Origin of the sequence: Pseudomonas sp. KBN12P06040 (assembly GCF_037574965.1) — a bacterium.
GTDB lineage: Bacteria > Pseudomonadota > Gammaproteobacteria > Pseudomonadales > Pseudomonadaceae > Pseudomonas > Pseudomonas aeruginosa.
Map to the genome: position 1 here is coordinate 3,589,987 of NZ_JBBELS010000001.1, position 57,671 is coordinate 3,647,657.

Consider the following 57,671-nt stretch of genomic DNA (forward strand, 5'->3'; position numbering starts at 1 on the left):
ATCGGCAAGGGCGTCTCGGCCCCTTCGCTGGGCCTGATCTACGACACCCTGGCCTTCCAGTCGCAGGACGAGCCCTTCACCGAATACGGCCTGCTCGCGGAGAAGATCGAGAAGGCACCGGACAACAGCTACGTGCGCTTCTACCTGCGCCCCCAGGCCCGTTTCAGCGATGGCACGCCGGTCACCGCCGAAGACGTGGTGTTCACCTTCGAGACGCTGGTGAGCAAGGGCGACCCGATGTACCGCAACTACTATGCGGACGTCGACAAGGTGGTCGCCGAGGACAAGCTTCGCGTGCGCTTCGACTTCAAGCACGCCGGCAACCGCGAACTGCCGCTGATCCTCGGCCAGATCGCGATCCTGCCGAAACACTGGTGGGCCGACCGCGACTTTTCCAAGACCGGCATGGAAATCCCGGTGGGCAGCGGCCCCTACCGCATCGCCAAGGTCGATCCGGGACGCTCCATCAGCTACGAGCGAGTCAAGGACTGGTGGGCCAAGGACCTTCCGGTCTCCCGCGGACTCTATAACTTCGACACCATCACCATCGACTCCTATCGCGACATGTCGGTCGCCCTGGAAGCCTTCAAGGCCGGCCAGTACGACGTCAACCTCGAATATTCGGCGAAGGACTGGGCCACCGGCTACGAGTCGCCGGCATTGCGCGACGGGCGCTTCATCAAGGCCAGCATCCACAACCACAACCCGGTGGGGATGCAGGGCTTCGCCTTCAATATCCGCCGCCCGGTGTTCCAGGACCGCCGGGTACGCCAGGCGATCAGCCTGCTGTTCGACTTCGAATGGTCGAACAAGCAGCTGTTCTTCAGCTCCTACAAGCGCACCAACAGCTATTTCGAGAACTCGGAGATGGCCGCCCACCAGTTGCCCAGCGAAGCCGAGCTGAAGATCCTCGAACCGCTGCGCGGCAAGATTCCCGACGAGGCCTTCGACCAGGTCTTCCAGAATCCGGTCAACGACGGCAGTGGGGTGATCCGCGAGCAGCGACGCAAGGCCTACCAGTTGCTCACCGAGGCCGGCTACAGGATCGAGAACAACCGCATGGTAGGTCCCGACGGCCAGCCACTGAGCTTCGAGTTCATGCTGTTCCAGGCCAACATGGAACGGGTCATCCTGCCGTTCAAGCGCAACCTGGCCGAACTTGGCATCGACATGCAGATCCGTCGCGTCGACGTCTCGCAGTTCGTCAACCGCCTGCGCTCGCGGGATTTCGACATGACCTCGGCGACCTGGCCGCAATCCAACTCGCCAGGCAACGAACAGCGAGAGTTCTGGCATTCCAGCAGCGCCGACAAGGCCGGCAGCCGCAACTTCATCGGCCTCAAGGACCCAGCCATCGACAGCCTGGTGGAAAGCCTGATCCAGTCCGACTCGCGGCAAAGCCTGATCGACCATACCCGCGCCCTCGACCGCGTACTGTCGTGGGGCTACTACGTGGTTCCCAACTACTACGTCGATACCTGGCGGGTCGCCTACTGGAACCGTTTCGGCCGGCCGAAGGTGACGCCACTCTACGACTGGGGCCTGATGACCTGGTGGCAGACCAGCGACAAGGCGCTGCCGAGCAAGGCGCAAGCCGAAGCCGCGCAAGACGCCGAGCCGGAACGGGAGTAACGCCGCATGCTCTCCTATATCCTGCGGCGCCTGCTGCTGATCGTCCCTACCCTGTTCGGCATCCTGCTGATCAACTTCATCATCATCCAGGCCGCTCCCGGCGGTCCGGTGGAGCAGATGATCGCCAAGCTGGAAGGCTTCGACGCCGCTTCCGGCGGCGCCACCGGACGCATCTCCGGCGGCGGCGGCGAAGTCGCCGTGGCCGGCTCGCAATACCGCGGCGCGCAAGGCCTGGACCCGGAGCTGGTGAAAGAGATCGAGCGCATGTACGGCTTCGACAAGTCGGCCCCCGAGCGCTTCATGATCATGCTGAAGAACTACCTGCACCTGGACTTCGGGCAGAGTTTCTTCCGCGACGCCAAGGTCACCGACCTGATCGTCGAGAAATTGCCGGTGTCGATCTCGCTCGGACTCTGGAGCACGCTGATCATGTACCTGGTGTCGATCCCGCTGGGGATCGCCAAGGCGGTCCGCCATGGCAGCGTCTTCGACATCTGGACCAGCTCGGCGATCATCGTCGGCTACGCCATTCCCGCCTTCCTCTTCGCCATCCTGCTGGTGGTGCTGTTCGCCGGCGGCAGCTACTGGGACTGGTTCCCCCTGCGCGGCCTGACCTCGAACAACTTCGACCAGCTCAGCCTCGGCGGCAAGGTACTCGACTATTTCTGGCACCTGGCCTTGCCGGTAACCGCCCTGGTGATCGGCAACTTCGCCACCATCACGCTGCTGACCAAGAACAGCTTCCTCGACGAGATCGGCAAGCAATACGTGGTCACCGCCCGCGCCAAGGGCCTGACCGAACGCCGCGTGCTCTACGGGCACGTATTCCGCAACGCCATGCTGCTGGTGATTGCCGGCCTGCCGGCTGCGCTGCTAGGGATCTTCTTCACCGGTTCGCTGTTGATCGAGGTGATCTTCTCCCTCGACGGCCTCGGCCTGCTCAGCTTCGAAGCGGCGATGAACCGCGACTACCCGGTGGTCTTCGGCACGCTGTTCATCTTCACCCTGTTCGGGCTGGTCATGAAGCTGATCAGCGATATCGTCTACACCCTGGTCGATCCGCGCATCGACTTCGAGAACCGGGAGTAATCCGATGCGCCTGTCTCCCATCAACCAGCGCCGCTGGGCCCGCTTCAAGAGCAACAAGCGTGGCTGGTGGTCGCTCTGGCTGTTCCTCATCCTGTTCGTCGGCAGCCTCGGCGCCGAACTGATCGCCAACGACAAACCGCTGGTCGTGCATTACGACGGCGGCTGGTATTTCCCGGTCTTCAAACGCTACCCGGAAACCACCTTCGGCGGCGAATTCCCCCTGGAAGCCAACTACAAGAGCCCCTACATCAGCCAACTGATCGCCGAGAGGGACGGCTGGGTGCTTTGGCCGCCGATCCCCTACAGCTACGACACCATCAACTACGAGCTGAAGGTTCCCGCCCCCGCCCCGCCGTCGGCGGAAAACTGGCTGGGCACCGACGACCAGGCCCGCGACGTGCTCGCCCGGGTGATCTACGGCTTCCGCGTGTCGATCCTCTTCGCCCTGACCCTGACCGTGCTCAGTTCTCTGATCGGCGTCACCGTCGGCGCCCTGCAAGGCTACTACGGCGGCTGGGTCGACCTGCTCGGCCAGCGTTTCCTGGAAGTCTGGTCGGGGCTGCCGGTGCTCTACCTGCTGATCATCCTGGCCAGCTTCGTCCAGCCGAACTTCTGGTGGCTGCTGGGCATCATGCTGCTGTTTTCCTGGATGAGCCTGGTGGACGTGGTCCGCGCCGAGTTCCTCCGCGGGCGCAACCTGGAATACGTCCGCGCCGCCCGGGCCCTCGGCATGCGCAACAGCGCCATCATGTTCCGTCACATCCTGCCGAACGCGATGATCTCGACCCTGACCTTCATGCCGTTCATCCTCACCGGCGCCATCGGCACCCTCACCTCCCTGGACTTCCTCGGCTTCGGCCTGCCGCCCGGCGCGCCGTCGCTGGGCGAGCTGGTCGCCCAGGGCAAGTCCAACCTCCAAGCGCCCTGGCTGGGCATTTCCGCCTTCGTGGTGCTGGCGGTCATGCTGAGCCTGCTGGTGTTCATCGGCGAAGCCGCCCGCGACGCTTTCGACCCGAGGAAATGAGATGAGCGAGAACATTCTGGAAATCCGCGACCTCGCCGTCGAATTCCTCTCCGGCGAGCAACGCCAGCGGGTAGTCGAAGGCGTCAGCTTCGACATCCGCCAGGGCGAGACCCTGGCCCTGGTCGGCGAAAGCGGCTCGGGCAAGTCGGTGACCGCCCACTCGATCCTGCGCCTGCTGCCCTACTCCGTCGCCAGCCACCCAGCAGGCAGCATCCACTACCAGGGCGAGGATCTGCTCAAGCTCCCGGAACGGCGCCTGCGCGGGATCCGCGGCAACCGCATCGCCATGGTCTTCCAGGAACCCATGACCTCGCTCAATCCGCTGCATACCATCGAGAAGCAGCTCGCCGAGGTCCTCGCCCTGCACAAGGGCCTGGGTGGCGCCAAGGCCAGCGCGAGAATTCTCGAACTGCTCGAGCTGGTCGGCATCCCCGAGCCAGCCAAGCGCCTGAAAGCCTATCCACACGAACTCTCCGGCGGCCAGCGGCAGCGGGTGATGATCGCCATGGCCCTGGCCTGCGAGCCGCAACTGCTGATCGCCGACGAACCGACCACCGCGCTCGACGTCACCGTCCAGTTGAAGATCCTCGATCTGCTCAAGGACCTGCAGGCACGCCTGGGCATGTCCCTGCTGCTGATCACCCACGACCTCAACCTGGTCCGGCGCATCGCCCACCGCGTCTGCGTCATGCAACAAGGGCGGATCGTCGAGCAGGCTTCCTGCCAGGAACTCTTCGCAGCCCCGCGACACCCCTATACCCGCGAGCTGCTCAACGCCGAGCCCAGCGGTGCGCCGGCAAGCAACCCGCCCGGTGAAACCCTGTTGGCGGTGGACGACCTGCGGGTCTGGTTCCCGATCCGCAAAGGCGTGTTCCGCCGCACCGTGGACCACGTCAAGGCGGTCGACGGGGTCAATTTCGAACTACCCCGCGGGCAGACGCTGGGCATCGTTGGCGAAAGCGGCTCGGGCAAGTCGACCCTTGGCCTGGCAATCCTGCGGCTGCTGGAAAGCCAGGGCGGCATCCGCTTCGAAGGCACCCGGCTGGACGGTCTCGCGCAACATGACGTGCGCCCGCTGCGCCGCGAGATGCAGGTGGTGTTCCAGGACCCGTATGGCAGCCTCAGCCCACGCATGTGTGTCGGCGAGATCGTCGGCGAAGGCCTGCGCATCCATAGGATCGGCAGCGAGGCCGAACAGGAGCAGGCGATCATCGACGCGCTGGTGGAGGTCGGGCTCGATCCGCAGACCCGCTACCGTTACCCCCACGAATTCTCCGGCGGCCAGCGCCAGCGCATCGCCATCGCCCGGGCACTGGTGCTGAAACCGGCGCTGATCCTGCTGGACGAACCGACCTCGGCGCTCGACCGCACAGTGCAGCGCCAGGTCGTGGAATTGCTGCGGCAACTGCAGGGCAAGTACAACCTCACCTACCTGTTCATCAGCCACGACCTGGCGGTGGTCAAGGCGCTCAGCCACCAGTTGATGGTGGTTCGACATGGCAAGGTGGTGGAACAGGGCAGCGCCGAAGCGGTTTTCGCCTCGCCGCAACATCCCTATACGCAGCAATTGCTGGAGGCCGCCTTCATGGCCCCGGCAAGCGCGGAAAACTGAGTAGCAGACAAGGAACGGACCATGGGATTTCTCACAGGAAAACGCGCCCTGATCGTCGGAGTCGCCAGCAAGCTCTCCATCGCTTCCGGCATCGCCGCCGCCATGCACCGGGAAGGCGCCGAACTGGCCTTCACCTACCAGAACGACAAGCTCAGGGGCCGGGTGGAGGAGTTCGCCAGTGGCTGGGGCTCGCGGCCGGAGCTGTGCTTCCCCTGTGACGTGGCCGACGACAGCCAGATCGAAGCGGTGTTCGCCGCCCTGGGCAAGCACTGGGACGGCCTGGACATCATCGTCCACTCCGTCGGATTCGCTCCAGGCGATCAGCTCGACGGCGACTTCACCGCGGTGACCACCCGCGAGGGCTTCCGCATCGCCCACGACATCAGCGCCTACAGCTTCATCGCCCTGGCCAAGGCCGGACGGGAAATGATGAAGGGCCGCAACGGCAGCCTGCTGACCCTCTCCTACCTGGGCGCCGAACGGACCATGCCGAACTACAACGTAATGGGCATGGCCAAGGCCAGCCTGGAGGCCGGGGTCCGCTACCTGGCCGGCAGCCTGGGCGCGGAAGGCACCCGGGTCAATGCGGTTTCCGCCGGGCCGATCCGAACGCTCGCCGCCTCCGGAATCAAGAGCTTCCGCAAGATGCTGGCCGCCAACGAGCGGCAGACGCCGCTGCGGCGCAACGTCACCATCGAGGAAGTCGGCAATGCCGGCGCCTTCCTCTGTTCGGACCTGGCCAGCGGTATCAGTGGCGAGATCCTCTACGTCGATGGCGGCTTCAACACTACCGCCATGGGCCCGCTGGACGACGACTGATCACCCCGCCCATGAAAAATGGCCGCTTCGAGCGGCCTTTTTCATGGGCGGAATAAAGAAAAGGCCGCGTAAGCGGCCTTTTCTCTGCATCTCGGTCTCAGTATTTCTCGACTTCCGCCTTGTCCTGCAACTGACGGCGGAAGGCGGCGAAGTCTGCCTGTCCGCTGCGCGAAGCCAGGAAGCGGCGGTACATGGCCTTCTCGTCGTCGGAGATAGCCTCCTCCGGCTCGCTGACGCCATTCAGGCGGATCACCACGTAATCGCCATTGGCCAGGGTCACGCCAGAGAGCGAAGGCTTGTCCTTGGCCTCCGGACGCTGCATGCGGAACACCGCCTGGAGCAGTTTCGGATCGACGCCTTCCTGGCCGCGGGAGGCCGCCTCGACCACTTTCCACGACTCACCCGCTGCGGAAGAGGTACGGCCTTCACGCAGCTCTGCGATCAGGGCCTCGCCACGCTTCTGCGCCTCCTCGGCGGCCTTTTCGGCAGCCAGGCGCTCGCGGATGTTCGCCGCGACCTGCTCCAGCGGTTGCTCCTTCGGCTTGTTGTGCTCCTTGACCCGCAGTACCACCACGGTGTCCGGATCCAGCTCGATGGCGCCACTGTTGGCCGCTTCTTCCAGCACCTCGGCGCTGAACGCGGTCTGCACGATCTGGCGGTTGGCAGCGATGCCGTCGCCCCCCGAACGTCCGAACGGCTGGCTGGTCTGGACCTTCAGGCCCATTTCCTGCGCCGGCTGGCTCAGGTCGGCGGCTTCGTAGGCGGAGCTTTCCAAGTCCTTGGTAGCCTCGACGAAGCGCTGCTCGACCATCTGTTTCTTCAGTTCGTCCTCGAGCTTCGGCTTGAGGCTTTCCAGGCTCGGTACTTCCGGCGCCTGCACGCCCAGCAGCTTGATCAGGTGGTAGCCGTACGGAGTCTTCACCGGGGCGGATACCTCACCTTGCTTCAGCGCATACAGCGCCTCCTCGAACGCGGGGTCGTACACGCCGCGGCCGGCGTAGCCCAGGTCGCCGCCGGTGGCGGCCGAGCCGATATCCTGGGAGAACTCCTTGGCCAGCGCGGCGAAATCCTCGCCCTTGGCCAGGCGAGCCTTGATCTCGTCGATCTTCGCCTTGGCCTGCTCGTCGCCGACCTTGTCGTTCACCTCGATCAGGATGTGGGCGGCATCGCGCTGCTCGGAAAGGTTGGCGATTTCCTTCTGGTACAACGCCTCGAGGTCTTCCTGCTTCACCTTGACCTGGTCGAAGAAGGAGGACTTCTTCAGTTCCACGTATTCGACGACCACCTGCTCGGGAGTCATGAACTCGCTCTTGTGGCCTTCGTAGAAGGCCTTCACCTCGTCCTCGCTCACGCTGCTCTTGGACGCGTCGGCCTTGATCGCCAGGGTGGCGAAGTCGCGGGTCTGCTTCTCGAGGCGAGCGAAGGACTGCAATTCGTTGTCGGTGACGAAACCGGTGCCCGCCAGGCCGGCGCGAAGCTGGCCGATGAGCATTTCCTGGCCGAGCATCTGGCGGAACTGCATGCGGCTGTAGTTCATCTGGCGGATGACCTGGTCGAAGCGATCCGCGTTGAACTTGCCGTCGACCTGGAACTCGGGAGTTTGCAGGATCAACTGGTCCAGCGCCTGGTCGGAGAAAGCGAACTTGTCGTCCTTGGCGGCCTGGAGCAGCAGGGTACGCTCGATCAACCCCTTCAGGGCCGCTTCCTTGAGCAGCTTGTCATCCAGCATGGATGGATCGAAATCCTTGCCCAGGCGTTGCAGCAGCTGGCGACGCTGCATGTCCACGGCCTGTTGGACTTCATTGAGACTGATATCGTCGCCGTTGACCTTGGCGGCCACGTTGGAGTGGTCGGTGGCCCGGATGATCGCGTCGAAGCCGGTCAGCGACAGGAGAACGATGATCACGCCAATGATGGTCTTGGCGATCCAGCCCTGGGAATTATCCCTGATGTTCTGCAGCATGCAGCCCCCAAAAACTGCCACGACCAGCCGTCTTGGGCGGCGCGGCGTGGGTAAGAGATGCGGATATAAGAAAGGCGCATCCGAGGATGCGCCTTCTCGTAACTGGCGGAGCGGACGGGACTCGAACCCGCGACCCCCGGCGTGACAGGCCGGTATTCTAACCGACTGAACTACCGCTCCGCAGCCAGGCCAGCCTTGGCCGACCTGGGTAGAACGAGTCCCAAAAGACGCTTAGTTGACAGCATCCTTCAGGGCTTTACCGGCTTTGAAGCCCGGGATCTTGGCAGCGGCGATCTTGATCGGCTTGCCAGTTTGCGGGTTGCGACCGGTGCGAGCAGCGCGCTCTTTGACAGCGAAGGTGCCGAAACCAACCAGCACGACGGAGTCACCAGCCTTCAGGGCGCCAGTGACGGACTCGATCACTGCGTCCAGTGCGCGACCGGCAACAGCTTTCGGGATATCAGCAGATGCGGCAATTGCATCGATCAGTTCCGACTTGTTCACTCTAAGTCCCCTTATTTCTGTTGAGTATGTTTCTATGTGTTAGGTGTAAGGAAATTCTGCGCTGGTAGGCCAACTGACTCAGCAAGTGCCGCTTTATAACAAGGGCCCAAAAACAGTGTCAAGAATACCTACCGACTAATGCGTGCTAATTCGCTCCTTGGAATCAGGCTCGCGTTTTTCATCCTTTGCAACCATCTCCGGAGCCGCATCGGGCAAGGGCTCCGGGGCGTATTGCAGCGCAATTTGCAGGACTTCGTCAATCCATTTAACCGGTTTAATAACCAGATCACTCTTAATATTGTCCGGAATTTCCTTCAGGTCGCGAACATTTTCCTCGGGAATGATCACCGTCTTGATCCCGCCGCGGTGCGCCGCCAAAAGTTTTTCTTTCAGCCCGCCGATCGCCAGCACCTGCCCACGCAGGGTGATCTCCCCGGTCATTGCCACGTCGGCGCGCACCGGGATCTGCGTGATCGCCGAAACCAGCGCCGTGCACATGCCGATGCCTGCGCTCGGGCCATCCTTCGGCGTAGCGCCTTCCGGAACGTGGATATGGATGTCACGCTTCTCGTGGAAGTCCGCCGCGATTCCTAGGCTCTGGGCGCGGCTGCGCACCACGGTCAACGCCGCGGTGATCGATTCCGCCATCACGTCACCCAGCGATCCGGTCTTGGTCAACTGGCCCTTGCCCGGTACCACGGCCGCCTCGATGGTAAGCAGCTCGCCGCCGACCTGGGTCCAGGCCAGCCCGGTCACCTGGCCGATCTGGTCCTGCTGTTCGGCGAGGCCATAACGGAACTTGCGCACGCCGAGGTAGTTCTCCAGCGTCTCGCTGGACACCACCGCCTGGATACGCTTGAGCTTGGCATGCTCCTTCACCGCCTTGCGGCAGACCTTGGCGATCTGCCGCTCGAGGCTGCGCACCCCGGCTTCGCGGGTGTAGTAGCGAATGATGTCGCGCAGGGCGCCTTCCTCGAAGGTCAGCTCGCCCTTCTTCAGGCCGTTGGCCTGGACCTGCTTCGGAATCAGGTACTTGGAGGCGATGTTGACCTTCTCGTCCTCGGTGTAGCCCGGCAGGCGGATGACTTCCATCCGATCCAGCAGGGGCGCTGGGATGTTCATCGAGTTTGCGGTGCAGAGGAACATCACGTCGGACAGGTCGTAGTCGACCTCCAGGTAGTGATCGTTGAAGTTGTGGTTCTGCTCCGGGTCGAGCACCTCGAGCAGCGCCGAGGCGGGATCCCCGCGCATGTCGCTGCCCATCTTGTCGATTTCGTCGAGGAGGAACAGCGGGTTGCGTACGCCGACCTTGGTCATCTTCTGGATCAGGCGGCCCGGCATAGAGCCGATATAGGTACGACGGTGACCGCGGATCTCGGCCTCGTCACGCACGCCGCCGAGCGCCATGCGCACGAACTTGCGATTGGTGGCGCGGGCGATGGATTCGGCCAGGGAGGTCTTGCCCACGCCGGGCGGCCCCACCAGGCAAAGGACCGGGCCCTTGAGCTTCTTCACCCGCTTTTGCACGGCGAGATACTCGAGAATGCGCTCCTTGACCTCTTCCAGGCCGTAATGGTCGGCATCGAGGATGTCTTCCGCCTTGGCGAGATCATGGCGCACCTTGCTCTCGGCCTTCCACGGCACGTTCAGCAGCCAGTCTATGTAGGAACGCACCACGGTGGCTTCCGCCGACATCGGCGACATCTGCTTGAGCTTGTTCAGCTCGGCAGTGGCCTTGGTGTGCGCCTCCTTGGTCAGGCCGGCGGCGTCGATGCGCTTCTTCAGCTCCTCGACTTCGTTGTGCCCTTCGTCGATATCGCCGAGTTCCTTCTGAATGGCCTTCATCTGCTCATTCAGGTAGTACTCGCGCTGGCTGCGCTCCATCTGCTTCTTGACCCGGCCGCGGATGCGCTTTTCCACCTGCAGCAGGTCGATCTCGGCATCCAGCAGCGCCAGGACATGCTCGACCCGCGACGACAGGTCGGTGATCTCCAGGATGTCCTGCTTCTGCTCGATCTTCAGCGCCATGTGCGCGGCCATGGTATCGACCAGCCTGCTCGGCTCGTCGATGCTGTTCAGCGAGGAAAGCACCTCGGCGGGGACTTTCTTGCCCAACTGGACGTATTGCTCGAACTGGCTCAGCAGGCTGCGAGTGAAGACCTCGGCCTCGCGCTCGCCGACATTGGCGTCATCGATGGCCTGGACCGCGGCACGAATGTGCCCTTCCTCCTCGATGAAGCGCTCGACCTGGCCGCGCTGCTCGCCTTCGACCAGCACCTTGACGGTGCCATCCGGCAGCTTGAGCAACTGCAGCACGGTAGCGACCGTACCCATGCGGTACAGGCCATCTTCGCCCGGATCGTCGTCCGCGGGGTTTTTCTGCGCCAGCAGGAGGATTTGCTTGTCGCCGGTCATCGCTGCCTCCAGGGCCTCGATGGACTTTTCCCGACCGACGAACAACGGGATGACCATGTGCGGGTACACCACCACGTCACGTAGCGGCAGCAAGGGCAATTCGACGAGTGTTTTCATAATGTCGGCTCTACAGCGGCACTTGGCCACGAAACAGATAGGAAGACCTTTCAGCCTAAGATGGGGTTAGGCCCGGGAAAAAACAAGCGTGCCAGTCGGAAAAGAAAAGGGGCCCGAAGGCCCCTGCTCTTTCATGCCTCAGGCGCAGCCTTGGCTGGCTTTTCGCTGTTCTCGTAGATCATCAGGGGTTGCGACGAGCCATCGATGACACTCTCATCGATGACCACCTTGCTGACATCCTGCTGGGAGGGAATCTCGTACATGGTATCGAGAAGGATACCTTCGAGAATTGAACGCAAGCCACGTGCACCGGTCTTGCGTTCGAGCGCCTTGCGGGCAACCGCCTTGAGTGCGTCCGGACGGAATTCGAGGTCGACGCCTTCCATCTCGAACAGCTTGGCGTACTGCTTGGTGAGAGCGTTCTTCGGCTCGGTCAGGATCTGCATGAGCGCAGCCTCATCGAGTTCATCAAGAGTCGCGATCACCGGCAAACGCCCTACAAACTCGGGGATAAGACCGAACTTGACGAGATCTTCCGGCTCGACTTCCTTGAACGCCTCGCCGACCTTCTTGCCCATCTCCTGACTGCGCACTTCGGCATTGAAACCGATGCCGCCGCGCGCGGAACGGTTCTGGATGACCCGCTCCAGACCGGCGAAAGCGCCGCCGCAGATGAACAGGATGTTGCGCGTATCGACCTGCAGGAACTCCTGCTGCGGGTGCTTACGACCGCCCTGCGGCGGTACCGAGGCAACGGTGCCCTCGATGAGCTTCAGCAGGGCCTGCTGCACACCCTCGCCGGAAACGTCGCGAGTGATGGAGGGGTTGTCCGATTTCCGGGAAATCTTGTCGATCTCGTCGATGTAGACGATGCCCATCTGGGCCTTCTCCACATCGTAATCGCACTTCTGCAAGAGTTTCTGGATGATGTTCTCGACATCCTCGCCCACGTAGCCCGCTTCCGTCAGCGTGGTCGCATCGGCGATGGTGAACGGCACGTTCAGCAGACGTGCGAGGGTCTCGGCCAGCAGGGTCTTGCCCGAGCCGGTTGGGCCGATCATCAGAATGTTGCTCTTGCCGAGCTCGATATCGTCCTTCTTGTCACGCTGGTTGAGGCGCTTGTAGTGGTTGTATACCGCTACCGCCAGAACCTTCTTGGCCCGCTCCTGCCCGATCACGTACTGATCAAGGATGGTGCGGATCTCTTTCGGCGCCGGAAGTTTGTGCCCACTACTTTCCGCCTGCGCTTCCTGCACCTCCTCGCGGATGATGTCATTGCACAGGTCGACACACTCGTCGCAGATAAAGACCGAGGGGCCGGCAATCAACTTGCGCACTTCGTGCTGGCTCTTGCCGCAGAAGGAGCAATACAGCAGCTTGCCGTTGTCCTCGCCGTTGCGGGTATCAGTCATTCGATCGATCCAATGGGTAGCTTCAAACACAAGATGAAGGCAATTGTGGGCATTTTCAAGCCCACGAGGCGGCCGAATGTCTCGACCGCCAGTATTGCGGAGCCTTAGACGGCCAGGTCGCGCTGGGTCATGACCTTGTCGATCAGGCCATACTTGACGGCTTCGTCACCGCTCATGAAGCGGTCACGATCGGTATCGCGGGCAATGACGTCCAGGGGCTGGCCGGTGTGGTGCGCCAGGATCTGGTTCAGACGCTCCTTGATGAAGAGGATTTCCTTGGCATGGATCTCGATATCCGAGGCCTGGCCCTGGAAACCGCCCAGCGGCTGGTGGATCATCATCCGCGAATGCGGCAGGCAGTAGCGCTTGCCGGCGGCACCGCCCGCAAGCAGCAGGGCACCCATGCTGCACGCCTGACCGATACAGGTGGTCGAGACGTTGGGCTTGATGAACTGCATGGTGTCGTAGATGGACATCCCGGCAGTCACCGAGCCACCCGGCGAGTTGATGTAGAGATGAATGTCCTTCTCGGGATTTTCAGCCTCCAGGAACAGCAACTGGGCAACCACCAGGTTGGCCATGTAGTCCTCGACCTGGCCGACCAGGAAGATGATCCGCTCCTTCAGCAGGCGCGAATAGATGTCGTAGGCGCGCTCGCCGCGGGCGGACTGCTCCACCACCATGGGCACCAGGCCACCGGCGGCCTGGATATCGGGAACGTGCGGAATAAAAGAGTTGCGAGACATGTCTTGCGATCACTCCCTAACAGATAGTGAAGCCTCAAAGACGCACAAGCCAGCACTAAGGCTGGCTTGTGGGATTCGAACGAGAGGAACGAATCAGGCCGCTTGCGGAGCTTCGGCCGGCTTGACCGCTTCTTCGTAGGATACCTGCTTATCGGTCACAGTGGCCTTTTGCAGGACAGTATCTACGACTTGTTCTTCCAGTACAACAGAACGGACTTCGTTCAGCTGGGGCTCGTTCTTGAAGTACCAGGCGACGACCTGCTCGGGCTCCTGGTAGGCCGAGGCCATTTCCTCGATCATTTCGCGAACGCGACCTTCGTCGGCCTTCAGCTCGTGCTGCTTGACCACTTCGGCGACGATCAGGCCCAGCACCACACGGCGCTTGGCCTGCTCTTCGAACAGCTCGGCCGGCAGTTGGTCAGGCTTGATGTTGCCACCGAACTGCTGGACGGCCTGCACGCGCAGACGGTTCACTTCGTTGCCGATCAGGGCCTTGGGCACTTCGATCGGGTTGGCCTGCAGCAGACCTTCCATGACCTGGTTCTTGACCTTGGACTTGATCGCCTGGCGCAACTCGCGCTCCATGTTCTTCTGCACTTCGGCGCGGAAGCCATCGAGACCGGTTTCCTTCACGCCGAACAGAGCGAAGAACTCTTCGTTCAGTTCCGGCAGCTTGGGCTCGGCAACGCTATTTACGGTAACGGTGAACTCGGCAGCCTTGTTGGCCAGGTCCAGGTTCTGGTAGTCCTCGGGGAAGGTCAGGTTGAGCACGCGCTCTTCACCGGCCTTCGCCCCCACCAGCCCTTCTTCGAAGCCGGCGATCATGCGACCGGAGCCCAGCACCAGCAGGGTGCCCTTGGCGGAACCGCCGGCGAAGGCTTCGCCGTCGATCTTGCCGACGAAGTCGATGTTCAACTGGTCATCGTTCTGGGCGGCACGCTCGACCACTTCGAAACGGGTGTTCTGCTTGCGCAGGACATCGAGCATGTTGTCGACATCAGCATCGGAAACTTCGGCCTGCAGGCGCTCGATCTTGATGTCTTCCAGGCCGGAAACGGTAAATTCCGGGAAGACTTCGAAGGTTGCGATGTATTCCAGGTCCTTGCCTTTCTCGAAGGACTTGGGCTCTACCGACGGCGAACCGGCCGGATTCAGCTTCTGCTCGACCACGGCTTCGTAGAAGGTTTCCTGGATCAGATCGCCCATGGCTTCCTGGCGCGCGGAAGCTTCGTAGCGCTGACGAATGACACTCATCGGCACCTTGCCGGGGCGGAAACCTGGAATCTTGGCACGACGGGCGGTCTGCTGCAGACGCTTGTTGACTTCGGTCTCGATACGCTCGGCAGGCACACCAACGGTCATGCGGCGCTCAAGAGCGGAAGTGCTTTCAACAGAAACTTGCATGGATATTCCTCGTTGCACAGACGTAAGCCGGTCCTTCCGGCTCCCAGAATCAAGGGCATGCATTCTAGTAGAGGGAAAAGCAGAAGTCACCCCGCCAGGGTGCAGGCGGATCCCCGGGGTGTTTCCGGCCGCTTCCGCCGATCGCAGCCCGGTCTCGAACGAGTCGCTGGAGCTTCGCCGGAAGCGGGTGCATATAATGCCAGCCGATTCCGCTCCGACCGATGAAACCCTATGGACTGCCCTACCCTCAGCAAGGTATTGCTCGTCGAAGACGACCAGAAGCTCGCCCGCCTGATCGCCAGCTTCCTTTCCCAGCATGGTTTCGAAGTGCGCCAGGTGCATCGCGGTGATGCCGCGTTCGCCGCTTTCCTCGACTTCAAGCCGCAAGTGGTGGTTCTCGACCTCATGCTCCCCGGACAGAATGGTCTGCAGGTGTGCCGGGAGATCCGCCGGGTCGCGAACCTGCCGATCCTCATACTCACCGCCCAGGAGGACGATCTTGATCACATCCTCGGCCTGGAGTCCGGCGCCGACGACTACGTGATCAAGCCGATCGAGCCACCGGTGCTGCTCGCCCGCCTGCGCGCCCTGATGCGCCGGCACGCGCCCCTTCCCGCCTCCCCGGAAAGCCTGACATTCGGCAAGCTGAACATCGACCGACGGCGGCGCGAAGCGGAACTCGAAGGCCGCGGCATAGAACTGACCACGATGGAGTTCGAGCTGCTCTGGCTGCTGGCCAACCAGGCAGGGGAAATACTTTCCCGCGACGAGATCCTCAACCAGATCCGCGGCATCGGCTTCGACGGCCTGAACCGCAGCGTCGACGTCTGCATCAGCAAGCTGCGCAATAAACTGAAGGACAATCCGCGCGAGCCGGTCCGGATCAAGACCGTCTGGGGCAAGGGCTACCTGTTCAACCCGCTGGGCTGGGAACTCTGAATGCTACGCCTGTTCCTGCGCCTCTACCTGCTGCTGGCCCTGGGGTTCGCTGCCGCGATCTTCGTGGTCGACCATGTCATCGACGCGTTCTACGACAGCATCGTCGAGAACTATCACCGCGACGCCGTTCGCGGCCAGGCCTATTCGCTGGTGGAAAAGCTGGCCCCGCTGGACCAGGCCGGACGCCAGCGACAGCTCGAAGACTGGCGTCCCCACTACGGGCTCGAGCTGAGCCTGACGGATGCCAGGCAGGCGAAGCTGACGCAGGAAGAGCAGGCCCTCCTCGACAAGAACCTGCTGGTGGTACGCGAGGACTTTACGGAATTCATCAGCCGCATCGACGCGGGTCCGCAGCTGCTCGACATCAAGCTGCCGCCGGAACCCTCGCTGACCCCACTGTTCACCGTGCTGGCCTACATCCTGCTCGGCGTGCTGGTCGGCATCGCCCTGCTGGTATGGGTCCGCCCGCACTGGCGCGACCTCGAGACCCTGCGCCTGGCCGCGCAACGCTTCGGCGATGGCGACCTGTCATCGCGCACGCGCATTTTCCGACGCTCCGATATCCGCACCCTGGCCCAGCACTTCAACCAGATGGCCGACCGCATCGAAAGCCTGATCAGCAACCAGCGCGAACTGACCAACGCGGTATCCCACGAATTGCGCACGCCGATCTCCCGCCTGTCCTTCGAACTCGAGCAATTGAACAAGCAAGTCGACGCCGAAGTACGCCACGACCTGATAGAGGACATGCGCGCCGACCTCGGCGAACTGGAGGAAATGGTCTCCGAACTGCTGACCTACGCCCGCCTGGAGCACGGCAACGTCGGGAGCCACCGGGAAATCGTCGACGCCGCGAGCTGGCTGGATAGCGTCGTCGCCGACGTCGCCCTGGAAGCCGAAGCCGCCGGAGTCACCTGCGAGATCAGCGCCTGCCAGGTCGAACAGATCCGCATCGAGCCTCGCTTCATGGCGCGCGCCGTGATCAACCTGCTGCGCAACGCCATCCGCCACGCACACTCGCGCGTCGAAATCGCCCTCCTCGATCAAGGCGACAGCTGTCAGATACGGGTCAACGACGACGGCCCCGGGATACCGGCGGACGCCCGGCAGAAGATCTTCGAACCCTTTTCGCGCCTGGACGACAGCCGCGATCGCAGCACCGGCGGCTTCGGCCTGGGCCTGGCGATCGTCCGCCGGGTCGCGCAATGGCACGGCGGCTATGCGGAAGCGCTGGAAACGCCGCAGGGAGGCGCCTCCTTCCGCCTGACCTGGGAGCGGCCCCGTTGACAGCGGAGGCTTAACAATCTTTCACAGATTGCTGACAAAGCCGTAAGGATTGCCAGCCAGGCCCGCCCTAGCATGGGACACCTCGCCTTTCCGCCAGGTATTCCATGTTTCGCGCCATGCACCTTCCCCTTCTCGGCTGCCTGCTCGGCACCAGCGGCTGCCACGGCCTGCCACCCGCCCCGCCAGCGCCGAGCGCCGCCGTGGGCAACTACGGCGAGGTCATCGACTATCTGCAACGCCACATCCGCCGGGAAATGGAAAGGCAGGACGTGCCCGGCCTGGCCCTGGCATTGGTCGACGACCAGCAACTGGTCTGGGCTCGCGGTTTCGGCTATGCCGACCGACAGCACAGGATCAACGCCAGCGAGCACACCGCATTCCACGCCGGCGACCTGTCCAAGCTACTGATCGCCAGCGCGACCCTGCAACTGGCCGAACGCGGCCAACTCTCTCTCGACGCTCCGCTCCAGGACACCTTGCGCGAGTTCTACGTACGCTCACGCTTCCATGCCGACCAGAGCGAGGCGGATCGCGCGATCACTTTCCGCCGGCTGCTCAGCCATCAGTCCGGCCTTCCTGGCGAACACCTGCCGCCCCTGTTCGGCGAACGCCCGAACTCACTCGGCCAACTGCCGGCGAAAGTATCCGGTGTCTGGCTGAGCAATCCGCCGGGAACCCAGGTCGCCCATTCCAACCTTGGCTACGAACTGGTCGGCGCGGCCATCGAGCGCAACACCGGAAAGCACTTCGAGCAGCACATGCGCGAGCACCTGCTGGAGCCTTTGCAGATGACCCGCTCCAGCTTCGCCAGGAACGCCCTGCCCCAGGCGCAACGCGCCCACGGCTACAGCGGCGGCGGTCGCCCCGGCTCCGCCAGCGACCTCCCGGTCAACGATCTGTGGAGCAGCCCGGTCGACCTCAGCCGCTTCGTCCGCATGCTGTTCGCCAACGGGCGCCACAAGGAGCGCCAGCTTCTCCGGAAACACTCCGTCGAGGAGATGTTCCGCCAGCAGAACGCCGGCAATGCCCTGGACTTCGACTGCCAGGTGGGCCTGGCCTGGTTCCTCAGCCCGTGCGGCTCCGCGCCGCTGGAAGGGGGCATCCGTCACTATGAGTACGCCAGCGCCACCCCAGGATTCAGCGCCCACCTGGTTCTGCTGCCGGAACAGCGCCTCGCCGCCATTGTCATGAGCAACGCCGATGACAGCGGTTCGCTCACCGCCTCCCTGGCCCGGCAAGCGGCGTCGCTCATGCTGCAGGTCAGGCAGGGCGCTCGTCGCCCCGCCGTACAGCCCACCCCCGCGCGCGCGCCCGCACTGAAGGTGCCGAGCCCGGAGGACCGGCGACAGCTATACGGTCGCTACGCAACCCGCCAAGGCCAGGTTCGCCTGTACGAGCGCCGGGGTCGCCTGTACGCAGATTTCGGCGAACAACGCGTGGAACTGTTGCGCGACACCTCGGGCTGGCTGCAGATGAGAAAAAGACTGCTGGGATTCTGGCCCGTCGGCGTGGACAGCGCCGGACAGTTGCAACTGGACGTGGTCAGCTACGGCCAACGCCGAATCCTGGTGTCCCGCCGCCACGGCCAGGCCGCCTACCTCGGCGAGCGCATCGAGCCGACACCCCTGCCCCAGGCCTGGACCGAAGCCGTCGGCACCTACCGCGTCGCCAGCACGGGCCGGCACAGCTACCTGAACGGCCTGAGCATCAGGATCGAAGACGGCTTCCTGCTGGTGCGCGGGCAAGCCAGAGGAACCCGCTCCGGCGAGTTCATCCTGCAACCCATCGACAGCGCACACGCCGTCCTGGCCGGCAGCGGCCAGGGCCTGGGAGACACCTTCAGTCGCGACTTCGACGGTCTGAACGCGCTCGGCTACCGCTTCGCCCAGCAAGACACCAAGGCACGTCCCTGGCCGCAACGGAAGGAGCCCCCATGAGAAGCCCCTCCCTGTGCCTCGCCGGCACGCTCGCCAGCCTCTGCTTCGCCGCTGTCGCCGAAGAGTGGCATGACAGCATCGGCCTGGGCGTCCTGGTGGAATACCGCTTCTGAAACGCACCGAGAGAGAATACGAACATGTTCACCGCCTTCGCCTTCCGCGGCCGCCAACCTTATACCGTTCGCCGGAACACAGCCCAGGGCGCGACCTGGCGCCCGAAACTGGCGAACCGGCCGGATGCGCCGGCTTCCGCCGGGAAGTCCTGAACTGCGGAGCGTCTACGGCCTCACTGGCAACGGATCACGCCGCTGGCGATTTCGTCGTCGATGGAGCGCAGCGCATCGGCATCCTGGTGCATCTGCTCGATCACCTCGAGCAGGCGCTGCGCCAGCTTCGGATCGTTCGCCCGCTCGACGGCGCGCATGACCTCGACCGCAGCCGATTCATGATTGTTCGCCATCTGCTTGAGAGCCTTGCGCAAGCGCTGCTCGGTCCATTTCATCGACATGTCGCTTCACCCAGACTGCATATACGGACCCGCCAGGAACGACGGGCTCGCTTAAGAGCGCCGGAGCTGGAACAAGTTCAACCTGCCGTCGCCCCATGAGGGCGGGCTGGGTGCCGGAAAGACAAGCGGAGAAGAGATCGTGAAGCGCAAACGAAAACGCCAGGCACAAGGCCTGGCGCTTCGAAATATGGGGTGGACGATGGGAATCGAACCCACGACACCAGGAGCCACAATCCTGTGCTCTACCAACTGAGCTACGCCCACCATATCGTGAATCGTGCCGGACGTTCCGGCCTCAACCGCAGCGGCCGGACAAGCCGAGCCTGAAGGTGGTGCGGACGGAGAGACTCGAACTCTCACGCCTTGCGGCGCTGGAACCTAAATCCAGTGTGTCTACCAATTCCACCACGTCCGCGGGACACTGCTTGGAAATGAAAACGCCAGGCCTCGGGCCTGGCGCTTCGGAATATGGGGTGGACGATGGGAATCGAACCCACGACACCAGGAGCCACAATCCTGTGCTCTACCAACTGAGCTACGCCCACCATATTACGACTTGCGGTAAAACATCGCCTGCTTCTTGCCGATTCGCCGAATGGCGCACCCGGCAGGACTCGAACCTGCGACCATCCGCTTAGAAGGCGGATGCTCTATCCAGCTGAGCTACGGGCGCTTTATTCATCTGCATTCAATGCTGAGCGCAAACTTTAAGCTCTGGCAATCACAAAGTCAGCAACCGACTTGCATTACCTCTTACCCTGCGTCCGGCTGTGCTCGGCAAGCGGGGCGCATGTTATACAGGGGGCGAAAGGCCGTCAACGGGTTTTTTAAAAAAATTCAGCTATATAAAGGAGTTACGGCAAATCCGCGGGTCGCCTCCTTTGCCCCGGGCGGCGTCCATGCGAAAATGCGCGTCCTTTTTCCACCCGATTCGATGGTTACCCTTCCGACATGACCGCACAACTGATCGACGGCAAAGCGATCGCCGCCAACCTTCGCCAGCAGATAGCCCAACGCGTGACCGAGCGCCGCCAGCAAGGCCTGCGCGTTCCCGGCCTGGCGGTGATCCTGGTCGGCACCGATCCGGCCTCTCAGGTCTATGTGGCGCACAAGCGCAAGGACTGCGAGGAAGTCGGCTTTCTCTCCCAGGCCTACGATCTTCCCGCCGAAACCAGCCAGGACGACCTGCTGGCCCTGATCGACCGCCTGAACGACGATCCCGCCATCGACGGCATCCTGGTCCAGCTACCCCTGCCCGCCCACCTGGACGCCTCCCTGCTGCTGGAGCGTATCCACCCGGACAAGGACGTGGACGGTTTCCATCCCTACAACATCGGCCGCCTGGCCCAGCGCATGCCCCTGCTGCGCCCCTGCACCCCGAAAGGCATCATGACCCTGCTCGCCAGCACCGGCGCCGACCTGTACGGCATGGACGCGGTCGTGGTCGGCGCCTCGAACATCGTCGGCCGGCCCATGGCTCTGGAGTTGCTGCTGGGTGGCTGCACCGTCACCGTGACCCACCGCTTCACCCGCGACCTGGCCGACCATGTGTCGCGCGCCGACCTGGTGGTGGTCGCTGCCGGCAAGCCGGGACTGGTCAAGGGCGAGTGGATCAAGGAAGGCGCCATCGTCATCGACGTCGGCATCAACCGCCAGGCCGACGGCCGCCTGGTCGGCGACGTGGAATACGAGGTGGCGGCGCAACGCGCCAGCTGGATCACCCCGGTGCCGGGCGGCGTCGGGCCGATGACCCGCGCCTGCCTGCTGGAAAATACCCTGCACGCCGCCGAACACCTGCACGACTGAGGTCGCCGGTAATGAAAAGCCCCGCGAACGCGGGGCTTTTCATTTATCGCTGCGGGTTCAGTCGGCCAGGCGCCAGGTAGTGCCGCCCTTGCCATCCTCCAGCACCACGCCCATGGCGGTGAGCTGGTCGCGAATCCGGTCGGACTCCGCCCAGTTCTTCGCCGCCCGCGCCTCCAGGCGCGCCTGGATCAACGCCTCGACCTCGGCCGCATCGACCTTGCCCTCGGCGCCCGCCTGCAGGAAGGCTTCCGGCTCCAGCTGCAGCACCCCCAGCAGGCCAGCCAACTGCTTCAGGCGCGCGGCCAGCGCGGCCGCCGCCGACAGGTCGCTTTCGCGCAGACGATTGACCTCCCGCGCCAGCTCGAACAGCACCGAGCAGGCACCCGCGGTATTGAAGTCGTCGTCCATCGCCGCGGCGAAGCGCTCGACATACTCCGCCGCTTCCGCCGGCGCCGCCTCGGGCAGCCCCTTGAGCGCGTTGTAGAAACGGTCCAGGGCCGCCTTGGCCTCGCGCAGGTTCTCCTCCGAGTAGTTGATCGGACTGCGGTAATGGCTGGCGATCAGCAGGTAACGCACCACTTCGGGGTGATATTTCTCCAGCACTTCGCGGATGGTGAAGAAATTGCCCAGCGACTTGGACATCTTCTCGCCGTTGATGGTGATCATCCCGCAGTGCAGCCAGGACTTGGCGTAGGGCTTGCCGGTCGCGGCCTCGCTCTGGGCGATCTCGTTCTCGTGGTGAGGGAACTCCAGGTCGTTGCCACCGCCATGGATGTCGAAGGAATCGCCCAGGCAGCAGGTGGACATCACCGAGCACTCGATGTGCCAGCCCGGGCGCCCCTCGCCCCAGGGCGACGACCAGCTCGGCTCGCCCGGCTTGGCGCCCTTCCAGAGCACGAAATCGAGCGGATCCTCCTTCGCTTCGCCCGGCTCGATCCGCGCACCGATGCGCAGGTCCTCGACCCGCCGCCGCGACAACTTGCCGTAGCCAGCGAACTTGCCGACCCGGTAGTACACGTCACCGTTGCCCGGCGCGTAGGCATAGCCCTTGTCGATCAGGGTCTGGATCATCGCGTGCATGCCGGCGATGTGATCGGTGGCGCGCGGCTCCTGGTCCGGCTTGAGGATGTTCAGCCGGGCCTCGTCCTCGTGCATCGCCGCGATCATGCGCTCGGTCAGCACATCGAACGGTTCGCCGTTCTCGTTGGCGCGATTGATGATCTTGTCATCGATATCGGTGATGTTGCGCACGTACGTCAGGTCGTAGCCACGGTGGCGCAACCAGCGGGTGATCACGTCGAACGCCACCATGCTGCGGCCGTGGCCCAGATGGCAGTAGTCGTACACGGTCATGCCGCACACGTACATGCGCACCTGGTTGCCGACCAGCGGCGTGAAGACTTCTTTGGTCTTGCTCAGCGTGTTGTAGATCTGCAGCACGGTTTTTCCTCAGCCCTGTCCCCAGGAGTCACGCAGGGTGACGGTACGGTTGAACACCGGCTTGCCCGGCCTGGAGTCCTTCAGGTCGGCGACGAAATAGCCTTCGCGCTCGAACTGGAAGCGATCCTCCGGGTTCGCCTGGCCCAGCGACGGCTCGGCGCGACAGCCGGTCAGTACCTGCAGGGAGTCGGCGTTGATGTTGTCGAGGAAGCTGCCGCCCTCTTCCGCCTTCTCCGGATTGGCCGAGCGGAACAGCCGATCGTACAGGCGCACTTCGCACTCGACGCTGCCCTCGGCCGGCACCCAGTGGATCACGCCCTTGACCTTGCGGCCTTCCGGGTTCTTGCCCAGGGTGTCCGGATCGTAGCTGCAGCGCAGTTCGACGATATTGCCGTCGGCATCCTTGATCGCTTCGTCGGCACGGATCACGTAGCTGCCGCGCAGACGCACCTCGCCACCGGGGATCAGGCGCTTGTAGCCGGCCGGCGGGACTTCCTCGAAGTCACCGGCATCGATGAACAGCTCGCGACCGAACGGCAGTACGCGCACTCCCATGTCTTCCTTCGGATGACGCGGCAACTCGAGGTTCTCCACCTGCCCTTCGGGGTAGTTGGTGATCACCACCTTGAGCGGTTTCAGCACGCACATGGCACGCGGCGCGGTGGCGTCCAGGTGGTCGCGGATGCTGAACTCGAGCATGCCGATGTCGACCACGCCGCTGGCGCGGTTCACCCCGATCATCTCGCAGAAGTTGCGGATCGACTCCGGGGTATAGCCGCGGCGGCGATAGCCGGACAGGGTCGACATCCGCGGATCGTCCCAGCCGCTGACATGGCCTTCGTCGACCAGTTGCTTGAGCTTGCGCTTGCTGGTCACGGTGTAGTTCAGGTTGAGCCGGGAGAATTCGTACTGGCGCGGTTGCGCAGGCACCGGCAGGTTGGCCAGGAACCACTCGTAGAGCGGACGATGGTCTTCGAATTCCAGGGTGCAGATCGAATGGGTGATGCCCTCGATGGCGTCCGACTGACCGTGGGTGAAGTCGTAGCTCGGGTAGATGCACCACTTGTCGCCGGTCTGGTGGTGATGCGCATGGCGGATGCGGTACAGGATCGGGTCGCGCAGGTTCATGTTCGGCGAACCCATGTCGATCTTCGCCCGCAGCGAACGGGCGCCGTCGGGGAACTCACCGGCCTTCATGCGGGCGAACAGGTCGAGGTTCTCCTCCACCGAACGGTCACGGTAAGGGCTGTTGCGGCCCGGCTCGGTGAGGGTACCGCGGTATTCGCGCATTTCCTCGGGACCGAGGTCGCAGACGAACGCCTTGCCGGCCTTGATCAGCTCGATGGCCCAGGCATGCAGCTGGTCGAAATAGTTGGAGGCATAGCAGACCTCGCCGGACCACTGGAAGCCCAGCCACTTGATGTCGGCCTCGATGGCATCGATGTACTCCTGGTCTTCCTTGGCCGGGTTGGTGTCATCGAAGCGCAGATGGCAATCGCCAGCGAATTCCTGGGCCAGGCCGAAGTTCAGGCAGATCGACTTGGCGTGGCCGATGTGCAGGTAACCGTTGGGCTCCGGGGGGAAACGGGTGACGATCTTCGCGTGCTTGCCGGCATCCAGGTCGGCTTGAACGATCTGGCGCAGGAAGTTCGGGGCGGCGGTGGTCTCTGGCTTGCTCATGGGATCCTTGGTCATGCTCTCGCCCGACCAGGGTAGGCCGGGCAAATCAAAGCGCTTATCATAGCCGAAGCTGTCAACCCCCTGACAGGCCCTCGATTTTCACGACAAAGCGGATTACCCACATGATCAAGCTGCATACCAACCATGGCGTCATCACCCTGAAGCTCGATGAAGAGAAAGCCCCGGAAACCGCGGCGAACTTCAAGGAGTACGTGAAAAGTGGCCACTACGACAACACCGTCTTCCACCGCGTGATCAACAACTTCATGATCCAGGGCGGCGGTTTCGAGCCGGGCATGAAGCAGAAGCCCACCCGCGCGCCGATCAAGAACGAAGCCAACAACGGCCTGACCAACAAGGTCGGCAGCATCGCCATGGCCCGTACCATGGACCCGCATTCGGCCAGCGCGCAGTTCTTCATCAACGTCGCCGACAACGATTTCCTCAACCACACCGCCCCCACCACCCAGGGCTGGGGCTATGCCGTCTTCGGCGAAGTGGTCGAGGGCATGGACGTGGTCAACAAGATCAAGGGCGTGGCCACCACCATGCGCAGCGGCCACCAGGACGTGCCGGCCGAGGACGTGATCATCGAGAAGGCCGAAATCGTCGAAGAATGAAGCGATGAGCGTCCTGTTCATCTCGGACCTGCATCTCGAAGCGGAACGCCCGGACATCACCCGGGCGTTTCTGTCTTTCCTCGATGAGCGCGCCCGCCGGGCCGAGGCCCTGTACATCCTCGGCGACTTCTTCGAAGCCTGGATCGGCGACGACGGCATGGACGCCTTCCAGCGTTCCATCGCCCAGTCCCTGCGCCAGGTGGCCGACGGCGGTACGCGCATCTACCTGATGCACGGCAATCGCGACTTCCTCATCGGCAAGGCGTTCTGCCGCGAGGCCGGATGCACGCTGCTGCCCGACCCGAGCGTGATCGACCTGTACGGCGAGCCGGTATTGCTGATGCACGGGGACAGCCTGTGCACCCGCGACGAGGCCTACATGCGCCTGCGCCGCTGGCTGCGCAACCCGCTCACGCTCTGGGTACTGCGCCACCTGCCGCTGGCCACCCGGCACAAGCTGGCACGCAAGCTGCGCAAGGAAAGCCGCGCGCAGACCCGCATGAAAGCCGTCGACATCATCGATGTCACACCCGAAGAAGTGCCCCGGGTCATGCGCAGGCATGGCGTGCGTACCCTGATCCACGGCCACACTCATCGGCCGGCCGAACACCCGCTGGACATCGACGGCCAGCCCGCCCGGCGCATCGTGCTCGGCGACTGGGACCGCCAGGGCTGGGCCCTGGAGGTCGACGCCAACGGCCATCGCCAGGCGCCCTTCCCGCTCTGACCCACCCCAGGCCCGCCATGCGGGCCTTTCAGCGAAACATTATGCGATTCGCATTTTTTCCGCCGTCCATCTTGACGTTGCGGGCCACCTTTCAGCAGGATCGCGCTCCCCCACCCCGCATCAAGGAATGATCGTGATCATCTCGAAGGGAAACCTGATCAAGTTCGTCGCCGCCCCCCTCGGCGTGCTCGCCCTCGGCTTCGGCCTGTTCAACGGCGTGTTCTTCTATAACGAAGCCGGCTTCATGACCCACGTAAGGACCATCTTCGGCGACGAGAAGATCGTCGATGACGTCGGCTACGCGACCAAGTGGTTCGGTCGCGCCACCACCTGGAAGAAGGCCATCAGCGTGCAGTCCGTGCTGGTCATGGACGATAACGACACCAATCCGGACAACGACGGCCTCGGCGCCACCATCGAGGCTTTCCCGATCGTGTTCCTCGGCAACGTCGACGCCAAGGTCGAATCTTCCGCGCGCTTTCGCCTGCCCGGCGGCGAGCCGTTCCTGAAGATGGCCCAGGAATACCGCAACCCGGACAATTTCATCCGCACCGCACTGGTGCCGGCGATCAAGGAAACCCTCCAGGCCACCGCTTCGCTGATGAGCGCCGACGACTACTACGCCGGAGCCCGCAGCGAATTCGCCGCCGAGTTCGAGAACCAGCTCAACGACGGCCTGTACCTGATCAAGCGCAAGGAAGTCCGCGGGCCGCGCGGCGCCATTCCGCACCAGACCGCGATCCTCCAGGCCGGCACCGAGCAGGGAGCGTTCGGCGACAACAACGCCAGCCAGTTCGTCACCGAGAAGGTCACCGATGCCAAGGGCATCCCGGTACGCAAGCAACAGCAGTTCCGCAAGTTCGGCGTCGAGGTGGTGGAAGCGCGGATCACCAACGTCGATCCCAACCCGCAGTACAAGCAGCGCATGGTCAAGGTCCAGCAGGCCCTCGCCGAGCTGGCGGTGGCGCGGCAGAACCGCCTGAAGGAAGAAGAGGAAAAGCTGCTGGTCACCGCCCGCGGCGAGAAGGAAGTCGAGGCCAAGCGCCAGGAAACCCTGCGCGACCAGATCGAACGCACCACCCAGGCGGAAACCGACAAGCAATTGGCGGTGATCAACGCCGAGCGCGAGAAGCAGCGCGCCGAGATCGAGAAGCAGACCGCCGAACTGCTGCGCGACAAGGCCACGGTGACCGCCCAGGCCACCAAGATCACCGCCGACGCCGAGGCCTACGCCCGCGAAGCGGTGATCAAGGCAGACGGCGCGTTGCAGCCGAAGCTCGACGCGCTGATCGCGATCAACAAGGTCTGGGCCGAAGCCGCCGCCCAGGCCCCCGTCCCCAGCGTAATGATGGGCGCCGGCGCCAACGGCGCGGCGAGCCGCCAGGACGAGATCGGCCAGCTGATGGGCGTTTTGGCGACCAAGGCCGCCCGCGACCTGGCTCTCGACCTCAAGGTCAAGGACTGATCCAGGCAGCAAAAAAAAGCGCCCCACGGGGCGCTTTCTTGTTTCCGGCTCAGGCCACCAGGTCCACCGGGAGGCCGCTGTGGAAGCGGAATTCGTTGTCCGGACTGCTGATCAGCTCGGCCTCCTTGGCCCGCACCACCTCGATCGTCCGCTCCACGTCGGCCTCGTCGCCATACTGGTAGGCCAGCTTCAGGTAGTCCTGGAAATGCCGCGACTCGGACTTCAGCAAACCGCCGTAGAATTTCGCCAGCTCCGCGTCCAGGTGCGGCACCAGGGCGGCGAAGCGCTCGCAGGAACGCGCCTCGATGAAGGCGCCGACCACCAGCGTATCGGTCAGCCGCTGCGGCTCCTGCTTGCGCACCAGGTCGCGCAGCGCCGAGGCGTAGCGGGAGGCGCTGACATTGACCACCGGGATGCCGCGTTTCTTCAGGATCGCCAGCACCTGCTCGAAGTGGCGCAGCTCCTCGCGCGCCAGGCGGCTCATCTTGTTCACCAGGTCCAGGCGGCCGGAGTACTTGCCGATCAGTTGCATCGCCGTCGCCGCGGCCTTCATCTCGCAGGCCTTGTGGTCCAGCAGCATGACGTCCTGGCGCTCCAGGGCCGCCTCGACCCAGGCGGCGGGAGTGGAACAGGCAAGGAATTGGTCGATCTCGGGCAACATGGTGCAGGTCACTCATTCTGGAAAGGGCCTGCCATGACGCTGGTCGGGGCAGGAAAGGCGGAGCATTATACGGAAGCTGCGGCGGTCGGGCAGGCCGACCCGTTTGATATGCATCAAGAGCAGCGGCTGGATTGCGTCTAGAGTTGTTTCAGCGATAACCACAAGCACTCAGGGAGACGATCATGCAAGCCATTCGCAGCATCCTCGTGGTGATTGAACCGGACCAGCTGGAAGGTCTCGCCCTGAAACGGGCACAACTGATCGCCGGCGTGACCCAGTCGCACCTGCACCTGCTGGTCTGCGAGAAGCGCCGCGACCACAGCGCCGCCCTCAACGACCTGGCCCAGGAACTGCGCGAGGAAGGCTACAGCGTCTCGACCAACCAGGCCTGGAAGGACTCCCTGCACCAGACCATCATCGCCGAGCAACAGGCCGAAGGCTGCGGGCTGATCATCAAGCAGCACTTTCCCGACAACCCGCTGAAAAAGGCCATCCTCACCCCGGACGACTGGAAACTGCTGCGCTTCGCGCCCTGCCCGGTACTGATGACCAAGACCGCCCGGCCCTGGACGGGCGGAAAGATCCTCGCCGCGGTCGACGTCGGCAACAACGACGGCGAGCACCGCTCCCTGCACGCCGGGATCATCAGCCATGCCTACGACATCGCCGGCCTGGCCAAGGCCACGCTGCACGTGATCAGCGCCCACCCCTCGCCGATGCTCTCCTCCGCCGACCCGACCTTCCAGCTCAGCGAAACCATCGAGGCCCGCTATCGCGAGGCCTGCCGCACCTTCCAGGCCGAGTACGGTTTCAGCGACGAACAATTACACATCGAGGAAGGTCCGGCCGACGTGCTGATCCCGCGCACCGCGCAGAAGCTCGACGCGGTGGTCACCGTGATCGGCACCGTGGCGCGCACCGGGTTGTCCGGCGCGCTGATCGGCAATACCGCGGAAGTGGTGCTGGATACCCTGGAAAGCGACGTGCTGGTGTTGAAGCCGGACGACATCATCGCCCACCTGGAGGAACTGGCCAGCAAGGAGTGACCGCTGGTCGGACGAAAAAGCCGCCCAAGGGCGGCTTTTTCGCTGGAGACACCGCCTATCTGTCGATCGCCTGCAGGAACGAGGGCGCGATGTAGCGCTGGTAATGCGCTTCCGACAGCAGGAAGAATTCCCGGTCGATGGCATCGCGCAGGTCCGGCAGGCTCCAGTCGCGGAATTCCGGCAGCAGTGCCACGCCGTAGGCTTCGATCTGGTTGATCAGCCGGGAACCGCGGGCGATCAACTGGTAGGCCCAGCAATAGGGAGACTGCTCGGGGACGAAGCGGATCTGCCGCTGCTCCAGTTGCAGGCGCAGGCGCGCGGCGTCGAAGACTTCCAGCTTGGCGGCCATCACCTGGGCCAGCAACTGCTCAAGGCGACTCCAGACAGCCCGCTTTTCCTCGGCGTCGTAGAGGTTCCAGTTGACCACCTCATGGTGGAAACGCTTGCAGCCACGGCATACCAGGTCGCCGTATACCGTGGAGCAAAGCCCTACGCAGGGGGTTTTGATTCTTTGCGAAGACATGGCCGGGACAACGAAAACAAAGCGGCATCTTAGCCCTTTGTCTAATCAAGTTCACCCCGTGGTTCCTAGGGTTTCCGACTTAACTTTGCGTCGAGTTTCCAGTAACATTGGCCCGCCTTTTTAGGCGCCAATGTCCGTTAGAAGCTGTTTTCAAAGCGTCACGAGCACAGTTTCCGGCAGGTACGCTGGCGACGGCGCCTCCCTCAAGCGTCTCGCCAGCCCCACCCCAGCCCGCCGGCGTAAAACTTTGAAAACAGCTTCTGTCTGGAACCTGCCGATGCCCTCGTAGGTTGGTGGATTACCGTCCACCTGGGCCTGACGAGCGGATCTGCGTCGGTTCCTGGATACGTGTCCCCCGGGACCACTGATGAGGGAAATACTGTGCTTGAAGCCTACCGCAAACACGTAGAAGAGCGTGCCGCCCAGGGTGTCGTGCCCCAACCGCTGAACGCCGAACAGACCGCAGGCCTGGTCGAGCTGCTGAAGAACCCGCCGGCCGGCGAAGAAGAATTCCTCCTTGACCTGATCACCAACCGCGTACCGCCGGGCGTCGACGAAGCCGCCTACGTCAAGGCCGGTTTCCTTTCCGCCATCGTCAAGGGCGAAGCCACCTCCCCCCTTATCGACAAGCAACGTGCCGCCGAGCTGCTGGGCACCATGCAGGGCGGCTACAACATCGCCACCCTGGTCGAGCTGCTGGACGACGCCGAACTGGCCAACACCGCCGCCGAACAGCTGAAGCACACCCTGCTGATGTTCGACGCCTTCCACGACGTCGCCGAGCGCGCCAAGAAGGGCAATGCCGCGGCCAAGTCCGTGCTGCAATCCTGGGCCGATGGCGAGTGGTTCAAGGCCAAGCCGGAAGTCCCGGAAAAGCTGACGCTCACCGTATTCAAGGTCCCCGGCGAAACCAACACCGACGACCTCTCCCCGGCCCCCGACGCCTGGTCGCGCCCGGACATCCCGCTGCACGCCCTGGCCATGCTGAAGATGGCCCGCGACGGCATCGAGCCGGTCCAGCCGGGTTCGGTCGGTCCGCTGAAGCAGATCGAAGCGGTCAAGGCCAAGGGCTTCCCGGTCGCCTACGTCGGCGACGTGGTCGGCACCGGTTCCTCGCGCAAATCCGCCACCAACTCGGTGCTGTGGTTCTTCGGCGACGACATTCCGTTCGTGCCGAACAAGCGTGCCGGCGGCTTCTGCTTCGGCACCAAGATCGCGCCGATCTTCTACAACACCATGGAAGATGCCGGCGCCCTGCCGATCGAGTTCGACTGCACCAACCTGGCCATGGGCGACGTCATCGACGTATACCCCTATGAAGGCAAGGTCGTTCGCCACGACAGCGGCGAAGTGGTCACCACCTTCGAGCTGAAGACCCCGGTCCTGCTCGACGAAGTTCGCGCCGGCGGCCGTATTCCGCTGATCGTCGGCCGGGGCCTGACCGAGAAGGCCCGCGCCGAGCTGGGCCTGGGCGCCTCCGACCTGTTCCGCAAGCCGGAAGCACCGGCCGATAGCGGCAAGGGCTTCACCCTGGCGCAGAAAATGGTCGGCCGCGCCTGCGGTCTGCCGGAAGGCCAGGGCGTGCGCCCGGGCACCTACTGCGAACCGAAGATGACCACCGTCGGTTCCCAGGACACCACCGGCCCGATGACCCGCGACGAACTGAAGGACCTCGCCTGCCTCGGCTTCTCCGCCGACCTGGTGATGCAGTCCTTCTGCCACACCGCGGCCTATCCGAAGCCGATCGACGTCAAGACCCACCACACCCTGCCCGACTTCATCATGACCCGTGGCGGCGTGTCGCTGCGCCCGGGCGACGGCATCATCCACAGCTGGCTGAACCGCATGCTGCTGCCCGATACCGTTGGTACCGGCGGCGACTCGCACACCCGCTTCCCGATCGGCATCTCGTTCCCGGCCGGCTCCGGCCTGGTGGCCTTCGCCGCCGCCACCGGCGTGATGCCGCTGGACATGCCGGAGTCGGTGCTGGTGCGCTTCAAGGGCAAGCTGCAACCGGGCATCACCCTGCGTGACCTGGTCCATGCGATCCCTTACTACGCGATCCAGCAGGGCCTGCTGACCGTCGAGAAGAAAGGCAAGAAGAACATCTTCTCCGGCCGCATCCTCGAGATCGAAGGCCTCAACGACCTGACCGTGGAACAGGCCTTCGAGCTGTCCGACGCCTCGGCCGAGCGTTCCGCCGCCGGCTGCACCATCAAGCTGCCGGAACAGGCGATCGCCGAGTACCTGAAGTCCAACATCACCCTGCTGCGCTGGATGATCGGCGAAGGCTACGGCGACCCGCGCACCCTGGAGCGTCGCGCCCAGGCGATGGAAGCCTGGCTGGCCAAGCCGGAGCTGCTGGAAGCCGACAAGGACGCCGAGTACGCCGCGGTGATCGAGATCGACCTGGCCGACGTCAAGGAGCCGGTGCTCTGCGCGCCGAACGATCCGGACGACGCGCGTCTGCTGTCGAGCGTACAGGGCCGCAAGATCGATGAAGTGTTCATCGGTTCCTGCATGACCAACATCGGTCACTTCCGCGCCGCCGGCAAGCTGCTGGACAAGGTCAAGGGCGGCATCCCGACCCGTCTGTGGCTGGCTCCGCCGACCAAGATGGACGCCCACCAGCTGACCGAGGAAGGCTACTACGGCATCTACGGCAAGGCTGGCGCGCGCATGGAAATGCCGGGCTGCTCGCTGTGCATGGGCAACCAGGCTCGCGTCCAGACCGGTTCCACCGTGGTCTCCACTTCGACCCGTAACTTCCCGAACCGTCTGGGCGATGCCACCGATGTGTTCCTGGCATCGGCCGAGCTGGCGGCGGTCTCCTCGATCCTCGGCAAACTGCCGACCGTGGAGGAGTACATGGCCTACGCGAAGGACATCGACAGCATGGCTGCCGACGTCTACCGCTACCTGAGCTTCGACCAGATCGCCGAGTTCCGCGAAGCGGCTGCGAACGCCAAGATCCCGGTCGTTCAGGCCTGATCCAGCGACGCGTCGAACAAGCCCCGCCCCGTGCGGGGCTTTTTCTTGCCCGGCGAAAACCCCCGCGCCGCCTGGCATAGCGCTTGCTGTGGCAGCTATGGAAAAGCGCGCCGACGACGGCGCCGGCGCACTGGAAAACGGGACGGCCCGCGCCGCCCTCCCGCACTCGAGGTGGTGATGACAGACAGAGCGATACGCAGCCAGGCCTGGGCCGGCGGTTCCGACGCACCGGAAAAGAGCGCCCTGGACATCGGTTTCATGGCGCTGACCGATTCGGCCTCGCTGATCGTGGCCGCCACCCAGGGCTTCGCCCAGCCCTACGGCCTCACGCTCAATCTCAGGCGCCAACCGTCCTGGGCCGCCTTGCGCGACAAGCTGCTCAGCGGCGAGCTGGATGCCGCGCAGTGCCTGTACGGGCTGGTCTACGGCGTCCAGCTCGGCCTCGGCGGCAGCGCGGCAAGCGAGATGGCGGTGCTCATGGGACTGTGCCAGAACGGCCAGGCGATCAATCTTTCCGAACCGCTGAAGCAGGCTGGCGTGACCAGTGCGGAGGCACTGCTCCGGCATCGGCGCCAGAATGGTGCACGCCTGACCCTGGCGCAGACCTTTCCCACCGGTACCCACGCGCTCTGGCTGAACTACTGGCTGGCGAGCATCGGTCTGCATCCGCTGGACGACGTGCACAGCGTGGTGGTTCCACCGGTGCAGATGGTCGGCCATCTCCAGGCCGGGCGCATCGACGGGTTCTGCGCCGGCGGCCCCTGGGGCGCCCTGGCCGTGGACCAGGGCCAGGGCTTCACCATCGCCACCAGTCAGGCGATCTGGCCGGACCACCCGGAAAAGGTCCTCGGCACTACCCGCGCCTTCGTCGACGCCTACCCGAACACCGCCCGCGCGCTGGTCATGGCGGTCCTCGACGCCAGCCGCTTCATCGAACAGAACGCCGAGAACCGCCTGGGCACCGCGCAACTGATCAGCGGCCGCGACTATGTCGACGCTCCGCTCGGCGCGATCCAGCCGCGCTTCTTCGGCCGCTACCAGGATGGCCTCGGCAACGCCTGGCAGGACCCGCATCCGCTGCGTTTCTACGCCGACGGCGAAGTCAACCGGCCCTGGCTCTCGGATGGCATGTGGTTCATGACCCAGTTCCGCCGCTGGGGCCTGCTGCGCGAAGACCCGGACTACCTGGGCATCGCCCGCAGGGTCCAGCAGACCGCGCTGTACCGCGATGCCGCGACGGCCCTTGGCCTGTGCCTGGACGGCGCCGACATGCGCCGCTCGACGCTGATCGACGGGCGCACCTGGGACGGCAGCGACCCCGCCGGCTACGCCCGCAGCTTCCCGATCCACGCCCTGGCCGAAACCGGCCAGGGCATCGACCTCTGACCCTGGTGCGCCCGCCATGCTGCGTATCCTGCTGATCGACGACACGCCGAAGAAAGTCGGACGCCTCAGGGCCGCCCTGCTCGAAAGCGGTTTCGAAGTGGTGGACGAGTCGGGGCTGACCATCGACCTGCCGGCTCGCGTCGAAGCGCTGCGTCCCGACGTGATCCTGATCGACACGGAGTCTCCCGGCCGCGACGTGATGGAGCAGGTCTGCCTGGTCAGCCGCGACCAGCCGCGCCCGATCGTGATGTTCACCGACGAGCACGATCCGGGAGTGATGCGCCGCGCCATCCAGTCCGGGGTCAGCGCCTACATCGTCGAAGGCATCCAGGCCAGCCGCCTGCAACCGATCCTCGACGTGGCCATGGCGCGCTTCGAGAGCGACCAGGCGCTGCGCGCTCAACTGCAGGCGCGCGAGGCGCAGCTGGCCGAGCGCAAGCGCATCGAGCTGGCCAAGGGCCTGCTGATGAAGATGAAGCATTGCGGCGAGGAGGAGGCCTACACGCTGATGCGGCGCCAGGCCATGAGCCGCCAGCAGAAGCTGATCCAGGTCGCCGAGCAGATCATCGCCATGCACGACATGCTCGGCGGCTGAATCCGGCTGGGCAGCTGGCGATCATATCGCCAGCCACCCTGCTGGCCCCCGGCGCAGAGCGGCGCGGCTATGCTCGTGCGCCCGGAACGGCCCTATCCGTTCTGGGAGCTACCCCCTCGCCACCCTCGACTAGCATGACCAGGGAGGCCCGCAGTGGACGCCCAGGGCTAGGAGCCGCAGGCGTCCGCCCGAACCGCACCGCCGACTCAGCGGTCAGGAGATGCTCAGCATGATCGATCTCAGCACCTGGAACCTTACCATTCCCACCGAACCCACCCCGCAGGTGATCACCACCCAGCAACTCAACAACGGCTACCAGAGCCAGTACTTCCAGCAAGGCAACGATGGCGGCCTGGTCTTCTGGGTGCCCATCGACGGCTCGCACACCGAGGACAGCACCTATCCTCGCACCGAACTGCGCGAAACCCAGGCCGACGGCAGCCTCGACAACTGGTACTACTGGCAGGCCGACAACGAATTGCGGGTGACCATGAGCGTCGAGAAGGTCCCCTCGAAGAACAAGGTGATCATCGGCCAGATCCACAGCAAGTCGCCACAGACCGACGACGGCGAACCTCTGGTGAAGCTGCAGTACTACTACAAGCCCGAGGAAGGCCTCGGCCGGGTCGAGGCGCTGGTACGCAACCACCCGGACGATTCCTATAGCCGCAACGTGTCGATCCTCGAGCAGGTACGCCTGGGCGAGCGCTTCAACTACAGCCTGCGCGTCACCTCCAGCGGCGAGTTGGCGGTGCGCGCGCGCAGCCAGGACGGCGAAGAGGACGCCTACTACCAGACCCTCGGCAGCGCCTGGAACGACCAGTTGCTCTATTTCAAGGCCGGCGCCTACGTGAACGACAACGCCGGCGACAGCGGCGAAGGCAGCCGCGTGACCATCTACCACCTGAACACCGCCCATCGCTGAACCGCCGACGGCGCACGGACGCGCCGCCCCAGCCCTGTGCAAGCCCCCGACGCCTGCCACCGCGGCGTGCACGCCGACGCCATGGTTGTCCCTGCAACCGCTCTACGCCGCGCTTTCGACAACTTGGCAAAGAGCTTGCTACGTCCTGCCTGACGGTAGCCAACGGCGGTTACCCATCCCCGACAAAGACGTCGCGCGGCCTCTCCTTCCCGGCAGAGGCCCGTGGCGTCTTCGTCGTTTCGCCCCAGCGTCGGGGCGGGTGGGTGGTCCGCTGTCGGACGCTCACCTTGTAGCGATGCAACTTCCGCCGGGCGGCCGTTCCGCCCCGATTCCGCTGGATACGAGGTGTTCGATGAACAACAGCTTCTGGAAGGCCGGCCATGCGCCGACCCTGTTCGCGGCGTTTCTCTATTTCGACCTGAGCTTCATGGTCTGGTACGTGCTCGGCCCGCTGGGGGTGCAGATTGCCGGCGACCTGCAACTGAGCACCCAACAGCGCGCGATGATGGTCGCCACGCCGATCCTCGCCGGCGCCGTACTGCGCTTCCTGCTCGGCCTGCTGGCCGATCGCTGGTCGCCGAAGAGCGCCGGCATCCTCGCCCAGGTCATCGTCATCGCCGCCCTGGCGGCCGCCTGGCTGCTGGGCGTGAACAGCTATGCGCAGGCACTGCTGCTGGGGTTGTTCCTCGGCTTCGCCGGGGCATCCTTCGCCGTGGCCCTGCCGCTCGCATCGCAATGGTACCCGCCGCAACACCAGGGCAAGGCCATGGGCATCGCCGGCGCGGGCAACTCCGGCACCGTGCTCGCAGCCCTCTTCGCCCCCGGCCTGGCCGCCGCGTTCGGCTGGAACAACGTGTTCGGCTTCGCCCTGCTGCCGCTCGTCCTGACCCTCCTGGTGTTCGCCATGGTCGCGCGCAACGCCCCGCAGCGGCCGGCGCCCAAGGCCATGGGCGATTACCTGAAAGCCCTCGGCGACCGCGACAGCTGGTGGTTCATGTTCTTCTACAGCGTCACCTTCGGCGGCTTCCTCGGCCTGGCCAGCACCCTGCCCGGCTATTTCCACGACCAGTACGGCCTGAACCCGGTGACCGCCGGCTACTACACCGCCGCCTGCGTCTTCGCCGGCAGCCTGATGCGCCCGCTCGGTGGCGCCCTCGCCGATCGCATCGGCGGCATCCGCAGCCTGCTGATGGTGTACACCCTGGCCGCCATCTGCATCGCCGCGGTCGGTTTCCACTTGCCCAGCGCGATGGCCGCTCTCGGCCTGTTCGTGGTCGACATGCTCAGTCTCGGTGCCGGCAATGGCGCGGTGTTCCAGTTGGTACCGCAGCGCTTCCACAAGGAAATCGGCGTGATGACCGGGCTGATCGGCATGGCCGGCGGCATCGGCGGCTTCTGCCTGACTGCCGGCCTCGGCGCGATCAAGCAAAGCACCGGCGACTACCAGCTCGGCCTGTGGCTGTTCGCCAGTCTCGGCGTGCTGGCCTGGTTCGGCCTCCACGGGGTGAAGCGGCGCTGGCGCACCACCTGGGGCTCGGCCGCGGTTACCGCCGCGCGGGTCTGAGCGTGGGGCTGCGACTGAGCATCGGCGAGGCCAGCGCCTGCGGGCCTCGCACGGAAAACCAGGACGCGCTGCGGGTGGTCACCCCGGCGCCGGCCCTGGCCGCCAGCAAGGGACACCTGCTGGCCATCGCCGACGGTGTCAGCCAGTGCGCCGATGGCGGCCTGGCGGCGCGCAGCAGCCTGCAAGCGCTGGCCCTGGATTACTATGCGACTCCGGAAACCTGGGCCATCGTGCAGTCCCTGGACCGCCTGCTGCTGGCGCAGAACCGCTGGCTACAGGCCAACGGCGGCGGCCAGCCGCTGCTCACCACCCTCACCGCCCTGGTGCTGCGCGGCACCCGCTACACCCTTGCCCACGTCGGCGATTGCCGGGCCTACCTGTGGCGCGACGGCGAGTTGCTCCGGCAGACCAGCGACCACGTCTGGGAACAGCCGCACATGCAACACGTGCTGACCCGCGCCCTGGGACTGGACCAGCATCTGGTGGTCGACTATCTGGAAGGCGATCTGGAGCCCGGCAGCCAGTGGCTACTGGTCAGCGACGGCGTCTGGGCGACGCTGGGCGACAGCGGCATCCGCAGCATCCTGCGCAACGCCGAAGAGCCGCAGCGCAGCGCCGAGGCTCTGGTTCGCGCCGCCCACCTGGCAGGCAGCCAGGACAACGCCAGCGCCCTGCTGGTGCGCGTGGAAGCCGTGCCCGCAGGCAGCCTCGGCGACGCCCTCGCGCAACTGGGCCACTGGCCACTGCCGCCACCGCTGAAGCCCGACCAGCTCTTCGAAGGCTGGCGGGTCCGGCAGTTGCTCGGCGAATCCCGCCAGTCCCTGCTCTACCGGGTCGAGGATGGCCAGGGCCAACCCTGGCTGCTGAAGACCCTTCCCGCCGCACGTGCCGACGATCCGCTGGCAACCCAGGCCCTGCTGCTCGAGGAATGGTTCCTGCGCCGCGTCCAGGGCCGGCATTTCCCCGAGCTGCACGGATTGGCGCAACGCCAGCATCTGTATTACCTGATGCGCGAACACCCCGGAGAGACTCTCGCCGAGCGCTTGCGCAACCATGGCCCGCTGTCGCTGCCGGAGTGGCTGGGGCTGGCCAACCAGCTGCTGCGCGGGCTTGGCCAGTTGCATCGACGCAACCTGCTGCACCGCGACCTCAAGCCGGAAAATCTCCACCTCGGCCGCGACGGCGAGCTGCGCCTGCTGGATTTCGGCCTGGCCTGGTGTCCGGGATTGTCGCGCGAAGACCCCCATCTGCTACCGGGTACGCCCAGCTACCTGGCGCCGGAGTGCTTCTCCGGCACCTCGCCCTCGGTGCGCCAGGATCTCTACGCCACCGGCGTCTGCCTCTACCAGGCGCTGACCGGGCGCTATCCCTATGGCGAGATCGAAGCCTTCCAGCACCCGCGCTTCGGTCGCCCCGTCCCGCCCAGCCGCTATCGCCCCGACCTGCCGGCCTGGATCGACGACCTGCTGCTGCGCGCCGTCGCCTGCGACCCCGCACAGCGCTTCGAGACCGCCGAGGAATGGCTGCTCTCGCTGCAACAGGGAGAAGCGTTGCCGGCCGCGGCACCCCGCCCATTGCTGGAGCGCGAACCGCTGCAGACCTGGCGCGCCATCGCCCTGCTGTCCCTGGCCGCCAACCTGGCGCTACTCCTGGTCTGGCTGAAGGGCTGAGAGGCACCAGCCCGGTGCGATACGCCCCGGCACGGAGCAGAAAGACCGCGGTGAGGCCCCGCGTTATCCCTGCAAGGCCATGGAGATAGGCAATAGCGCAAGTTGGCACGGCGCCTGCTTGGGTTCTCCCGACAATCGACAACAAAGCGCCTGCCTCAACGACGAGGCGGCGTTTCCCGACCGAACGGGACCTGGACAAAGGCGTCCTGCTGGCAACAGCGGGACGCCTTTTTTGTTTGCGCCAACCTTATGCAGGAGCTACTCCGCATGAAGAAGATCAAGCTGGTGATGGTCGGCAACGGCATGGCCGGGGTCCGTACCCTGGAAGAACTGCTCAAGCTCAACTCGGACTTCTACGACATCACGGTGTTCGGCGCCGAGCCCCATCCCAACTACAACCGCATCCTGCTGTCCCCGGTACTGGCCGGCGAGCAGACCTTCGAGGAAATCGTCCTCAACGACCTCAACTGGTATGCGGAAAACGGCATCAAGCTCCTCCTCGACCGCAAGGTGGTGCAGATCGACCGGGTCCGCCGCAGGGTGGTCGCCGCGGACGGCAGCGAGGCCGAGTACGACCGCCTGCTGCTGGCCACCGGCTCGGTCCCCTTCATCCTGCCGATACCCGGCAATCGCCTGCAGGGCGTGATCGGCTACCGCGACATCGCCGACACCCAGGCCATGATCGACTGCGCCCGGACCCACAGCCACGCGGTGGTGATCGGCGGCGGCCTGCTCGGCCTGGAGGCGGCCAACGGCCTCAAGCAACGCGGCATGGACGTGACCGTCGTGCACCTCTCCGACTGGCTGCTGGAACGCCAACTGGACCGCACCGCCGGCAAACTCCTGCAAGGCGCGCTGGAAGCCCGCGGCATCCGCTTCCGCCTGAACACCCAGACCCAGGAACTGATGGACAACGGCAGCGGCCGGGTCTGTGCCGTGCAGTTCAACGACGGCGACGTGATTCCCGCCGACCTGGTGGTAATGGCCGCCGGCATCCGCCCCAATACCGAGCTGGCCGAAAGCGCGGGCATCCCCTGCAACCGCGGCATCCTGGTCAACGACACCCTGCAGACCTACGACCCACGCATCTATGCGGTCGGCGAATGCGCCAACCACCGTGGCATCGCCTACGGCCTGGTTGCGCCGCTGTTCGAGCAGGCCAAGGTCTGCGCCAACCACCTGGCTCATCTCGGCTACGCCCGCTACCAGGGCTCGGTGACCTCGACCAAGCTCAAGGTGACCGGTATCGACCTGTTCTCCGCCGGCGACTTCATCGGCGGCGAAGGCAGCGAAACCATCACCCTTTCCGACCCCATCGGCGGCGTCTACAAGAAGCTGGTGATCAAGGACGATGTACTGGTCGGCGCCTGTCTCTACGGCGACACCGCCGACGGCGGCTGGTACTTCCGGCAGATCCGCGAGAACCACAACGTCGCGCAGATCCGCGACCACCTGATGTTCGGCGAGAACGCCCTCGGCGATGTCGGCCACCAGGGCCAGAACAGCGCCGCGAGCATGCCCGACACGGCCGAAGTATGCGGCTGCAACGGCGTCTGCAAGGGCACCATCGTCAAGGCCATACAAGAACACGGCCTGTTCAGCGTCGACGAAGTCAAGAAACACACCAAGGCCGCCAGCTCCTGTGGCTCCTGCGCGGGATTGGTGGAACAGATCCTGATCAGCACCGTCGGCGGCGCCGCCGACGTCAAGCCGAAGAGCGAGAAGGCCATCTGCGGCTGCAGCGACCTCAACCACGGGCAGATCCGCAAGGCCATTCGCGAACACCGGCTGACCAGTCTCGACGCCGCCATGCGCTTCATGGACTGGAAGACCCCGAACGGCTGTGCCACCTGCCGTCCGGCCCTGAACTACTACCTGATCTCGACCTGGCCGGGAGAAGCCAAGGACGATCCGCAGTCGCGCCTGATCAACGAACGCGCCCACGCCAACATCCAGAAGGACGGCACCTACTCGGTGGTACCGCGGATGTGGGGTGGCGTGACCAACGCCGCCGAGTTGCGGCGCATCGCCGACGTCGCCGACAAGTACCAGGTGCCGATGGTCAAGGTCACCGGTGGCCAGCGCATCGACCTGCTGGGGGTGAAGAAGGACGACCTGCCGGCCATCTGGAAAGACCTCGACATGCCCTCCGGACATGCCTACGGCAAATCCATCCGCACCGTGAAGACCTGCGTCGGCAGCGAGTTCTGCCGCTTCGGCACGCAGAACTCGACGCAGCTGGGCATCGATCTGGAACACGACCTGTTCAACATGTGGTCGCCGCACAAGGTCAAGCTGGCGGTCTCCGGCTGCCCGCGCAACTGCGCCGAGGCCGGGATCAAGGACGTCGGCATCATCGGCGTGGACTCCGGCTGGGAGATGTACATCGGCGGCAACGGCGGGATCAAGACCGAGGTCGCGGAGTTCTTCGTCAAGCTCAAGACCGCCGAAGAGGTGCGCGAATACAACGGCGCCTTCCTCCAGCTCTACCGCGAGGAAGCCTTCTACCTGGAGCGCACGGTGCATTACCTGCAGCGGGTCGGCATGGAGCACATCCGCAAGGCGGTGGTCGAGGACGCGGAAAACCGCAAGGCGCTCAACGACCGCCTGCAATTCGCCCTGTCCTTCGAGCAGGACCCATGGAAGCAGCGCATCGAACAGCCGCAATTGAAGAAGGAGTTCGAACGGATTCCGCTCAAGCAACTGGAAAACGTCTGAATCCCTTGTCCGGGCCGTCCCACGGCGGCCCTCCCCCTACCGGAGTGAACCGATGAACTGGCTGGATATCTGCGCCCTCGATGAAATCAACCCGCTGGGCTCGCGCGTGGTCGCCGGCCCGAAAGGCGACATCGCCATCTTCCGCGCCGCCGACGACCAGGTCTTCGCCCTCGATGACCGCTGCCCGCACAAGGGCGGCCCGCTGTCCCAGGGCCTGATCTACGGCAAGCGAGTGGCCTGTCCGTTGCACAACTGGCAGATCGAACTGGAGAGCGGCGAAGCCGTGGCCCCGGACCAGGGCTGCGCCCATCGCCACCCGGTGCGGGTGGAGAACGGGCGGGTGCTGCTCGGCCTGGACAGCGTGGCGCTGTGCGCCTGATCTCTCGCCGATAACAGGAGCCGAGCATGTCGACAGATTCCCCGCTGCGCACCACCGCTTCGACCTGCTGCTACTGCGGCGTGGGTTGTGGCGTCCTGATCGAACACGACGGCGAACGCATCCTCGGCGTGCAAGGCGATCCTCGGCACCCGGCCAACTTCGGCAGACTCTGCAGCAAAGGCGCCAGCCTGCACCTGACCGGCGACCTCCAGGCCCGCGCGCTGTACCCCCAACTGCGCCTCGGCAAGCAACTGGCGCGGGCTCGCAGCGACTGGGAGAGTGCCCTGGAACATGCCGCCGGGCGTTTCGCCGAGACCATTCGCGAACACGGGCCGGACAGCGTGGCCTTCTATATCTCCGGCCAGTTGCTGACCGAGGACTACTACGCCTTCAACAAGCTGGCGCGGGCCCTGGTCGGCACCAACAACATCGACAGCAATTCGCGCCTGTGCATGTCCTCGGCGGTGGTCGGCTACAAGCGCAGCCTGGGCGCCGACGCACCGCCGTGCAGCTACGAAGACCTCGACTGCGCCGATTGCGTGCTGATCGCCGGCAGCAACATGGCCTTCGCCCACCCGGTCCTGTTCCGTCGCCTGGAAGCCGCCAAGGCCGCTCGGCCGGAGATGCGCATCGTGGTGATCGACCCGCGGCGCACCGACACCTGCGAGCTGGCCGACCTGCACCTGGCGCTGCTGCCCGGTACCGACGTCGCACTGTTCCACGGCATCCTGCATATCCTGCTCTGGGAGGACTGGATCGACCGTTCGTTCATCGCCGAGCATACCGAGGGTTTCGCCGACCTGAAGGAACTGGTGCGCGACTACACCCCGGCCGCCGTCGCCGACATCTGCGGCATCGACCGCGCCGACCTGCAGCGCTGCGCTGAATGGATCGGCCGTTCGCCGCGCTTCCTTTCGCTCTGGTGCATGGGGCTCAACCAGTCCAGCGCCGGCAGCGCCAAGAACAGCGCACTGATCAACCTGCACCTGGCCACCGGCAAGATCGGCCGCGCCGGATGCGGACCGTTTTCCCTCACCGGCCAGCCGAACGCCATGGGCGGTCGCGAGACCGGCAGCCTGGCCAACCTGCTGCCCGGCCACCGCGAAGCCGCCGATCCCGGCCATCGCGCCGAGGTGGCGCACTACTGGGGTGTGGAACAGTTGCCCACGTCCCCCGGTCTCAGCGCCATCGAGCTGTTCGATGCGGTCCACGACGGCCGGATCAAGGCGCTCTGGATCGCCTGTACCAACCCCGCGCAATCGCTGCCGGACCAGCGCAAGATCCACGAGGCCCTTGCCCGCTGTCCCTTCGTGGTGGTCCAGGAAGCCTTCGCCGGCACGGAAACCTGCCAATACGCCGACCTTTTGCTTCCAGCCGCATCCTGGGGAGAAAAGGAAGGCTCCGTGACCAATTCGGAACGGCGGGTCAGTCATGTCCGTCGGGCCGTTCCGCCCCCCGGGGAAGCACGCCAGGACTGGAACATCGTCTGCGACTTCGCGCGCCGCCTGGAAGGGCACCTGCGTCCCGCTAAACCCGGCCTGTTCGCCTTTGCCGACAGCCGCAGCCTGTTCGACGAATACAAGCTGCTTACCGCCGGCCGCGACCTCGATCTTTCCGGCCTCAGCTACGCACTGCTCGACCGCCTGGGGCCGCAGCAATGGCCATTTCCCACTGGCGCGGAGCAAGGCACCGCACGACTCTATGCAGACGGCCGCTTCCCTACCGCCTCGGGACGCGCGCAACTGGTCGCCGAACCCTACCGCGCCGCCCAGGAAAAACGCGATGCGCGCTACCCGCTGACCCTCAATACCGGACGCTTGCGCGACCAGTGGCACGGCATGAGCCGGACCGGCACCTGCGCACGCCTGTTCGGCCATGAAGAGGAGGCCCTGGTGCACCTGCATCCCGAGGAACTGCGCCGCCGCCAACTGCAGGACGGGCAGCTCGTGCGCCTGAAGAGCCGGCGTGGCGCCCTGATCCTGCCAGTGAGTGCAGACGACTCGGTGCGCCCCGGCCAGGCCTTCCTGCCGATGCACTGGGGCGATCGCTTCCTCAAGGGCCTGGGCTGCAATGTCCTGACCCTGCCGGCGTTCGACCCCCTGTCGAAACAACCCGAACTCAAGCACGCCGGGGTTCAGGTCGAATCCGTCGAACTGCCCTGGCGCCTGTTCGCGCTGGTGGAAACCGATATCCAGGCGCGTTTCGAGGCCCTCCGTGCGCTGTGCGAAGTCTTCGACCACGCCAGCTTCAGTCTCGCCGGACGCGAGCGCCCCGCCCTGCTGGTCAGCGCCGCACACCATGAGGCACCTGGCGCAGACCTGCTGGAGCGGATAGATCGCCAACTCGAATTGCTCGACGGGCCGATCCTCGCCTACGACGACCCCCGGCGCGCCATCGGCAAGCGCGTGCGCCTCGAAGACGGGCGCATCGTCGCCGTCCGGCTCGCCGGCGAAACCCTCGCCCGCGACTGGTTGAAAGAGCTCTGGCTTACCGGCCGGGCCGATAGCGAGCTACGCCGCTGGCTGCTCGCCCCACTCGGCGCGGCACCGGGACGACCCAGCCAGGGTGCGGGCGGCAAGACCCTGTGCAGTTGCCAGAACGTCAGCCAGCAAACGGTGCTCGGCGGCATCGCCCGCGGATTGGACCTGGACGGATTGAAGCGCGAGTTCGGCTGCGGCACCGGCTGCGGCTCCTGCGTACCGGAAATCAAGAGACTGCTGGCGGCCCCCCGGCCCATGGCGGCGAATGCCTGAGGAGAACGACGATGAGCGGTAAGGTCTGGCTGGTGGGTGCGGGTCCCGGCGATCCGGAACTGTTGACCCTGAAGGCAGTTCGCGCCCTGCAGGACGCGGATGTGGTGATGGTCGACGATCTGGTCAACCCGAGCATACTGGAGCACTGTCCGTCCGCCCGGCTGGTCCGGGTCGGCAAACGCGGCGGCTGCCGCTCCACACCGCAGGACTTCATCCAGCGCCTGATGCTGCGGCATGCCCGCCAGGGACGCAGCGTGGTGCGCCTGAAAGGCGGCGATCCATGCATCTTCGGCCGCGCCGGCGAAGAAGCCGAATGGCTGGCCCGGCACGGGATAGACAGCGAGATAGTGAACGGCATCACCGCCGGGCTGGCTGGCGCCACTGCCTGCGGCATACCGCTGACCTACCGCGGCATCAGCCGCGGCGTGACCCTGGTGACCGCGCATACCCAGGACGACAGCCCGCTGGCCTGGGAAGCCCTGGCACGCAGCGGTACCACGCTGGTGGTCTACATGGGCGTCGCCCGACTCGCGGAGATCCAGGCCGGGCTGCTGGCTGGAGGCATGGCCGAGGATACGCCGCTGGCGATGATCGAGAACGCCACCTTGGGCAACCAGCGCGAATGCCGCAGCAACCTCGGCGAGCTACTGCGGGACGCCGGACGTTTCGCCTTGAAAAGCCCGGCGATCCTGGTGATCGGCGAAGTAACCCGCGACATCGTGTCGCAACCGATTTCCCTGAGCGCCTGACGAGCGGTCTTTTTCCAGGCAAAGAAAAACCCGGCCTGAGCCGGGTTTTTCCTTAGAGGCTCAGCCGATTACTTGGCTTCAGCTTCTACTTCGGCTTCAACGCGACGGTTGATAGCGCGGCCTTCAGCGGTGGCGTTGTCGGCAACCGGGCGGGACTCGCCGTAACCAACAGCGTTCACGCGACCACCTTCTACACCGTACTCGTTGACCAGTACGTCACGAACGGCGTTGGCACGACGCTCGGACAGCTTCTGGTTGTAAGCGTCGGTGCCGACGGAGTCGGTGTGACCTTCAACGGTGGTGGAAGTGGACGGGTACTGCTTCATGAAGTCAGCCAGGTTCTTGATGTCAGCGTAGCTATTCTCTTTGACCTTGGACTTGTCGAAGTCGAACTTCACGTCCAGCTGTACGCGTACGACTTCGGCGACAGCCGGGCAGCCGTTGGCGTCAACGGTGACGTTGGCCGGGGTATCCGGGCACTTGTCGACGTTGTCGCAAACGCCGTCGTTGTCGGAGTCGGAGCAAACGTCGGCAACCGGTTCCGGAGCCGGAGCGGCTTTCGAACCACCGAAGTTGAAGCCGACGCCCAGGCCAGCCATCCACTCGCCCTGGTGACCGTTGTCACGCTTCTCCAGACCGTACTGGCCGTCGAGGCTGGCCTTGGCGAAGAAGTTCTCAGTGAAGTAGTACTTCAGACCAGCGCCGATGTTGGCCATGGTCATCTGCTGACGGCCTTGGCTGTCGCTGTTGATGTTGGTGATGTTCTGGTGAGCCAGACCAGCCGACACGTACGGACGCAGACCTACGCCCGGGGTACCGAAGTGGTAGATGGCGTCCAGAGAGGTCAGGTTGCCGTGGACCTTCTTGTTGCCGGTTTCGTAGGTGCCACGAACGTCATGGTACTCACCGTAGGACAGCGCCAGCTCGACGTCGTCGGTCAGGAAGTAACCGATCGAGCCGCCGTACAGGTCCGCGTTCTTCATGTTGCGAACGCTGTCGGTGAAGTAGCGCTTGCCGAAGGCTTCGATCTCTACCGAGTTCTGGCCCTGGGCAAAGGCGTTCATTGCCGAAGCGGCAACCAGCGAGCCGATGACAACGCCTAAGGTGTTCTTCAGTTTCATCCGTTAAATCCCCATCTTGATGGTCAGTTAGTTGTCCAACAATCAGCCGCACAACTTGGATGGCAAGTTTATCAGAACTTCCCGCATAGAGAGACAATATTTACCCAACTATGTTTCGGTCGCATCTGAAAACTTTTCGCGCAGGCGGTCCAGTGCCCGCTTGTAGCGCATTTTCGTCGCACTCAGACCCATGTGCATGATATCCGCTATCTCCTGAAACTCCAGTTCCGCGACGAAGCGAAGAACCAGAATCTCCCGATCTATCGGATTGACATGGACGAGCCAACGATCCAATCCGCCCCGCTCCTCAACCTTCGGCGACTTCTCCTCGGAAGCCTCCTCCAGCGGGTCGAGGCTGAGCGCATCCATCAATCGGCGCTTGCGGCGCTCCTTGCGGTACTGCGTGATGCACTCGTTGTACGTGATGCTATATAGCCATGTTTTGAACTTCGACTTGCCCTCAAAGTTCTTCAACCCGTACAAAACTTTCAGCATCACCTCCTGGCACACGTCGTCCGCGTCGCGGTCGTTGCCCAGGTAGCGGGCACAGACGTTGAACAGCGTGCGCTGGTAACGCCGCATCAATTCTTCATAGGCGCGCGTCACGTGGAACAGCTCCGAGTGCGCACGCTCGACCAGCTCTTCATCGGAAAGCTGGCGTGGGTCATACCGCTGTGACAGGGGGTGAGGCTTATTCAAGTGAGATCAGGCCAGTCATATCGTAAGCCGGGCCGCCCTGCAGAGCAGCCACGTCCATTATCTCTCCCGGATCAGCGGCTGGTAACTCGCTGATCGAGCAGTAGACGGTTGGCCAGCGACACAAGCTCTCCCTCTTCCGTCAGCAGGATGGTCTTGACCGTACCTATCTCTTCAATAGTGCCTTCAACGTCACCCACTTTCACCTGTTGTCCGACCTGATACAGCTCGCGGACGTAGATTCCTGCAATGATCTGCCCGGCGACCTCGCGGCTGCCCAGGCCCAGGGCCAGCGCAGCGGCCAGGCCGACGGTGATCAGGACGATGGCGATGATGTAGTTGAGCAGGTCGGTCTTGACCTCGAGCTGCCCCACCGCCACCGAGATGCTGATGATGATGACCAGCCACTGGGCGATCCGCCCCAGGCCGTTCGCGTATTCGAGGCCGACGCCGTCCGCTGCGCCGCGCACGACGCTGTTCACCAGTTGCGCCAGGAGCACGCCGACGATCAGCACCAGGGCCGCGCCGAACACCTTGGGCAGGTACAGGGCGAGGACGTCCAGCGTGGCGGATACCCGCTGCAGGCCGAGCGACTCGGCGGCGGATACGAGGAAGACGAGCAGCACGAACCAGTAGACGATCTTGCCGACCAGCGTCGAGACCGGAACCTGGATACCGACCCGGGCCAGCAGCTTGGTCAGGCCGGTGCCACCCATCAGCCGGTCCAGGCCCAGCTTGGCCAGCAGCTTGGAAAGCAGCGCATCGAGCAGCTTGGCGATGACGAAGCCGAGCAGAACGACCACCAGGGCGCCGAGCAGGTTGGGAATGAAGCCTGCCAGCTTGCCCCACAGGGTGTTCATCGCGGTCAGCAAGCTCTGGGTCCAGATATCGAATTGCATGTTCACTCAGCCTTGTCAGCAGAAGATGCGTTTTTCGCGGAAATACGGGAAACCGGCGCCAGATGCGGCGAACCGTTGTTGATGCCGATCATCAGCGCCTGCAGCCAGTGCCCCATGAGGCTGAACAGGTCACCGGCGCCGACCTGGCGATTGGCGGTCTTCAGCACCCGTCCCAGACGCGCGTCGTCGTCCGGCTGGGGAGCCGAAGCCTTGAGCAGGTCCCGCAGGGACTCTTCGAACGGATCGTGCATGCGCACCTCATGTCTGTACGAGGGAGTGACGCCCTCTCCTCACCCCAGGTCACGTCAGAGCCAGCGCAGCCGACGAAATACCCACCACTGGAAGGTGGCGACCCCGCCGATCAGCAGGCAGGCCAGCCAGAACCCATGCGGTGCATCCGCCCCTGGAATGCCGCCGACATTGATTCCCAGCAGGCCGGTGACGAAGCTCATCGGCAGGAAAAAGCCGGTGATTATACCAAGGAGATACATGGTGCGGTTCATCCGTTCGGTAATTCGCCGCGACTCGGCTTCCTGCAGGACGCTGATGCGCTCCCGTATCAACTCGAGTTCTTCGAGATTCCGCGTCAGCCGGTTGTTCAGCTCGTTCCAGTAATCGGCGTCGTCCTCGACGAACCAGGACAGCTTGTAGCGCGCCAGTTGCGAGTAGATGTCCCGCTGCGGCGCCAGGTAGCGCCGCAACCCCGCCGACCGGCGGCGCAGGGTACGCAACTGGTGCTGGTCGGGACTGGCGCGCTCGTCCGCCTCGACCAGCTCCTCGACAGCATCGAGCTGGTCGGCTATCCCGCTGATCAGCGTGTCGACGCGATCGGTCAGGTAGTGCGCGAGGTAGTACACGACCTCGGATGCCGTCTTCGGCCCTTTCCCCGCCTCCAGGTCCTCGAGCAGATCGGCCACCGCCTTCAGCGGCCGCAGGCGCAGCGAGATCACCCGGCGCGCGTCGGCGAATACCCGCAGCGAAACCATGTCTTCCGGCTCCGCGCCCGGATTCAGGTTCACTCCACGGAGGAACACCAGCAGGCTTTCGGCCCCGAGATCGAGCAAACGGGGGCGGGTCGCCTCCTCCAGCAGCAGATCGCAGGCGAACTCGCTGAGCCCCGCGGAATCCCGCAGCCAGGCCTGCGCTTCCGGTACGCCGCGGTCCCAGTGCAGCCAAAGGCTCTCCTCCGGCAGCAGGTCGAGCACCGCTATCTGGTTGCGTCCGACACGGCGTCCGCCGCCGCGCCCGTTGAGGACGTAACCATAGATCAAGCCGCGCTCGTCACCCGACTCGTACGCTTGCATTGCGCTTCCCTTGGTAAAACGACCATTTCGACAGTAAAAACACAAGTCCGGCACCAGTCAATTCATGGACTTGCGGCACAACCTTAAAGCCAGTCCTGAGACCCATATGCGCGCCTCGGGTTCATTCCAGCAAAAAGCCCCGGGACGCTGCCTGCGTCACCGGGGCCGGAACGGCTGTTAAAAAGCCCTATTCGGGCATCTTCAAGGCCTGCGGAGAAACGATGATGCCGTTGTTGTCGGCATACACGAACTCGCCGGGGCGGAAGGTGACGCCGCCGAAGGTCACGGCGACGTTCAGATCGCCGATGCCGCGCTTGTCGGTCTTCAGCGGATGACTGGCCAGGGCCTGGACGCCGAGGTCGGTCTGGGCGATCACGTCGACGTCACGGATGCAGCCATATACGACGATCCCTTCCCAGCCGTTCTTCGCCGCTTTCTCGGCCAGCATGTCGCCCAGCAGGGCGCGGCGCAGCGAACCACCGCCATCGACGACCAGGACCTTGCCCTTGCCGTCCTTGTCGACCTGCTCCTTGACCAGCGAATTGTCTTCGAAGCACTTGATGGTGACGATCTCGCCGCCGAAGGAGTCGCGGCCGCCGAAGTTGCTGAACATGGGTTCGACGACCTGGACCAGCTCAGGATAGGCATCGCACAGATCGGGAGTGACGTAATGCATGGGAAGCTCCTGTGGGTGAAGGGATCGGCTCGGGCAGCTCCGGAGGATCATCGGCCGCCCGCCCCCGGCGGCGCCGGCGTGACCGGAGCCGCCATTTGCGTCACATGTTAGCCGCTGATTCCGGCTTCCGATACGTCTAGCGCCTCACTCCACGCGGATTCGTCGCCCGCCGGCGATCGCTGGCGCAGCCAGCGCTCCACCAAGGGCCAGACCTCTAGCTGAGCCGCCTTGCCGATCAGCATCTCGATATGCCCGTAGTCCTCGGCGTAGCCAGCCTCGCGTCCGAGCAACAGGTATTCGCGCTCGGACGAGGCGAACTGCTCGAACAACTTGCGACAGGCCCAGGACGGGTCCTGCCGGTCCCCAGCCCCGGCGACCGCCAATAGCGGCACGTCGACCGCGGCGAGCCCCTTCCACCAGTCGTTGCCCGGCTCGCCGAAGCGGCCGAACAGCCCATGCCAACGCAGGACCTCCAGCGCCACGCCGACCGGCTCGTCTTCCGGGCCCTGCCGCCAACGGCTTCCGGATAGCGCGTCGACGCGGCGCAGCAGCAGGCGCGCGAGGATGCCTGCCATGGGCAACCTGAACAGCCAGTGCGCGGTGCTGACCTGGCTACCGAACAACGCCACGGAAGCGATCCGTGCCTGGTCCAGGTAGCCCCCGCCCAGCCCCGCCGCCAGCACCACCCCACCGAGGGAGTGGCCAATCCAGTGCGCCGGCTGCCCGCACTGCTCGTGGATGAAGGAGGCCAGCGCCGGCAGGTCGTAGCGCGCGTAGTCGGCGACCCGGTTGTCCCGGTAACCATCGTTGCGAATCGACAGGCCATGGCCACGCATTTCCGGCAGCCAGACATCGAACCCCGCCCGCGCCAGGTAAGGACCTAATCCGAGCGCACGCGGCGAGTACCAGAAGCGGCGGTTGGAAAAACTCCCGTGCAGGAGGATCACAGGCGGTCCGCGCCGCTCGCCGGCGGCCTGCTGTCCGAGCCGGGTTACGACCAGCTCGACGCTGGCATCGGGGCTGTTGCCGGGCTTCAGGCGGTAGATGTCTTCGGTAAGGTCGGCGCGCAATTCGGCGCTGACCAGGGCGACAGGAAAGAGGCGGCTACTGCTTTGCATGCTTGTCTTGTACAGGAGGCACGAAAAAGGGCGGTGTTACCCGCCCTTTCCGGATACAGCGAGGACCGATCAGGCCTGGTCTTGACCCTCGGCGAGGAAGAACCAGGTATCCAGCACCGAGTCGGGGTTCAACGAGACGCTCTCGATGCCCTGCTCCATCAGCCAGCGGGCCAGGTCCGGGTGGTCCGACGGACCCTGGCCGCAGATGCCGATGTACTTGCCGGCCTTGTTGCAGGCAGCGATGGCGTTGGCCAGCAGCTTCTTCACCGCCGGATTGCGCTCGTCGAACAGGTGGGCAACGATGCCGGAATCGCGATCCAGGCCCAGGGTCAGCTGGGTCAGGTCGTTGGAACCGATGGAGAAGCCATCGAAGAACTCGAGGAACTCGTCGGCCAGCAGGGCGTTCGACGGCAGTTCGCACATCATGATGACCTTCAGTCCGTTCTCGCCGCGCTTCAGGCCGTTCCCGGCCAGCAGCTCGACCACCTGGCTCGCCTCGCCCAGGGTGCGCACGAAGGGCACCATGATCTCGACGTTGGTCAGGCCCATTTCGTTGCGGACCTTCTTCAGCGCACGACACTCCAGCTCGAAGCAGTCGCGGAACGACTCGCTGATGTAGCGCGAGGCGCCACGGAAGCCGAGCATCGGGTTCTCTTCTTCCGGCTCGTAGAGCTTGCCGCCGATCAGGTTGGCGTACTCATTGGACTTGAAGTCGGACAGGCGCACGATGACCTTCTTCGGCCAGAACGCCGCGGCCAGGGTGCTGATGCCCTCCACCAGCTTCTCGACGTAGAAGCCGACCGGATCGGGATAGCCGGCGATGCGCTTCTCCACGCTTTCCTTGATGTCCGCCGGCAGGCCGGCGAAGTTCAGCAACGCCTTGGGGTGCACGCCGATCATGCGGTTGATGATGAATTCGAGGCGGGCCAGGCCCACGCCTTCGTTCGGCAACTGGGCGAAATCGAAAGCGCGATCGGGATTGCCGACGTTCATCATGATCTTGAACGGAAGGTCGGGCATGGCGTCGACCGAGTTCTTGCGCACATCGAAACCGAGTTCGCCTTCGAAGATGAAGCCGGTATCGCCTTCGGCACAGGAAACGGTCACCCCCTGCCCATCCTGCAGGATCTGGGTGGCGTTGCCGCAACCGACCACCGCCGGGATGCCCAGTTCGCGAGCGATGATCGCCGCGTGGCAGGTACGCCCGCCGCGGTTGGTGACGATGGCGCTGGCGCGCTTCATCACCGGCTCCCAGTCCGGGTCGGTCATGTCGGAGACCAGGACGTCACCCGGTTGGACCTTGTCCATTTCCGACACGTCGTTGATCACCTTGACCGGACCGGCACCGATGCGCTGGCCGATGGCACGTCCTTCCACCAGGACGGTCCCCTTCTCTTTCAGCAGGTAGCGCTCCATGACCGTGGCGCTGGCGCGGCTCTTCACGGTTTCCGGGCGTGCCTGGACGATGTACAGCTTGCCGTCGTCACCGTCCTTGGCCCATTCGATGTCCATCGGGCGGCCATAGTGCTTCTCGATGATCATGGCCTGCTTGGCCAGCTCGGTGACCTCGGCGTCGCTCAGGGCGAAGCGGGCGCGATCGGCGCGATCGACGTCCACTACCTTGACCGAGCGACCGGCCTTGGCTTCGTCGCCGTAGATCATCTTGATCGCCTTGCTACCCAGGTTGCGGCGCAGGATGGCCGGACGCCCGGCTTCCAGGGTCGGCTTGTGGACGTAGAACTCGTCGGGGTTCACCGCGCCCTGAACCACGGTCTCGCCCAGGCCGTAGGCACCGGTGATGAAGACCACGTCGCGGAAGCCGGATTCGGTGTCCAGGGTGAACATCACCCCGGCGGTGCCGGTTTCCGAGCGGACCATGCGCTGCACGCCGGCGGACAAGGCGACCAGCTTGTGATCGAAGCCCTGGTGCACGCGGTAGGCGATGGCGCGGTCGTTGAACAGGGAGGCAAAGACCTCTTTTGCTGCGCGGATCACATTGTCCACGCCGCGGATATTGAGGAAGGTTTCCTGCTGGCCGGCGAACGAGGCGTCCGGAAGGTCTTCGGCGGTAGCGGAGGAACGCACTGCCACGGCGAGGTTGTCGTTGCCGTTGGCCAGGGCGGCGAAGGCCTGGCGGATCTCGCTGTCGAGACGGGCCGGGAACTCGGCTTCCATCACCCACTGGCGGATCTGCGCGCCGGTCTTGGCCAGGGCGTTGACGTCGTCGACGTCCAGGGCGTCCAGGGCCGCGTGGATACGGTCGTTGAGGCCACTCTGCTCGAGGAAGTCACGGTAGGCCTGGGCGGTGGTGGCAAATCCGCCGGGTACGGAAACGCCGGCACCGGCCAGGTTGCTGATCATCTCGCCGAGGGATGCGTTCTTGCCCCCCACATGCTCTACATCATGGACGCCGAGCTTATCGAGGGAAACTACGTACTCTACCAAGGTGATCTCTCCACTATTGAATTGGAAAAGCTCAAGCGGGGCCAGGAGCAGCTCCGCTGGATTCTGGCCTGGCCCTTAGAAATAAGTGACAATGCTGCGACAGAAAGGCCTCTGACAACGCGCGGCCTATCATAGCCAAGAATCGTTCCTACCTTAAGGCTTTCGGTGCAAATGAAACGAACCGCATTCTTCATCTCGGACGGCACCGGTATCACCGCCGAAACCCTGGGCCAAAGCCTTCTGGCACAGTTCGAGAACATCAGCTTCGTCAAACTGACGAGACCGTACATCGATACCGAAGAAAAAGCGCGCGCCATGGTACAGCAAATCAATAATGCTGCCGAGTCGGACGGGGCCCGCCCGATCATCTTCGATACCATCGTGAACCGCGACATCCGGGCGGTCCTGGCGCAATCCAACGGTTTCATGATCGATATCTTCGCCACCTTTCTTTCGCCTCTGGAACAGGAGCTTTCGGCCGACTCGTCCTATTCGGTCGGCAAGTCCCACTCCATCGGCCACAACTCCAACTACATGGATCGCATCGAGGCGGTGAACTTCGCCCTCGACAACGACGACGGCGCCCGCACCCACTACTACGACAAGGCCGACCTGATCCTGGTCGGCGTCTCGCGCTGCGGCAAGACGCCCACCTGCCTGTACATGGCCCTGCAGTATGGCATCCGCGCCGCCAACTACCCGTTGACGGAAGAGGACATGGAGCGCCTGCAACTGCCGAACGCCCTCAAGCAGTACAAGCACAAGCTGTTCGGCCTGACCATCGACCCCGACCGCCTCACCGCGATCCGCAACGAACGCAAGCCCAACAGTCGCTACGCCAGCTTCGCCCAGTGCGAATTCGAGGTACGCGAGGTCGAAAGCCTGTTCCGCCGCGAAAACATCGCCTACATCAACTCCACGCATTTCTCGGTGGAGGAGATTTCCGCAAAGATCCTCGTCGAAAAAGGCGTGGAACGGCGCTTCAAATAACCGCTCCGGGGCCAGCGGCTCGGCACCGCCAAGGTCCCTTGCCCGCTTCCGGTAACGCTTCGAGCCCCTGGATGGAATTTCGTTTCATCCCAGGGGCAAAACCCCGACCAAGTGGTATAAGCGGCTGTCGCTGCCGAAAAACCGCGTGATAGAATGCGGCCCGCATGCGCCTGGCGGGGCGCCCGGCATGCCCGGCCTGCCGAGCGCAGGTCGATGACGCAGGGTTTTCCGTCACGGACTGGACAGCGATCGCAAGATCGACCCGCCGAACGCGACACCAACCAGGACTTATGAAACTCAAGCCCTTAGCTCCCCTGCTCTGCCTATTCATCGCCGTACCAGGCCTGAGCGTAGCCGCCGAAAAGACGGTCTACGGCCTGAACGAATACGCGCGCATCAACGACCCGGACATCCAGCTGGCCGCCAAGCTCGACACCGGCGCCAAGACCGCCTCCCTCAGCGCCCGCGACATCAAGCGTTTCAAGCGCGACGGCGAAACCTGGGTGCGCTTCTACCTGGCCACCGACAACGCCGACGACACCCCGATCGAGAAGCCCCTGGCGCGGATCAGCAAGATCAAGCGCCGCCACGGCGACTTCAACCCCGACGAGGGCAAGGCCTATACCGCCCGTCCGGTGATCGAGCTGCAGGTCTGCATGGGCAAGGCGATTCGCACCATCGAAGTGAACCTGACCGACCGAAGTGCATTCCAATACCCGCTTTTGATCGGCTCGGAGGCCTTGAAGAAATTCGACGCACTGGTCGATCCGAGTTTGAAATACTCGGCCGGGAAACCCGGCTGCAAACCTGATGCAAAACCTGCTGAGTAAACGACATGCGCTCTCTCAACCTGCATCTGAAAGTCCTGATCGCCATCCTGCTGACCCTGGGTGTGGCGATCACCGCCTATCAGATTTTCGTCCAGGGTATTCCCGTTACCGAAGCCGAAACCGATGACCTCTGGAACATCGATGCCAAGGTCGACTTCGTCGCCACGCCGAAAACCCCGGTCAAGGTGCAGATGTTCGTTCCGCCGTTGAGCCAGGACTACGTCAGCCTCAACGAAAGCTTCGTCTCCAACAATTACGGCGTCAGCATCAATCGCGCCGACGGCAATCGCAAGGTGACCTGGTCCGCCCGCCGCGCCAACGGCAAGCAGACCCTGTACTACCGCCTGGTGCTGACCAAGCGCTACACCGGCGAGAAGACCAAGGAGAAAGGCCCGATCTTCCGCGACAGCCTGCCCCTGGAAGGCCCGGAGAAGATCGCCGCAGAAGCCCTGCTGGCCCCCATTCGCCAGCACTCGGCCGACGTCGAGACCTTCGTCAGCGAAGCCATCAAGCGCGCCAACAACGGCAACGACGACAACGTCAAGCTGCTGATGGCCGGCGACACCAGCCTGGAAAAGAAAGCGCATATCGTCGAGACCCTGCTGTCCATCGCCCACGTGCCGATGGAGCGGGTCCACACCATCCGTCTGGTCGCCGACCTGCAACAGAGCCCGGAACTGTGGCTGCGCAGCTTCAACGGCGAGAACTGGCTGTATTTCAACGTGGTCACCGGCGAACAGGGCCTGCCCTCCGATCGCCTGATCTGGTGGCTTGGCGATGAGCCGCTGATGACCATCGACGGCGGCAAGAAGGCCCAGGTCAGCTTCAGCCTGAACAGCAGCGAGATGAACGCCATCCGCCTGGCCAAGCTGTCCGACGAGAACACCGAGGCGGCCTTCCTCGAGTACTCCCTGTACGGCCTGCCGCTGTCCACCCAGCAGACCTTCCAGATCATGATCATGATCCCGATCGGCGTGCTGGTGATCCTGATCCTGCGCAACCTGATCGGCCTGCAGACCCTTGGCACCTTCACCCCGGTGCTGATCGCCCTGGCCTTCCGCGAGACCGGCCTGCAATGGGGTATCGCCCTGTTCACCGTGATCACCGCCCTGGGCCTGTCGCTGCGCTCCTATCTCGAGCACCTGAAGCTGCAGATGCTGCCGCGCCTCTCGGTGGTGCTGACCTTCGTGGTGGTGATGATCGCGGTGATCAGCCTGTTCAGCCACAAGCTCGGCTTCGAGAGCGGCCTGTCGATCGCCCTGTTCCCGATGGTGATCCTGACCATGACCATCGAACGCCTGTCGATCACCTGGGAAGAGCGCGGCGGCGGCCATGCGATGAAGGTGGCCATCGGCACCCTGTTCGCGGCATCGCTGGCGCACATCCTCATGCGCATCCCGGAACTGGTGTACTTCATCTTCACCTTCCCGGCCGTGCTGCTGATCCTGGTCGCCTTCATGCTCGCCATGGGCCGCTACCGCGGCTACCGCCTGACCGAGCTGTTCCGCTTCAAGGCCCTGCTCAAGGACTGAACCATGTCGATCTGGAAGACCTGGAAAGACCTGACCGCGAAAGGCGTGATGGGCATCAACCGACGCAATGCCGATTACGTCCTGAAGTACAACAAGCGGCACCTGTATCCGGTGGTGGACGACAAGATCATCACCAAGGAACGCGCGCTCGAGGCCGGCATCCACGTGCCGGAGATGTACGGCATCATCGAGACCGAGAAAGGCATCGACAAGCTCAACGAGATCATCGGCGAGCACAACGATTTCGTCATCAAGCCGGCGCAGGGCGCCGGCGGCGACGGCATCATGGTGATCGCCGACCGCTTCGAGGGCCGCTACAAGACCGTGTCGGGGAAGATCGTCAGCCACGAGGAGATCGAGCACCACATCTCGAGCATCCTCTCCGGCCTCTACTCCCTCGGCGGCCATCGCGACCGCGTACTGATCGAGTACCGGGTGACCCCCGACCAGATCTTCAAGAGCATCAGCTACGAAGGTGTGCCGGACATCCGCATCATCGTACTGATGGGCTACCCGGTGATGGCCATGCTGCGCCTGCCGACCCGGCAGTCGGGCGGCAAGGCCAACCTGCACCAGGGCGCCATCGGCGTGGGCGTCGACCTGGCCACCGGTGTCACCCTGCGCGGCACCTGGCTGAACAACAAGATCGCCAAGCACCCGGACACCACCAACGCGGTGGACGGCGTGCAACTGCCGAACTGGGACGGCTTCATGAAGCTGGCGGCCGGTTGCTACGAGTTGTCGGGCCTCGGCTACATCGGCGTGGACATGGTTCTCGACCAGGAGAAAGGCCCGCTGATCCTCGAACTCAACGCCCGCCCGGGCCTGAACATCCAGATCGCCAACGACAGCGGCCTGGTGCACCGCTGCCACGCCGTCGAGGCGCGACTGGAAGAACTCAAGGCGAAAGGCATCGAAGAGTCCGCGGAAGAGCGCGTACGCTTCTCCCAGCAG

The 57,671-nt window shown here is 64.3% G+C and carries 46 protein-coding genes and 5 tRNA genes (2 of these 51 only partly in view); 27 read left to right on the forward strand and 24 right to left on the reverse strand.

The features are described 5' to 3' along the window. The 5 genes in view from VQ067_RS16825 to fabI are tightly spaced (at most 21 nt apart) and all read left to right on the forward strand, a layout consistent with a single transcriptional unit that may run on beyond the window. A protein-coding gene (locus tag VQ067_RS16825) for an extracellular solute-binding protein (RefSeq protein WP_003087944.1) crosses the window boundary here: on the forward strand, positions 1–1,632 show its 3' portion. It extends 216 nt beyond the left edge of the window; only the last 1,632 of its 1,848 coding nucleotides appear in the window; its start codon lies off the left edge, out of view; it ends in the stop codon at positions 1,630–1,632. 6 nt (positions 1,633–1,638) lie between these two features. Then, the gene (locus tag VQ067_RS16830; RefSeq protein WP_003087943.1) at positions 1,639–2,721 is read left to right on the forward strand and encodes a microcin C ABC transporter permease YejB; all 1,083 of its coding nucleotides are present in this window, start codon (positions 1,639–1,641) and stop codon (positions 2,719–2,721) included. 4 nt (positions 2,722–2,725) lie between these two features. Further along, a complete protein-coding gene (locus VQ067_RS16835; RefSeq protein ID WP_033990379.1) occupies positions 2,726–3,745 on the forward strand; it encodes an ABC transporter permease in 1,020 nt (339 codons plus the stop codon). A 1-nt stretch (position 3,746) separates the two neighbouring features. Further along, positions 3,747–5,357 (forward strand): ABC transporter ATP-binding protein, encoded by a 1,611-nt coding sequence (locus tag VQ067_RS16840; protein WP_003087940.1) that lies wholly within the window; start codon positions 3,747–3,749, stop codon positions 5,355–5,357. A 21-nt stretch (positions 5,358–5,378) separates the two neighbouring features. Further along, positions 5,379–6,176, forward strand: coding sequence for an enoyl-ACP reductase FabI (fabI, locus tag VQ067_RS16845; RefSeq protein ID WP_003087936.1), 798 nt, complete (start codon positions 5,379–5,381; stop codon positions 6,174–6,176). 97 nt (positions 6,177–6,273) lie between these two features. Here the strand turns inward: fabI and VQ067_RS16850 are convergent, their stop codons facing one another. The 7 genes from VQ067_RS16850 to tig all read right to left on the reverse strand — a co-directional run bounded on the left by VQ067_RS16850 (position 6,274) and on the right by tig (position 14,737). Continuing rightward, positions 6,274–8,139: a SurA N-terminal domain-containing protein gene (locus VQ067_RS16850; RefSeq protein ID WP_003120291.1), complete on the reverse strand. Its 1,866-nt coding sequence runs from the start codon at positions 8,137–8,139 to the stop codon at positions 6,274–6,276. Between the two features lie 103 nt (positions 8,140–8,242). Then, positions 8,243–8,319, reverse strand: a tRNA-Asp gene (locus VQ067_RS16855). Positions 8,320–8,370: 51 nt separating this feature from the next. Then, positions 8,371–8,643 (reverse strand): nucleoid-associated protein HU-beta, encoded by a 273-nt coding sequence (gene hupB, locus VQ067_RS16860; RefSeq protein WP_003087931.1) that lies wholly within the window; start codon positions 8,641–8,643, stop codon positions 8,371–8,373. A gap of 135 nt (positions 8,644–8,778) precedes the next feature. Beyond that, entirely contained in the window at positions 8,779–11,175 is a 2,397-nt protein-coding gene (gene lon / locus VQ067_RS16865; protein ID WP_003124759.1) for an endopeptidase La, read from the reverse strand. 131 nt (positions 11,176–11,306) lie between these two features. Continuing rightward, complete coding sequence (gene clpX, locus VQ067_RS16870) at positions 11,307–12,587, reverse strand: ATP-dependent Clp protease ATP-binding subunit ClpX (RefSeq protein WP_003087924.1); 1,281 nt, start codon at positions 12,585–12,587, stop codon at positions 11,307–11,309. A 104-nt stretch (positions 12,588–12,691) separates the two neighbouring features. After that, positions 12,692–13,333 (reverse strand): ATP-dependent Clp endopeptidase proteolytic subunit ClpP, encoded by a 642-nt coding sequence (gene clpP / locus VQ067_RS16875; protein WP_003098129.1) that lies wholly within the window; start codon positions 13,331–13,333, stop codon positions 12,692–12,694. Between the two features lie 93 nt (positions 13,334–13,426). After that, positions 13,427–14,737 (reverse strand): trigger factor, encoded by a 1,311-nt coding sequence (gene tig, locus VQ067_RS16880; protein WP_033938159.1) that lies wholly within the window; start codon positions 14,735–14,737, stop codon positions 13,427–13,429. Positions 14,738–14,968: 231 nt separating this feature from the next. Between tig and parR the strand changes: the two genes are divergently transcribed. The 3 genes from parR to VQ067_RS16895 all read left to right on the forward strand — a co-directional run bounded on the left by parR (position 14,969) and on the right by VQ067_RS16895 (position 18,900). Continuing rightward, complete coding sequence (gene parR / locus VQ067_RS16885; RefSeq protein ID WP_003087915.1) at positions 14,969–15,676, forward strand: response regulator transcription factor ParR; 708 nt, start codon at positions 14,969–14,971, stop codon at positions 15,674–15,676. Then, positions 15,677–16,963, forward strand: coding sequence for a sensor histidine kinase ParS (gene parS, locus VQ067_RS16890; RefSeq protein WP_003087912.1), 1,287 nt, complete (start codon positions 15,677–15,679; stop codon positions 16,961–16,963). A 104-nt stretch (positions 16,964–17,067) separates the two neighbouring features. Beyond that, complete coding sequence (locus tag VQ067_RS16895; protein ID WP_033990372.1) at positions 17,068–18,900, forward strand: serine hydrolase domain-containing protein; 1,833 nt, start codon at positions 17,068–17,070, stop codon at positions 18,898–18,900. Positions 18,901–19,186: 286 nt separating this feature from the next. On the opposite strand, the gene VQ067_RS16900 is transcribed toward VQ067_RS16895, so the two are convergent. The 5 genes from VQ067_RS16900 to VQ067_RS16920 form a co-directional block, all read right to left on the reverse strand. Next, positions 19,187–19,408 carry a hypothetical protein gene (locus VQ067_RS16900; protein ID WP_003087901.1) on the reverse strand — a complete coding sequence of 74 codons (222 nt, stop codon included), beginning with the start codon at positions 19,406–19,408 and terminating at the stop codon, positions 19,187–19,189. Between the two features lie 188 nt (positions 19,409–19,596). Beyond that, positions 19,597–19,672 (reverse strand) — tRNA-His (locus VQ067_RS16905). 66 nt (positions 19,673–19,738) lie between these two features. Continuing rightward, positions 19,739–19,823: transfer RNA gene (locus VQ067_RS16910), tRNA-Leu, on the reverse strand. Positions 19,824–19,877: 54 nt separating this feature from the next. Beyond that, positions 19,878–19,953 (reverse strand) — tRNA-His (locus VQ067_RS16915). A 51-nt stretch (positions 19,954–20,004) separates the two neighbouring features. Further along, positions 20,005–20,081, reverse strand: a tRNA-Arg gene (locus tag VQ067_RS16920). 278 nt (positions 20,082–20,359) lie between these two features. On the opposite strand from VQ067_RS16920, the gene folD reads away from it, so the two are divergent. After that, positions 20,360–21,214, forward strand: coding sequence for a bifunctional methylenetetrahydrofolate dehydrogenase/methenyltetrahydrofolate cyclohydrolase FolD (gene folD, locus VQ067_RS16925; protein ID WP_003087898.1), 855 nt, complete (start codon positions 20,360–20,362; stop codon positions 21,212–21,214). A gap of 57 nt (positions 21,215–21,271) precedes the next feature. Here folD and cysS read toward each other — a convergent pair whose 3' ends face one another. Together cysS and VQ067_RS16935 are read right to left on the reverse strand one after the other, a co-directional pair. Next, positions 21,272–22,654, reverse strand: coding sequence for a cysteine--tRNA ligase (gene cysS, locus VQ067_RS16930; protein WP_003113587.1), 1,383 nt, complete (start codon positions 22,652–22,654; stop codon positions 21,272–21,274). A gap of 9 nt (positions 22,655–22,663) precedes the next feature. Further along, positions 22,664–24,334, reverse strand: a complete 1,671-nt coding sequence (locus tag VQ067_RS16935) for a glutamine--tRNA ligase/YqeY domain fusion protein (protein WP_003139945.1) — start codon at positions 24,332–24,334, stop codon at positions 22,664–22,666. Positions 24,335–24,456: 122 nt separating this feature from the next. Here VQ067_RS16935 and VQ067_RS16940 point away from each other — a divergent pair, with 122 nt between their 5' ends. From VQ067_RS16940 to VQ067_RS16950, 3 genes are all read left to right on the forward strand, one after another. Next, positions 24,457–24,954: a peptidylprolyl isomerase gene (locus tag VQ067_RS16940; RefSeq protein ID WP_003087890.1), complete on the forward strand. Its 498-nt coding sequence runs from the start codon at positions 24,457–24,459 to the stop codon at positions 24,952–24,954. A 4-nt stretch (positions 24,955–24,958) separates the two neighbouring features. Then, positions 24,959–25,681, forward strand: coding sequence for a UDP-2,3-diacylglucosamine diphosphatase (lpxH, locus tag VQ067_RS16945; protein WP_009314628.1), 723 nt, complete (start codon positions 24,959–24,961; stop codon positions 25,679–25,681). A gap of 133 nt (positions 25,682–25,814) precedes the next feature. Continuing rightward, positions 25,815–27,146, forward strand: a complete 1,332-nt coding sequence (locus tag VQ067_RS16950; RefSeq protein WP_003087885.1) for an SPFH domain-containing protein — start codon at positions 25,815–25,817, stop codon at positions 27,144–27,146. 49 nt (positions 27,147–27,195) lie between these two features. Here VQ067_RS16950 and VQ067_RS16955 read toward each other — a convergent pair whose 3' ends face one another. Then, complete coding sequence (locus VQ067_RS16955; RefSeq protein WP_004342965.1) at positions 27,196–27,819, reverse strand: tRNA isopentenyl-2-thiomethyl-A-37 hydroxylase MiaE; 624 nt, start codon at positions 27,817–27,819, stop codon at positions 27,196–27,198. Positions 27,820–27,989: 170 nt separating this feature from the next. Here VQ067_RS16955 and VQ067_RS16960 point away from each other — a divergent pair, with 170 nt between their 5' ends. Continuing rightward, positions 27,990–28,853, forward strand: a complete 864-nt coding sequence (locus VQ067_RS16960; protein WP_003087881.1) for a universal stress protein — start codon at positions 27,990–27,992, stop codon at positions 28,851–28,853. Positions 28,854–28,908: 55 nt separating this feature from the next. Here the strand turns inward: VQ067_RS16960 and VQ067_RS16965 are convergent, their stop codons facing one another. Further along, the gene (locus VQ067_RS16965) at positions 28,909–29,376 is read right to left on the reverse strand and encodes a DUF1289 domain-containing protein (protein ID WP_003098041.1); all 468 of its coding nucleotides are present in this window, start codon (positions 29,374–29,376) and stop codon (positions 28,909–28,911) included. Positions 29,377–29,757: 381 nt separating this feature from the next. Here VQ067_RS16965 and acnB point away from each other — a divergent pair, with 381 nt between their 5' ends. The 10 genes from acnB to cobA all read left to right on the forward strand — a co-directional run bounded on the left by acnB (position 29,758) and on the right by cobA (position 45,106). Beyond that, positions 29,758–32,367, forward strand: a complete 2,610-nt coding sequence (acnB, locus tag VQ067_RS16970; RefSeq protein WP_003087875.1) for a bifunctional aconitate hydratase 2/2-methylisocitrate dehydratase — start codon at positions 29,758–29,760, stop codon at positions 32,365–32,367. A gap of 177 nt (positions 32,368–32,544) precedes the next feature. Then, positions 32,545–33,753: a CmpA/NrtA family ABC transporter substrate-binding protein gene (locus tag VQ067_RS16975; protein WP_031636281.1), complete on the forward strand. Its 1,209-nt coding sequence runs from the start codon at positions 32,545–32,547 to the stop codon at positions 33,751–33,753. Between the two features lie 16 nt (positions 33,754–33,769). Further along, entirely contained in the window at positions 33,770–34,348 is a 579-nt protein-coding gene (locus tag VQ067_RS16980; protein WP_003087868.1) for an ANTAR domain-containing response regulator, read from the forward strand. 229 nt (positions 34,349–34,577) lie between these two features. Beyond that, positions 34,578–35,273, forward strand: a complete 696-nt coding sequence (locus tag VQ067_RS16985; protein ID WP_003098044.1) for a polysaccharide lyase family 7 protein — start codon at positions 34,578–34,580, stop codon at positions 35,271–35,273. A gap of 352 nt (positions 35,274–35,625) precedes the next feature. Next, positions 35,626–36,837: a nitrate/nitrite transporter gene (locus tag VQ067_RS16990; RefSeq protein WP_340080868.1), complete on the forward strand. Its 1,212-nt coding sequence runs from the start codon at positions 35,626–35,628 to the stop codon at positions 36,835–36,837. Between the two features lie 74 nt (positions 36,838–36,911). Then, positions 36,912–38,507, forward strand: coding sequence for a bifunctional protein-serine/threonine kinase/phosphatase (locus tag VQ067_RS16995; RefSeq protein WP_096082785.1), 1,596 nt, complete (start codon positions 36,912–36,914; stop codon positions 38,505–38,507). Positions 38,508–38,774: 267 nt separating this feature from the next. Then, entirely contained in the window at positions 38,775–41,225 is a 2,451-nt protein-coding gene (nirB, locus tag VQ067_RS17000) for a nitrite reductase large subunit NirB (RefSeq protein ID WP_003098052.1), read from the forward strand. 52 nt (positions 41,226–41,277) lie between these two features. Next, complete coding sequence (gene nirD / locus VQ067_RS17005) at positions 41,278–41,604, forward strand: nitrite reductase small subunit NirD (RefSeq protein WP_003098054.1); 327 nt, start codon at positions 41,278–41,280, stop codon at positions 41,602–41,604. Positions 41,605–41,630: 26 nt separating this feature from the next. Then, a complete protein-coding gene (locus VQ067_RS17010) occupies positions 41,631–44,357 on the forward strand; it encodes a nitrate reductase (protein ID WP_023110149.1) in 2,727 nt (908 codons plus the stop codon). An 11-nt stretch (positions 44,358–44,368) separates the two neighbouring features. Next, entirely contained in the window at positions 44,369–45,106 is a 738-nt protein-coding gene (cobA, locus tag VQ067_RS17015; protein WP_003087845.1) for a uroporphyrinogen-III C-methyltransferase, read from the forward strand. Positions 45,107–45,174: 68 nt separating this feature from the next. Here the strand turns inward: cobA and oprF are convergent, their stop codons facing one another. The 8 genes from oprF to ppsA all read right to left on the reverse strand — a co-directional run bounded on the left by oprF (position 45,175) and on the right by ppsA (position 53,365). Continuing rightward, positions 45,175–46,227 carry an outer membrane porin OprF gene (gene oprF / locus VQ067_RS17020; protein ID WP_003087843.1) on the reverse strand — a complete coding sequence of 351 codons (1,053 nt, stop codon included), beginning with the start codon at positions 46,225–46,227 and terminating at the stop codon, positions 45,175–45,177. A 108-nt stretch (positions 46,228–46,335) separates the two neighbouring features. Next, complete coding sequence (sigX, locus tag VQ067_RS17025) at positions 46,336–46,926, reverse strand: RNA polymerase sigma factor SigX (protein WP_003098059.1); 591 nt, start codon at positions 46,924–46,926, stop codon at positions 46,336–46,338. Between the two features lie 71 nt (positions 46,927–46,997). Next, entirely contained in the window at positions 46,998–47,822 is an 825-nt protein-coding gene (locus tag VQ067_RS17030; RefSeq protein WP_003087830.1) for a mechanosensitive ion channel family protein, read from the reverse strand. Between the two features lie 2 nt (positions 47,823–47,824). After that, a complete protein-coding gene (locus tag VQ067_RS17035) occupies positions 47,825–48,079 on the reverse strand; it encodes a hypothetical protein (RefSeq protein WP_003120308.1) in 255 nt (84 codons plus the stop codon). 48 nt (positions 48,080–48,127) lie between these two features. Further along, the gene (locus VQ067_RS17040) at positions 48,128–49,126 is read right to left on the reverse strand and encodes a zinc transporter ZntB (protein WP_003098062.1); all 999 of its coding nucleotides are present in this window, start codon (positions 49,124–49,126) and stop codon (positions 48,128–48,130) included. 187 nt (positions 49,127–49,313) lie between these two features. Continuing rightward, complete coding sequence (rraA, locus tag VQ067_RS17045; protein ID WP_003087823.1) at positions 49,314–49,802, reverse strand: ribonuclease E activity regulator RraA; 489 nt, start codon at positions 49,800–49,802, stop codon at positions 49,314–49,316. 107 nt (positions 49,803–49,909) lie between these two features. Next, positions 49,910–50,920: an alpha/beta fold hydrolase gene (locus tag VQ067_RS17050; RefSeq protein ID WP_003087820.1), complete on the reverse strand. Its 1,011-nt coding sequence runs from the start codon at positions 50,918–50,920 to the stop codon at positions 49,910–49,912. Positions 50,921–50,989: 69 nt separating this feature from the next. Next, the gene (ppsA, locus tag VQ067_RS17055; protein ID WP_003098065.1) at positions 50,990–53,365 is read right to left on the reverse strand and encodes a phosphoenolpyruvate synthase; all 2,376 of its coding nucleotides are present in this window, start codon (positions 53,363–53,365) and stop codon (positions 50,990–50,992) included. A gap of 171 nt (positions 53,366–53,536) precedes the next feature. Here ppsA and ppsR point away from each other — a divergent pair, with 171 nt between their 5' ends. From ppsR to VQ067_RS17075, 4 genes are all read left to right on the forward strand, one after another. Further along, positions 53,537–54,355, forward strand: a complete 819-nt coding sequence (gene ppsR / locus VQ067_RS17060; RefSeq protein WP_003087813.1) for a posphoenolpyruvate synthetase regulatory kinase/phosphorylase PpsR — start codon at positions 53,537–53,539, stop codon at positions 54,353–54,355. 290 nt (positions 54,356–54,645) lie between these two features. Continuing rightward, on the forward strand, positions 54,646–55,185 hold the full coding sequence (gene rloA / locus VQ067_RS17065; RefSeq protein ID WP_003087811.1) for a retropepsin-like aspartic peptidase RloA: 540 nt from the start codon (positions 54,646–54,648) through the stop codon (positions 55,183–55,185). A 5-nt stretch (positions 55,186–55,190) separates the two neighbouring features. Next, positions 55,191–56,717: an osmotic stress tolerance membrane protein RloB gene (gene rloB / locus VQ067_RS17070; protein WP_003087809.1), complete on the forward strand. Its 1,527-nt coding sequence runs from the start codon at positions 55,191–55,193 to the stop codon at positions 56,715–56,717. A 3-nt stretch (positions 56,718–56,720) separates the two neighbouring features. Beyond that, positions 56,721–57,671, forward strand: partial view of an alpha-L-glutamate ligase-like protein gene (locus tag VQ067_RS17075; RefSeq protein ID WP_003087807.1) — the 5' portion only. The gene runs 33 nt beyond the window's last position; the window shows 951 of its 984 coding nt (coding positions 1–951); its start codon is at positions 56,721–56,723; its stop codon lies off the right edge, out of view.

Coding starts and splice junctions, on each gene's coding strand:
- folD (WP_003087898.1), top strand. CDS start 20,360: ATGACCGCACAACTGATCGACGGCAAAGCGATCGCCGCCAACCTTCGC.
- VQ067_RS16935 (WP_003139945.1), bottom strand. CDS start 24,334: ATGAGCAAGCCAGAGACCACCGCCGCCCCGAACTTCCTGCGCCAGATC.
- VQ067_RS16835 (WP_033990379.1), top strand. CDS start 2,726: ATGCGCCTGTCTCCCATCAACCAGCGCCGCTGGGCCCGCTTCAAGAGC.
- VQ067_RS16840 (WP_003087940.1), top strand. CDS start 3,747: ATGAGCGAGAACATTCTGGAAATCCGCGACCTCGCCGTCGAATTCCTC.
- rloA (WP_003087811.1), top strand. CDS start 54,646: ATGAAACTCAAGCCCTTAGCTCCCCTGCTCTGCCTATTCATCGCCGTA.
- nirB (WP_003098052.1), top strand. CDS start 38,775: ATGAAGAAGATCAAGCTGGTGATGGTCGGCAACGGCATGGCCGGGGTC.
- lon (WP_003124759.1), bottom strand. CDS start 11,175: ATGAAAACACTCGTCGAATTGCCCTTGCTGCCGCTACGTGACGTGGTG.
- VQ067_RS16980 (WP_003087868.1), top strand. CDS start 33,770: ATGCTGCGTATCCTGCTGATCGACGACACGCCGAAGAAAGTCGGACGC.
- VQ067_RS16965 (WP_003098041.1), bottom strand. CDS start 29,376: ATGTCTTCGCAAAGAATCAAAACCCCCTGCGTAGGGCTTTGCTCCACG.
- rloB (WP_003087809.1), top strand. CDS start 55,191: ATGCGCTCTCTCAACCTGCATCTGAAAGTCCTGATCGCCATCCTGCTG.
- VQ067_RS16830 (WP_003087943.1), top strand. CDS start 1,639: ATGCTCTCCTATATCCTGCGGCGCCTGCTGCTGATCGTCCCTACCCTG.
- VQ067_RS16990 (WP_340080868.1), top strand. CDS start 35,626: ATGAACAACAGCTTCTGGAAGGCCGGCCATGCGCCGACCCTGTTCGCG.
- VQ067_RS16975 (WP_031636281.1), top strand. CDS start 32,545: ATGACAGACAGAGCGATACGCAGCCAGGCCTGGGCCGGCGGTTCCGAC.
- VQ067_RS16985 (WP_003098044.1), top strand. CDS start 34,578: ATGATCGATCTCAGCACCTGGAACCTTACCATTCCCACCGAACCCACC.
- VQ067_RS17010 (WP_023110149.1), top strand. CDS start 41,631: ATGTCGACAGATTCCCCGCTGCGCACCACCGCTTCGACCTGCTGCTAC.
- clpP (WP_003098129.1), bottom strand. CDS start 13,333: ATGTCTCGCAACTCTTTTATTCCGCACGTTCCCGATATCCAGGCCGCC.
- VQ067_RS17040 (WP_003098062.1), bottom strand. CDS start 49,126: ATGCAAGCGTACGAGTCGGGTGACGAGCGCGGCTTGATCTATGGTTAC.
- parR (WP_003087915.1), top strand. CDS start 14,969: ATGGACTGCCCTACCCTCAGCAAGGTATTGCTCGTCGAAGACGACCAG.
- VQ067_RS16960 (WP_003087881.1), top strand. CDS start 27,990: ATGCAAGCCATTCGCAGCATCCTCGTGGTGATTGAACCGGACCAGCTG.
- tig (WP_033938159.1), bottom strand. CDS start 14,737: ATGCAAGTTTCTGTTGAAAGCACTTCCGCTCTTGAGCGCCGCATGACC.
- VQ067_RS17030 (WP_003087830.1), bottom strand. CDS start 47,822: ATGCAATTCGATATCTGGACCCAGAGCTTGCTGACCGCGATGAACACC.
- ppsR (WP_003087813.1), top strand. CDS start 53,537: ATGAAACGAACCGCATTCTTCATCTCGGACGGCACCGGTATCACCGCC.
- VQ067_RS17050 (WP_003087820.1), bottom strand. CDS start 50,920: ATGCAAAGCAGTAGCCGCCTCTTTCCTGTCGCCCTGGTCAGCGCCGAA.
- nirD (WP_003098054.1), top strand. CDS start 41,278: ATGAACTGGCTGGATATCTGCGCCCTCGATGAAATCAACCCGCTGGGC.
- cobA (WP_003087845.1), top strand. CDS start 44,369: ATGAGCGGTAAGGTCTGGCTGGTGGGTGCGGGTCCCGGCGATCCGGAA.
- fabI (WP_003087936.1), top strand. CDS start 5,379: ATGGGATTTCTCACAGGAAAACGCGCCCTGATCGTCGGAGTCGCCAGC.
- VQ067_RS16940 (WP_003087890.1), top strand. CDS start 24,457: ATGATCAAGCTGCATACCAACCATGGCGTCATCACCCTGAAGCTCGAT.
- oprF (WP_003087843.1), bottom strand. CDS start 46,227: ATGAAACTGAAGAACACCTTAGGCGTTGTCATCGGCTCGCTGGTTGCC.
- rraA (WP_003087823.1), bottom strand. CDS start 49,802: ATGCATTACGTCACTCCCGATCTGTGCGATGCCTATCCTGAGCTGGTC.
- VQ067_RS16900 (WP_003087901.1), bottom strand. CDS start 19,408: ATGTCGATGAAATGGACCGAGCAGCGCTTGCGCAAGGCTCTCAAGCAG.
- lpxH (WP_009314628.1), top strand. CDS start 24,959: ATGAGCGTCCTGTTCATCTCGGACCTGCATCTCGAAGCGGAACGCCCG.
- clpX (WP_003087924.1), bottom strand. CDS start 12,587: ATGACTGATACCCGCAACGGCGAGGACAACGGCAAGCTGCTGTATTGC.
- VQ067_RS16895 (WP_033990372.1), top strand. CDS start 17,068: ATGTTTCGCGCCATGCACCTTCCCCTTCTCGGCTGCCTGCTCGGCACC.
- parS (WP_003087912.1), top strand. CDS start 15,677: ATGCTACGCCTGTTCCTGCGCCTCTACCTGCTGCTGGCCCTGGGGTTC.
- VQ067_RS16850 (WP_003120291.1), bottom strand. CDS start 8,139: ATGCTGCAGAACATCAGGGATAATTCCCAGGGCTGGATCGCCAAGACC.